Below are 57,671 nucleotides of genomic sequence, written 5' to 3'. Positions count from 1 at the left end.
GTTGATGAGAAAAGCGGAGTGTCGAGCGGGGCTAGTCCACGAGGTCCTTTCGACCCAGGCGGCATTGGGATCGGAGAGCTCGAGGGATATAAAGGAGTTTGTGGATCCTTGGTGGGTCCCATCGGTGGTGCCGCCTGCGACGTAGAGGGTGCCGCCTTTGACCGTGGCGGCTGGGTTTGTTAGGGCGGTGGGCAGGTCGGGAAGCCTTTTCGTTTTGATTCCGTCTTGGCCGGCCAGCGAGAGACTCATCGTTTTGGCAGTTGCCTTGCCGTTCGTTTCACCGCCGATGAGCAGAAGTTTATTCCCATCGACAACAGAGGCGCCGTTGTGCCAAGGGTGCTCGAGCGTACCGATTTCTCGCCATTCTTCGGCGTCTTTGAATAAAGCGAATACCTTTGTATTGGACGCTCCGTTTTTCGCAAGGCCGCCTGCGAGGATGACGGTGTCTCCGAGTCGTCCTTTGAAGCTTCCTTCGAGGGAAAGGGGCGCTTCGGGAAGGGACGAGAACGTGAGCCCCTGCGTTTGCTCTGCATAGGTGCTAGGTCCGAAGAAGGGCGTAGCCAATAAGGTGAGGAGGACTAGAAGTCGGAAAGGGAGCATCGGTTTCGTGAGAGAATAAGGGGATTGTTCTTCTTCCCTTTGCTGCAAGCAGCAAGGACGTTCGAGAGATGAAGAGAGTTCCGGTGAACTTGCGATGGAGGATCAATTTGACAGTCAGATTACGAAGAATTGGACAGGTCTAAGGGGCAAGAACAGAAGAGACGCTAGATAAATTGTATGAAAGTCCTCGAATCTAGAATAGTCGCTTTAATGGGCGTTTTGGCGCTGCTGTTCTCGGAAGGGTTCGCACAGCGCCCCAATGTCGTACTGGTTATAACGGATGATCAAGGTTACAGCGATGTGGGCTTTAATGGGAATCCGCATTTGAAGACGCCGGTGCTGGATCGTTTCGCATCCGAGGCGACGGTTTTCGAACAGTTCTATGCCTGTCCGGTGTGTTCGCCGACTCGGGCGAGCTTGATGACCGGCCGCAGCGCTTTGAAGACGGGCGTGATCGATACTCAAGAGGCGCGGTCGATTTTGAAGCCGAGTGAAGTGACGATTGCCGAAGCGCTTAAAGGGGCAGGATATCGGACGGGAATGTTCGGCAAGTGGCACCTTGGCGACAATGCTCCAGCGCGCCCGATCGATCAGGGATTCGATTATTCCCTTACTCACGTTGGCGGCATGATTGGGGCTCCGTATAGTCCGCTGGGGCGTGATAATTATTTCAATGCGCCGCTTCTTGAAAACGGCATCGAAAGGGAGTTTGAGGGCTACTGCGTGGATGCCTTTACGGATGCGGCAGTGGAGTTTATCGCGGAAGCGGGCGAGAAGCCGTTTTTCGTGTATTGGGCTCCCAATACGCCGCATCACCCTTTGACCGTGGCGGACTCGTACGCGGACCCGTATCGAGAAGCGGGTTTGAGTGAGGAGACGGCTCGTTACTACGGTATGATCACGAATATCGACGATAATTTCGGAAGAATCGTCGATGCGGTGGATCGTGCAGGGGCCTCGGAGAATACGCTTTTCGTTTTCGTAGGCGACAACGGTACCTCGAGTTTGCATAAGCAAGAAGATTTGTGGGAGAGCGGATTGCGTGGGAGAAAAACCTATGTATATGAAAATGGGATACGCGTTCCTGCGTTAATCAAATTGCCGGGAGGGAAAGGAAATGGAAAAAGGCTCAATGAGGTGGGATCGGTTGAGGATCTGATGCCGACAATCCTGGACGTTTGCAAAGTCCCTTATCCCGAAAAGGTCGCATTCGATGGAAGGAGTTTGCTTCCTCTGTTGGATGAAGGGGAGACGGATTGGCCGGAGCGAACGTTTTACTTTCAGTTCCACCGTGGACTGGAGCCTGAAAGGTATCGAAATATTGCGGTACGCAATGGTCATTTCAAATTGGTTCAAGCGGTAGGCAGAGGGATTGAACCGTATTCCCTCGAAACTGCGAAATTCGAGCTGTACGATTTAAGTGCGGACCCTCTGGAAACAAAGGATCTGGCAGGGGATCGTCCGGAAATTGTCGAACGCTTGAAAGAACGTTATGATTCGTGGTTCGACGGTGTGATGGAGTCGGACTTTACGTCCGTACGAACTTGGGTCGGGAGCGAGCGAGAGAATCCTGTGGTCTTGTCGCGCCAGGATTGGAAAGGCGGAGGACTCTTTGATGGCGATAATGGAGTCTTCAGTCTGGATGTGAAGACTGCAGGCTATTATCGCATCACCTGCCAATGGAGCGAGTTGTTGAAGAAAACGCATCCGGTCACACTAAAGGTTGGTGAAAGCGTCATTGAAAACTCGATACTCTATGCGGAGTCTCAGTGCCGCTTCGAAAAGGTGTATCTTGAGAAAGGACCTGTCAGCTTTGAGGCTTGGGTTGAGATCGAAGATGAGAAGAACGGATTTCGATTTATTGAGATCGAGAAGCTATGAATTTGGAAACGCGACTCATTGTGAACCGCTGCCGTATTTCGATCGTTTCCTTGCTGATGCTCTGCTTTGGAGCCTACGCGGCAGAGCGGCCTAACGTGGTGTTGATTATCGGAGATGATGTATCTCCTGATTTTAGTTGTTATGGGGGACAGGTTGAGACGCCGCATATCGATCAATTGGCTAAGGGCGGCCTGCTTTTTGAAAATGCGTACGTGACGGCGAGTTCCTGCAGTCCAAGTCGTTGCAGTATCATTACGGGTCGTTATCCGCATAATACAGGCGCTCCGGAGTTGCATATGCCTTTGCCGGAAGGGCAGTTCATGTTTCCTCAAGCTCTGAAGAATGCAGGCTACTACAGCGTGCTCTCCGGAAAGTGGCATATGGGAGAGGCGACCCGTCCCGCGTTCGACGTGGTAGACGATATTCACTATCCGGATGAACCGACAGGGGCAGCGAACTGGGTGCGTCATCTTCAGGAGAGGCCCATGGACAATCCGTTTTTCATGTGGTTTGCCGCCTTAGATGCTCACCGTCCTTGGGAAGCGGATACGGAAGAACGGCCGCATGATCCCTCTAGGGTTATGGTACCTGCTGGGGTGCCGGATACGCCGATTGCCCGTACGGACATGGCGAGCTATTACGACGAGGTGCGGCGTTTCGATCGTTTCGTGGGCGATGTCGTGGAGGAACTTAAAACTCAGGAGGTCTACGAAAATACCTTGATTATCGTGTTGGCCGATAATGGTCGGCCCTTCCCGCGGAGTAAGACTTCCTTGTATGATGGCGGTATGAAGACGCCTTTAGTCGTCCACTGGCCGGAGGGACAGTTTGAAGAGGGTGCACGGAGCGGTTCTCTTGTGAGTGCGATCGATATCGCTCCCGCAATTTTGGAGGTTGCGGGATTGCCTACGCCCTCGCGGGTTCAAGGTGTTAGTTTTCTTCCTATTTGCCGCGATTCGAAGACGCAGACGCGGGACCTCTTGTTCGGTGAGCGCAATTGGCATACTCAGATTGGTTGCGGGCGAATGGTTCGTTGGGGAGATTTCGTTTACATGCGGGATTTTACGCCTGAAAGCTACAGCTTCCTGATGGTGAACGCGGCGAAGGCGAGTTACGCGGATCTGCTACGCTTGAAACCGTCAGGGAAACTGCGGCCCGAAGAAGATGAAATATTCTCAGTCAACCGGGCGGAGGAACTGCTTTTCGATGTATCCAAGGATCCGAAGCAAGTCCGCAATTTAGTCGGGAACCCGGAAATGAACGCAACGCTGGAGAACATGCGGGCGATGATGGATGAATGGCAAGAGCGGACAGGCGATTCTATTCCGGAGTTAGAAAACATGACGCCGGATCGCCACGATAGAGTCAGTTATGAAAGGTTGTATCCAGGGCCGCGGCCGTCTGAAGGAATCGTTGCTGGACAGGACGCAGGGGCTACTGAGATAAATGATGCCGGACCTATTTGGAAATGACTGATTATGGGTGTTGTTTTAACCACAGATTACACAGATATTCACAGATGAAGTTGTTGTTTTCGGAATGATCAACTCCAATATCGCATTATCTGTGTCCTCTGTGGTTTATAAAATACGCTAGATAGACTTTATGAAAAGAAACGCATTTAAGATGAAGCTCAAGCCGGGCTTCGAGGACGAGTATAAGAAGCGTCATGATGAGATTTGGCCAGAATTGTCGGCGGAGCTGTCGGCGGCGGGCGTATCCGATTATTCGATATTTTTGGATGAAGAGACGCTCACGCTCTTTGCGGTGCAAAAGCTAGCAGACAATCACACTGCCGATCAGTTGCCGGAGACGGAAATCGTCAAGAAGTGGTGGGCTTATATGGCCGATATCATGGATACCAATCCTGACAATTCTCCCGTGTGCGTGTCACTAAAGGAAGTTTTTCATGCGGATTGAAGAGTGGACCTTTGATGAATTTTGCAGAACGTAATAGCGATGAAAGAAATAGAGACGCTTTTAACTCTCATGGTGGCTGGCCTTTCTTTGTGTGGCTGTGGGAAACAAATAGATTCGATGGCGACCGCTGAACGTACCGCATTTGAAGATGCGTCCGCAGAGGCGTGGAAAGAGGTCTTTTCCGATTCTTGTACGGGAGATTGGACGCAGCAGTGGTTTCTTGATGGCGAGGTTGGAAAAGTGACCACGAGCTTGGATGGCATGACGCTGACGGCGGGGCCGGAGTTTAAGAATGATGCTCACCACATGGTTCTGTGGACAAAGGAGTCTTTCGAAGGCGATGTGAAAATCGAATACGACTACACGCGTCTCGATTCGGAAACGAATTGCGTGAACATTCTTTATATTCAGGCGACAGGGAGCGGTGAGGCTCCATTTGTCGAAGACATTACAGGGTGGAGCGAGCTACGGCGCGTTCCGGCGATGCGGATGTATTTCGATCACATGAATACCTATCACATCAGCTACGCGGCGTTTCCGAATGATGAAGATACGACGCAGTACATTCGGGCTCGTCGGTACATGCCGAACGCGACCGGTTTGAAGGGCTCGGATCTAGAGCCGGACTATTTTCCAGAGGGACTGTTCGAGACGGGCGTGCCGCATAAAATAACCGTGATCAAAAAGGATCGAGAGATCCTGATGCGTATCCAAAATGCGGATCAGGACTATTACTGCCACATGACGAATCCGAATCTGCCGACGGTGACGGAAGGGCGGATTGGTCTGCGTCACATGTTTACCCGCTCGGCGCGTTATCAGAATTTCAAGATTAGCGCGGCGGCTGATTGATCGGAGTATGTGGGGGCGACTTTGAGGAATCGGACTAAGCAAAGGTTTTGTTGGCGGTCTCGATCTTGCAGAGAGTGTCGACGAGCTTTTGATCTGTGTCGCCTTCGAGGCACGTTTGAGAGGGGACTTCGAGGCTTGGGCTGGGCTGGATTTCCCAGGTGCCGTTTTTCCTGTTTATGAGTAGGCTGTCGTTGGTTTGATGGGCGCTCGCTTCGGAGAGCGTTTTTTTGCTCAGGGCCTGGACCCCAGGGAAATTGAGGCTCAGGGTGCGGCGCAGTTCGAGACGCATTTCTTTGGTCGCTCCAGTGCTGACTAGGCGCGAAAATGGGGAGTTGGCTTTTTGGCCTAGAACGAAGCGGGTCTCTTTGATTTCTGGACTCAGAAGTTCGAGGGGATCGAAATAGGTGAGTTGACCCAATTGTTCCCATTCTAGCCAGTTGTTAAAATCTACTTCGTGATTGGGTCGTTCAAGTAGGTTTTGCTCGATGAGGGCGACCGATAGGTGAAGGTGTGAGGCTGTGATTGATTTGGGATTTTGCGATTGAGCAATTTTGCCGATGGCATCCCCTTGGCTGAGGCGGTCGCCGATTTGCGGGGCATCGAGTTCGATATGTGAGTATTGGAAAACAATCGCCTGTCCATTGATGGCCTTGTCGCTGACTACGATTGCGGTGTCGCCAACGAGATCAGGAAAGGTCCAGTGAAGGGTTCCTTCGGTGAAGGCGGGGATCTGAAGTCCCGCCATGCCGGCTTGGATACGCTTGGAGTCTTTCATCTCTCCTAGCGCGAAATCAATCCCCTCGTGGGGGCCGCCGCCGTAGGATTCTTGACGTGTTTTATTCGGGTCGCCCCACCAAATCCAGGGACTTTGGAATTCCATGCCGCGACGGATCACCCATTTTTGGATACGGTCTTGTCCAAAGGCTTGGATACCTCGGCTTAAGCTTTCGCTTATGAGCCCGTGGAGTGTGGCTTCGATGCACTTTGATTGATGGGACATTCGGGCTTAGCGGGTTTCGATTTCCGAGGTACGGAGGCTGGCGAAGCTAAGTTTTGACTTTGGAAATTCGAGCGTGAGATGGGGGATGAAGAGCGCGTTGATGAAATCGTCTTGGAAGGAGTCTTGGGCGTTGAGCTCGATCCACTCGAGTTTGTCGATGAGGGAGTCGATACGGACTTTGGCTTTTCGATCGACCGCGTAACGAACGGCGCCTTTGAGGGAGGTGTTGCCGCATGAGTGGACCTTTTCGGAGTCGAGAGGTGGGATGAGTCCGATGTCGATGATGTCCTGTATGTGGATGCGAGCGCCAAAGTTTCCTGCGAGGTGCAGCTGCTCGATGTCGAATACATCGAGCCCCGCGAATTTGGCGAGGGTGATGATTCCGGAGAATACGGCGGCTTTGGCCTGAAGGAAATTGCTGATATCGTCCTCGCTGATGTAGATGTCATCGCTGAACGGATACACGCGATGAGTCTCGCCGAGCAATTCGCGTTCTTCAATCTTTTCGTGGCGGCGGGCGAAGCGCCCTTTCTTTTTGAGGATGCGTGCTCGGAAGGCGGCGGCTACGAAGGAGATGATGCCGGATCCGCATATCCCGATGGCGTCTTGGTCGCCGATGGTGCTGTATCTGAGTTCGCTGCCTTCATTCCATACGTGATCGATCGCTCCGGGAATTGCGCTGATGCCGCAGGGAAAGCCGCCGCCTTCAAAGGAGGGGCCGGCGGGGACGGCAGTGCAAAGCAGCTGGCCTCCGCTCTTGAGGGCCATTTCCGCATTGGTGCCGAGATCGACGAAGAGAGTGTTGTCCGCTTGGTTTTCGAAATCGATAAGAGTGAGTCCGCTGATAATATCTCCACCGAGATAAGCGCTTTGCGAGGGGATGAATTCGAGCCGTTTCCCTGGAAGTCGATAGTCAGTGGCGGTGCGTGGCGCGGGAGCGTAGTCGACTCCGTTGAAAGGCCAGCCGCCCATGCCTGTGGGGTCGAGTCCAAGGAGAATATGAACCATGGGGGCATTGCCTGAGATGACGGTTGTGAGTAGTTGATCCTTGGCTACGCCGTTTCGTTTCAGGAGAGAATTCAGAAGAGGAATGAGTGAGCGCTTGAGTACAAGATCCTGCATTTCGGCGAGGAGCTCAGATGTATGGCAAAATGCGATACGGGCGACAAGGTCTTCCGAGTAGGCGTATTGTCCATTGAGACGGCCTTGGCAATCGATCAACGACCGGTCTTCGAGGTCGATCAATGCGGCGGCGAGAGTGGTGGTGCCGATGTCGACAGCGATGGCGTAGGCTTTTTTTCCGTCACTGGACAAGAGAGGCCATTGGGCTTCATCATCGAAACAGGCGAGTGCGATGGGACCTTCGAACGCATCGCTGGAAACGTGGTTGAAGAAATGAGGAGAGAGGGGCAGGGAGGCATCGAGGGCTTTTTCGATGCGTTGGCGATTGGAGAGGTTTGGGTGTTCTCCCGCATTGGCGACGGTGATCGTTTTTCGTTCCCAGCGCGGTTGTTCGCAATGGAGCCCATCTTCGATGGCGCTCAAGTCTATCTTTATGTCGGCGCTGGAGGCGGCTGAATCCGGTACGGTGATATCGTAGGTTCCGCTTTCGACTTCGGTTTGGCAGGCGAGTACGGGGTCTCCGTCGAGCATGACGCGGCAGGTCTTGCAGGAACCGTGTCCTCCGCAGGACATCTTGAGGGGGATGCGTTGCTCTCTTAGATGAGAGGAGAGCGTGCAGGGTTCTGTGATATCAATCTGGTGCATTCAGGGTTGGGAAATTGAAGATTGGAGATCGGGACTACACCTGGATTCTCGGAGGCAATACTATATCGAAAAGTGAAACTAGAAGATTTCTAAACCGCAGAGAACGCTGAGTACGCAGAGGGTTTTTAGGATCGATTTTTCTCGGCGATCTCCGCGTCCTCTGCGGTTACGAATTGATGCCGTTCATCTATTATTATGCGTTCGTTTGCGTGTTTCCCAAGTGAGGATTAGACGGTAGTGGCGACTTGCTTCGCCTCCTCTTGGGCGGCGAGGCGGGCGGCTTTTTCTTGGCGGGAAGCTTTGATATACTTCATGCCGAGCTTGTCGGTACCGTTGACGGTGTCGGCGACGAGCATGGCCCATTTAAGTCCGTCGTGGGTGATGTCGGTGAGGGGCGCGTTCATGCCGTTGTAGATGGCGATGGCGAGATAGTAGGCGTCGAGGGTTTTGCGTTTGGGCATACCGAAGCTGACGTTGGAAGCCCCGAGGGTGATGTTGGCGCCGAGCTCTTTGCGGATGAGCTTCATCGTTTCCATGGTACAGGTGCCGGCTCCCACATCAGTGGCGACGCCTATTGCGATGCAATCGAATATGAAATCATCGACGGTGAAACCGTATTTCTCGCCTTCTTTGAGAATGGCTTCGGCGCACTTGAGGCGACCTTCCGGCGTGTAGGGGATGCCGTCGTCATCCGCGGTCATGGCGATCATGGCGGCACCGTGTTTTTGGGCGATGGGGAAAATCTCATCCATCTTTTCGCGTTCGCCGGAAACGGAATTGATGAGGCTGCGGCCTTCGATCTTTCCGAGGGCGATATCCAGGGCTTCGGGGTCGCCGAAGTCGAGGGAGAGGGGGCAATCTACTTTGGCCCGGATGGCGGCGACAGCGATGGGAAGCAGCACTTTTTCGGGAATATCGAGACCAACCATATTCACATTTATGATACCCGCTCCGGCCTCGTATTGATCGACGGCTCGTTGGACGAGCTCGTTCCAATCTCCGTTGGCGACGCTCTCACGTACTTTGCGGTAGCCGAGGGCATTGCAACGTTCGCCGATGACGACCGTTCTGCGATTGGGCGCGATGCGCACGCGGTGCGACTTAGATGAGATGATGGTGGTCGATGCTTTGTTTTCGGGCATAACGAATTTCGTTTAAAGGTTCATGAGTGTTTCCGACGCACGTTGGCGAGCGGCGCTGGCGCGTTCCCGTATCTGTACGAGGAATTCATCGATCAGTTCGGGCGGCATGCCGAAGTTCATGGCGTGCACGCCGGCGGCTCCTCCTTCGGTGACGCCTTCGGCGATTTCGAAAGCCCATTCGAGGGCTTTGCGTTGAAAGTTGGGTTGTTCCATTATCGCGTGGAGCGATGGGTCGACATAGACGCCGGGGAGACGGCAAAGGACTTCGAAGGCGCGTTGGCTGCCGACGAGAGGAATCGACGGGATGGTGAGCTTGGGTTCGCTTGATCGTCCGGCGCGGACTTGTTTGTACCATTCCACGTAGGTGGGGACGTGAGTGATGGCCTGCGTTTGGCTGAAGCGTGCTCCGGCGTTTCGTTTGAAGTGGAGACGGTTCACGCTGATGTCCATCGGTGTGGAGAAGGGATTCGAGGCACAGCCGAGGAAAGGGGTTGTGTCGTGAGATTGCTGATACGAGTCGAGGCGTTCGTTGACGAAGTGAATCATCTGCGAGCTATCCATAGGAAACCATGTGCGTTGATTGACTTCGCGTTTTTCGTTGGGAAGCCAGTCGCCGGTCAGCAGGAGGAAGTTGGCGTAGCCCATTTCGAGGGCTCGGTCGAACTCAGCGAGAAAGTCCTCTTTGCGATGGTCGCGACCGCAGAACTGGATGATCGCCTCGACGCCGTGGGCTTTGACGACTTCGGCGGTGCGTGTCGAGTGAAGCGAGGGGATGCCGCCTGCATTGGTAGTGGTGTTGACGGCATCCACGTGAGCGGCGACGCGCTGCATGATTTTTTCGACGCGACTCAGGCCCTTCTCCTTCAAGGGGGAGGCGATTTCTAAGGTGACGACGAATTCGCCTCGCATCATTTTTTGGGAGAGCGTGGAGTTGGCTTCAATATGGCCTGTATCCAAGAACTCATGCGGGAGACGCGTCTTTTTGTCCTTGCCGTTGAGGTAGTTTACGTAGCTGGCTGTATTGAGAAGTTGGGGATCGGGGGGGAGGTGTAGCTTGAAGACCTTGTTGCCGGCTTTCTTCTTTTCGATGTTGGTCCAGACGCAGTCGAGTTCGGGAATGACTTCGCATTTGCCTTCGAGGGTTCCGCCGCAGGGCCCATTGCGCAGACCCTTGGGGCAGTTCATGGGACAAGTGAGCTTGGTATGGCTCAGAATGCATTGGCCGCACATGTTGCAGCCAAAGGCAGTCTCCTTGATCCATTTCTCGACCGTGTAGATCATTTTTATCTAGGCAGGGATGCGTGCTTCGGTGAGAGCGGCGAGGGCGGCTTTGGCAGCGATGACGCCATCGGCTGCCGAGTCCGCGTAGAAGTCCGCTTCGATTTTGTCGCAGAACTTTTCGTTGATGGGAGCACCGCCGATGAGAACTTGCGTGGTATCGCGGATACCGGCTTCCTTCAGCGCTTCGACCACGCGGCCCATGTAGTTCATGGTAGTGGTGAGGAGGGCGGACATTCCGAGTATATGGATGTCTTGTTCTTTTAGGGTTTCTACAAACTTCTCAACGGGCACGTTCACGCCGAGGTCCACGATTTCAAAGCCGGCGCCTTCCATCATCATGCCGACGAGGTTTTTGCCGATGTCGTGAATATCGCCTTTGACGGTGCCGAGAAGGACGCGACCGATGGGCTTGGCCCCTGTTTGGGCGATGAGCGGACGGAGGATCTTGAGCCCACCACTCATGGCTCGGGCGGCGATGAGCATTTCCGGGACAAAGAGTTGTTTTTGGGCGAAACGGTAACCGATTACGTCCATGGCCGGGATCATGGCCCGATTAACGATGTCGCCAGGGGCAATATCATCACCGAGAGCCTCTTCGACCAATTCTAGGACGTCTTCTTCTTCGCCTTCTTCGATGGCTTCGGCGAGTTCGCGCATGACGGGTTCGAGGTCGTCTGGGTAGGTTGGTGCGACATCGGCGACGATGGCTTCGGTGGCCTCCTTCTTCTGCTTGAAGAGGGGACGCTTGGGGACCCAGTTTTTGTAGTCCATATCCAAGCACGCGCTTACGGCGTCGATGTGTTCTGGCGGGCAATCGTAGGCTGCGACGCCGGTGCCGAGTATGAAGCCCGGGTGGTCCCAGCACTTGTTGAGGATGTTCATGGTGAAGTCCTGGATCTTTTCGACCGGACCGAGGTGGAGCAGGCGGGGATCGACGTTGACGCGCATGGGGATGTTGGCCTCGAGCGTCTTGCGTTTGAAGAGTTCGATGTCGCCTTCGAAATCGCAGAGAATTTGGGTGACGCCAGTATCGATGATGGCGTCGAGGATGGGGGTTGTGTCGCCTCCGATGATGAGTGGGATCTGGGTCGCTCCGGCCTTCTTCAATTCCGGGACGAGCGTTCGTTTGTAGACGCCTGCCACCACTTCTTGGAAAATCTGAGGGGAGCAGAGGGGAGGCATTGCTCGGGAGTCGAAGATGATGGGCTCGATGCCCAATTCCAGGAAGGCTTTGCCGAAGGCCGCCGCGACCTTCGCGGTGAAGTTCATGAGCTTCACGGTGAAGCGTGGATCCTGCATCGTCATCACGATGAAGTTTTCCGCGCCGATAAGTTCGGAAGCGAGGGAGAAGGGGCCAGTGATGGCACCGCGCACGATCACTTCATGGCCGACCTTTTCTTTTAGTTTTTTGGCGGCTTCGAGGTAGAGCGGCATGCGGCCGTCCGTCTTGGGATTCGGTATCGTGAGTTTGTCGAAATCCTCGGGCGTCTTGACCGGGTATTCTTCGACGCCTGGCACGTCGGGAGTGTCATCGAAATAGACGATTTTGCATCCGAGGGCTTCTGCTTCTACATTGTAGACGTCGATGCCGACGGTGAGAAAGTCCGGCTTGTAGCGTTCGTATTCGGCGAGAAGTCCTTCGACCAAAAGGTCGGCATCGCGGCAGATTTGGGAAGGCGTTTTGTCGATTAGGAAGCCCTTGTGCTCGTAGATGGCTGGGCAGAAGGGGATGCGGTCCCCTTTTTCCATTTTGAGGACGGCGGTCATTAATTCTTTGGAATTCATAAGAAAGTAAGCGGGTTGAATAGGGCGGTTCTAAGCGTTTTGAAGGGCGGGAGATTTCTGTCGTTGAAAAGGCAATACTCGAAGGGTGCAGTTGGGGTCGGGGCAATGCGGGCAATGAGGCTCTGCCGCTGTGCAGTCATCGATGTTCTCCGCCTTTTCGACCTTGTTTCCGAAACCGATGATGCTGGTGACGCTTGCCATCGGTTGCATGAATTGACTTTCCGTGTTGAAGCGGACGCCGATCTTTTCGATAGGGAGTTGCTGAATGAGCTCGGCTTGCAGTCTGAACGGCAGGCCGCCTATTCCAGGGGACACTGATTCGGAGATGAGGAACTGGGGGTAGCGTTGGGCGAGAGCCCGGCTGACTTGCTGATGGGTGTCGCGGGCGAGCGCGGTGGCGGCGGTATTCAGAATATAGGCACGCATGGGGTCCTCGGTCGAATGGATGCGCTCTTCCCATTCCGCGCCAGCCGTACCGACCACGAGCGCTGCGTATTCGGGTGCTTGAAGATAGCGAGTGAGGCGTCTGGAAGGCGTGAAGGAACGAAGGACGGATTCGGTGGAGGCAATCTTCCAGAGGGCCTTGGGCTTAGCTAAAGAGGATACGATGTCCAAGGCTTCGACCACATGGCGTTGCAGCCGTTTTTTAACCGGAGCGCCTTTGGGAATGCCCATGCTGAGAAGAAGCGCTTCTTCCTCGAGAAGAGGCGAGAGCTCAAGGATCTCGATCTGGGTTTCCATGGTAGCTGGGTTCATGATGGGGGACTTGGGGCTGGATAGGGATTATAGGGAATCCCTGGTTTGGCGTCTTCGTTGATATGGCGATAAGCGGTTGGACAATATGGCGATTAGGGTAAATGGTGTGTGAGAGAAGAGTGCTAATTGATGGATAGAAAGGGAAAGGTGCCCTGTTTTAGCAGAGTGCCTTGACTTGGACTTTCTAGTGAGAAAGGCGAATGAAGACGATGAATGAGATAGGAGCAAAGCGACGTGTGGTTCCGGTTGAAGTGCCGATGCCAGAGAGTGGAATTTATATTCTGGAGAGTCATCATGATGCATCGTTTCACATGCCGATGGGGGTATGGCCTTTCCACAAACTGTGCTGGGTTGGCATCGGTCGTGGCTTGTTGGTATTGGAAGCGGGAAGCGTTCCCTTAAAGCGGAATGATTTCGTTTTAGTTCCAGCGAATCTGCCGCATCGATTTGCAGACGATCCCTCTGAACCGATGGCTTTGGTGATAGCCTGCGTTGCCAACGAGCTTGTCGAAGGAAGGGGAACGCTCGCTCAGCTGTATTCGAAATTGAGGGACGCGTTTCCGGTTAATTTTCCCATTCGAGCGCGTAGCTCCTTTCACTTGAATGGGTTTCGTGATGCCTTCCATTCGATGTTGCGTGAACAGTCGCGAGCCGCTTTGGGTTTCGAAGCGTTGATCCAGGGCACTCTTATTCAATTGATGGTTGGACTATTGCGCGGAGCGGAAAGCGGAGGGCTGGGGGCGAGCGGAGCGCAGGGGGCGATTAACGGCTTGATCGATTACTTGGAGACTGGCTTCGACAAGGCGATCGTATTGGACGAATTGGCGACCCAGTGCGGTTTGTCCAAACGACACTTTACTCAATTGTTCAAGGAGGCAACTGGATGCTCCTTGGTCGATTATGTGAATCGAAAGCGAATTGAGTATGCGAAGGAGCGTTTACGTGGGACAGGGCATATTGCATATGCCTGCTATGAATCGGGCTTTTCGGATATTTCCTATTTCTATCGCATCTTTAAGCGCTATGTCGGCTGCACTCCAAAAGCGTATTTGGAAAATGAATAAATCCAAAGGGCGGAATGTTATCTAAGGCAAACTGACGTCCCAGACTTTGGACCAGCGGGATTCGCCTTCTGGGCCTATGACGGTTAGGACGACGACGTATTTGTCGCCTTTGTCGTAGGTGTGGGTCGGATGCTGTTCGTTTGAGGTGTTTCCGTCGCCGAAATCCCAATACCAGCTTGTGATATCGCCATCAGACTCGTCGTGAAAGGCGACCAAACGACGGGCTTGGTCGACCACGGTGAAATCCCAGTCGGCTTGGATTGTCGGTTTCTGCTCTGGGGGCATGAGACGGAAGGCGACGAGTTCATCGGCTTTGCCATACATGGTATGAACGCGGGATAGGTTCCAGAATCCGCTGTTACGTTTGCTGTTTTCATCGTAATCGATGATCGCCCATGAAAGGCCGATGATTTTGTTTTCTTCGAATTGACTTTCCGTCGAGCAACTGGGGCCTAGGGGCGAGGCGTGGTCGAAGGCGGTGATGTAGAATTCGAGGGTGTAGCGTCCGCTCTCACCTGGGGAGAAATCGTAATGGCTGGCGGCGTTGGCGTAGGGTAGTTCCTTGAGCCATTGCTGAGTGCCCCAAAGCATGGTCCAGGATTTGTCGCGAGCGGGGGTGAAAATGTGGTAGTTTTGGGCATGAGCGCCGTGGAGCGTGAAGAAGGCGTCTGCTTCGCTTAATACATCGTTGTTGATGCGGAATCTTTCGATGAGGGGGCCGCCGGAGAGGTCTCCGTCGACGACCACTTCGAAGGTGTCGTTTCTGAGACCGGGCAGGGCGAAGTCCCAATAGTCATCGTAAGCTTCGTAGAGAAAGTAGAGGCGGTTCAGGCCTTCTACCCAGGCGACTCGGACCTTTATGTCGAGGGTCTCGGGCTGGATGCCTTCGTTTTGTCCCGAGTCGTCCCAGAGCTCATTGGTGCCGATGATGTAGCTTTCCGGCACTTGGTCCCAATCTGAAACATCGCCGTCGATGCGTGGGATGGCGTCTTTGGGAAACTGATATACTTTGAATTCCACACCCTCCCGATCGAGAGCTTGCATGGAGTGAGTTGAGAGAAAGGTCGCGGCGAGAGTTAGAAGGCGAGAACGAACCATTGCTGCTTGCTGTATTGAAGTCGCTGACGCTTGAGCTAATCAAGGCGCACATTCCGAATGTGCCGCAATTATGTTTTGGATACGATCTCTTCGAATTTGAGACTGCCCAGTTTCTCGAAGGCATCCAAGAGCCGGTTTTTGAGTCCAATCACGTCGGGGACGGTCGAGTCAGTACCTTCGAATGGGATTTCCTTTATTTGCTTCGGTTCGAAATCGAGGATCTTTCCGAATCGATGGATAGATTCGATGAGACGAGTATGGCAGAGAGCGATTTCCGGTCCGCAGATGCGTGTGTCTGGATCGCTCAATCGGCTCAGTACGGATTCGAACATTTGGGTTCGAGCCGCGAAGCTGTCGTCCAGGGGAATCACTTCATCTTTCCCTCCACTGCAGGAGAGGGTGCACTGTTTGTCCTGTTCCCATTCTATACGTCCCTTGGATCCTGTGATTCGTATGACCGGCTCAAGCGTGTGGGTAGAGGCATGGCTGGCGCCGAACCAAAATTGAGTGCCGAATTCGGAGGTCGCTTGTATGATGGCTGTATCGAAACTTTCGATATCGTGGGCTCGGTAGAGTTGGGCCTCGTTTAGAAAGGCGTCACAGGATTTGTCGAAACTCTCTCCTGCAAAATAGAGCGAGAGACTGATAAAATGGGAGAGGGCGTTATTCAGGGGCGAGTCGAGCACGAAGGCATCATCCGCTCTGATTCGGCCTGCCCAATGGTTGCGTTGGAAGTAGCTGCGCGGTCTTGGCCAGATGCCGAGCATGGAAATTGTCTTTAACTTGCCAATACGTCCGTCGGTGATCTGTCGTTTGATTCGGGCGGCTGCATCAGTGTATAAGTCTTGGAAACCGACTGCGACCCAGCGCCCCGTTTTCTCCATTGCTTCAATGATCGCTTTGCCGTCGGAAGCGGAGCCGGCGAGCGGTTTTTCGACGAGCACGTTGCAGCCTGCGTTGAGGGCGTCGATGCTCATTCGGGCATGCCATTGGATGCCCGTGGGGATGAAGCAGAGGTCGAGTTGACCGTCCTGCGCTTCGAGCATTTCCTGGTAGGAGTCGAATTGTTGGGCTCCGGTTTCTCGCAGTTGTTGGGCTCCTTCGGAGTCTTTTTCTGCTTCCAAGGATACGAAGGCGGCGATCGCGATTCGCTTGTCTCTGTAGGCCTGGAGAAGCCATTCGATGTGAATGCGGGCATAGCCAGAGACGCCGATGAGGGCGATTCGAGGCAAGCTGCTTTTGGTTGCGATCATAGGGTGAGGAAAGTGAAGTATCGGGAAAGTGGATGAGGTCCTGCCCTGCGGACTGAGCACCTTTGTGTTAAAGGGGGAACATAGATGCGGCTTGCCTGAACAAGCGAAGGCTCAAAAATTTGACAGTCGGAAATTTGTTGCCTTGCCCGTCGGCTGGACTGCAGTTTCTTAAACAATCAGCTCTGCTCCCATTTTGTTCGCTGAGTGGAAAGGATTACCGAACGCCCCAATATGAAATCCGTTAGAGAACTTGCACGCGCTTTGGGACTGTCGCATTCGACGGTTTATGATGCGCTCAGAAACAGTCCGAAGGTTAAGAAGGCGACCCGAGAGCGTGTGTTGGAGGCTGCTGAGAAGGAAGGGCTTAGGCACAATCCTTTGGCGGGCGCTCTGATGTCCGAAATTCGGAGGTCGAGCACTGCTAGCTTTCAGGGAGTGGTTGCTGTGGTGGATCTAGAGTGCGCTGAAAAGCGGATCACGCAGGCGGCTGCCTTTATTAATGAAATGTACGAAGGCGCCAAGGAGATGGCCGCGGAGCTAGGCTTTAGGACGGAACCATTCGTGTTAGGGGATGAGGAAATATCGGTGGAGCGATTGGGCTCGATTCTGAGTTCGAGAGGAATCAATGGTTTGCTGATTTTGCCCGCCCGGGAATCTCCAGATATTTCAGCACTCGATTGGGACCGCTATGCAGGCGTTTATTGCGATAGTGTTATTGAAAAACCTGCTTTGGATTCGGTAAGCGTAGACCATTATCGGTCCATGTTGTTCGCCATGTCGAAGATTCGTGAATACGGATACAAACGGCCTGGATTCGTGATGGAGGGGGATCAGGATCAACGATTATTATATCGCTATGAAGCGGGGTATCGGATGGCTCAACGCGAGGTTGAAGGATTCGAAATCATTGAGCCCTACATCTCTCAAGAGTTGAGTGAACGCGGGTTTCAAGAATGGTTTGAAAGGAACCAACCCGATATCGTGATTTGTCATCGGATGATCACGAAACAGTGGATGGAGTCGATGGGACTAAAGGTTCCGGAAACACATGGGTTCTGCAAAATCAATGTTTCGACGACTCAAGAATCAGTGAGCGGTTTGGATTTGTGTCCACGGGCTCTCGGAAAGCGAGGCATGGGTTTGCTAGTGGGTAAACTGCACCGCAACGCTTATGGGATTCCAGCGAAGCAGATGACTTCGACGATCGCCGTTGAGTGGGTCGATGGGGCGACGATGCGGCAGATGTAGGTGTGATATGGTTGTGCGGGCAAAGGAGGGTGGGCTTTAGCCCGTCCATTCTTGGTTGTGTTTTTAAACCGCAGAGTTCGCGGAGGACGCGGAGGTATTTTAGAGATGAGGGGACGATTCTCCGCGTACTCTGCGTCCTCGAACACGTCCTAACGGGTGGACGGTTGACATTTTCTAGAGGAGTTGGCTCGGACTATGCGCTGCGTAGAAATTTCGGGAATCGGGCATGGGGTTGGCAATTGTCTTGTGTGGGACAATTGGCGGCTATGGTCCTAGGTACCCTGATAAAGTGGATACATTTGATTTTGTACCCAGTCCTACGGAAAGCGATGTGCGCAGTTTGGGGATTAGGGCTTGTCGTGTTAGCGTTCTAGCTCGTTCCTGATTCTCTCAAGATTGCTTTGGGCAATTTCCCGGAATTCGGAAGAGATGGGAACGTCCTTGCTAAGGCGATTCCAGAAGCGTTTGGCGGCTTGGGCGGCGGGATGCCAGTGAGGGCGCTCTTCGGGGCGAGGAGGCCGGATCTCAAGGGGGGTTGTAGGAAGATCTCCACTACGTTGCGGCGCGTAGCGCATGGGAAGCATATCGTAGATAGGGCAAAGCCTAAGGGGAAGCTCAGGAGTGAGGAAGAGACTGAGATTGCCGAGGTGCATGTCGGAGTTTCCGATCAGCTGGCCGAAGTGCTGGTAGATGGCGGCCTTATCCGCGTCGGCTTGTTTGAGCCATTTTTGGCGGACGAGTGATTGGCAGGAGTGGCTCCAGTTTTGCTCGAGTTCACCGCTGAGGCCGGCGATGAGCGAACGCAGGGAGAGAGTGCCGATGCGTCCGATGCGCCCAGAACGGTCGAAGCGGTCGACTTCAAGATAGGCGCGCTGCTCGGTTTTTATGAGTCGGGAGGGGGCGGCGTTGAGGCCGATACGGGTGAGCTCTTCAGATGCGATTGCCTCTGCGGAAAGGAGGTCGGCCCAGCGTCGTCCAGCGTCGGTCTTGAGAGAGCCGGAGAACTTGACGATGACGTGTTGGAAGGCGCCATCTGCTTGGCTAATGCATGTGGTGAACTTCGGCTGTTCGCCGCCAGCGGATGAATTGGGAAGTTCGCCGTCTTCGGTGACGTGATGGGCGATGCGATTGTATTGCCCGCTTCGGTCTAGTGCTTCGATGACGGGGGACTGTTCTTGAGAGGCGAGGAAGGTGTCGATGGCCTGGCCTCCAAGAATGAAATTTCCGGGCGTATCGTCGCCATAGCTTAGGATCGCTTTAATGGCTTCTTCGATTGTCCAATTCTCAGGATTGGTTCCGATACCCAGGGATGGACCGTGCGTACGGGCGAGCAGGCGACTGAGGTAGCCTTGGGGGCGCATGTCTTCTAAGAACCATGGCAGATCTGGGAAGAGCTGTGGGTGGTCCTCTCCATTGAGGAGATAGCCGTATTTGTCGTTTTCCCAGTTTGGCTCGAGAAAGAACTCGCCTTGATGTAGGGCGTGTAGGGTGCCTGCGATGTCGGCTTGGCCGTCAGAAGCTATTTGGTAGAGCTTCCAATTGGAATCACCGGCTTGGATGGGACGCGGCAGGGCGTAACGAGCTCGTCGGGTTTGACCGATGCGAAGGATCTTGGGGGAGGCGTTGAGGGCTCGGGATATTGTGGGTTGGCTCAGGCCGAGCTGAAGAGCGATATCTGCTGCAGGCATAGAGCCTCGGGTGGCGAGCAGTCGTTCGATAGAATCTGTGTGTTTAGAACTCAAATGAATAGAAATATGAATAGTATAAATAACGTATAGTAAAGGATAAATGGTAAATATGATGTGCCCTGTGAATAAAAAGAAGAATGGGACGACGGGTAGCCTTATACTGCTTCGGTTCTAAAGTCCAAGCTCCTTCCTTACCGACCTCTGCCTCCTGAATCTTGGGCTCAACAAACGCCCAAAAGCCGCCGTTTTGTTGCCTTTTTCAAGGTTATCACGCCAGAAATCCGACTGTCAGATTTGTTTTGCGCCAGAAATCCGACTGTCAAAAATTGGATATGTCGACTGGGGGTGGACCCCGGCATTGTGTGGATCAATCAAACAAGGGGTCACTGCGATCCTTTGAAGTTTACCCACACATACTCCACGTTTTTCAAAGTAAATCACGGGAAGAGCTGGAGTTAACCTACAAGCCAAACTTGCCTATTATGAAAGTACCCCCACCACCCCAAAAAATATCACAACGTTCTAGGATGCTTGCGTCCTTGCTCGTTCTGACCGCTCCTGCGTGGGCGCAGGATGATAAAGAAGAAGAGGTCTTCGAGCTTTCGCCGTTCAGCGTTTCTGCGGACGAGAATAGTGGATACCGAGCGAACAATACACTGGCTGGGACACGTTTGAATTCTCAACTTAAGGATATCGCTAGCGCAGTGCAGGTGGTGACTGAGGAATTCATTGACGATGTAGGCGCCTCGTCTCTGGACGAATTGCTCACCTACACGACCGGTACGGAAGCGGCAGGACCTTCGGGTAATGCGAGTTTCGCAGAGGTCAATAGCGGTACTGCTCGAATGGAGCGTTCTCGTCGCGAGCCTCAGCTGAATACACGGGTTCGTGGACTCGCAAGAGCGGACTTGACGAGAGACTACTTCCAAAGCGACCTAGCCTTTCATGGATACAATACGTCCACGGTAACGATTAACCGTGGACCGAACGCGTCGCTCTTTGGCCTCGGAAGTCCAGGTGGAATCGTCAATGCTACTGTAGATCAGGCTCTGACCAACCGGGACATGGGCGAGTTGAACCTGAAGTGGACCGAGTTCGGAACGAAGGAGGTTTCGCTCAATTACAACAAGGTGCTCATCGAAGATAAGTTGGCGGTTCGCGTGGCTGCATTGAATCAGGAGCTTGGATACGAACAGAAAAATTCGTTCTACAACGATGATCGTTACTTTGTGGCTGCGACTTGGCGTCCCTTCGAAAATACGATCATACGAGCGAACTACGAAGAGGGAGACGCTTCTGGAAGCAGAGCGAAACTACGTCCCCCGACGGATCGTATCTCGGGTTGGTTTGCGAACGGAAGCCCGGGTTACGACGCAACAACCAACAAATGGTATTCACAAGCGAGTGGCTATACCGAAGAAATCACGGGTACGCTTGCTTCGGAACTCACAAAATCGAGCACGCAGTTCGGTTCTCAAGCGATTAACGGCAATCCGATGGTCGTTTTCGATGACCCGCACGGTACAGGTTTTAGCGTGATGCAAGGAGGGTTTCGTAGCGACGCAGCCGGTCGGGTTAGAGGGGCTGAACCGACTCCATCGCATATCACTGCAGGATCTCATGCCTATTTGAGACAGTGGCATTCCGCTAAATCTCTCCTTCTACGCAATCCTGACTATATAGTAGGCGCGAATCCGAATATTCCAGCGGGGCATTTGAGCTTTTACTACGATCCGCAATTGTCCGATCGAGGCCTCTTCGATTTCGTAGAAAACAGTTTGACTGGCGCATCTTCGCTTCACGAGCAAAATTTCAATGTGAAGAATCTCCGTCTGGAGCAGACTTGGTTGGATAATCAGGTCGGGATAGAGCTCGCATACAATGAACAATATTGGCGAGCCAGCCTCTCCGAGGCTCACACAGCTTCGAGCGCGAACACTTTGAATGTCGATATCAATTTGAAATTGATGGATGGGTCCGATAATCCGAACTTCGGGCGTCCCTTTATCGGTGGTCGCGGATATACCCAAGGTAGAATTCGCGAGCGGGAAGCGTACCAAGCGACAGGATTCGCCAAATACAATTTCGCTGATAAAATGGGCGACGGATTCTTCAAGCACTTTGGTGATCATAGTTTGACCGCAGTGTATCAAGATCAGACCTTCGACGAAGCCCAACCCAACCGTCAGTTTAGCAAGGCGAGCAATGACTGGAACCCAAGTGTCGCGAGAGGGGGGCCAGGTCTTGATCAGGCTCATGACTTCGCCACCAATGGTAGATCCGACAATAGGACTCGTATCACTATGATTCAGTATGTGGGCGATGCAAATCCGAGCGCGAATAGCATTTATGATCTCACGATTGATCCCGTTTCCGTTATTCATATTCCTGATACATCCTTGGTCGGTGACGATGGTACTCCAATGGCTTCTCGTTGGAACCCATTTACAGGTGCTTTCGAGCAAAAGGCTATCGATATATATACCTATCGCAACGACCCGGAAGATGTTTGGACCTGGGGAAATCCGGTGAGCCAAGAATCGATCGAGTCCTACTCAAGCATTCTACAAAGCAAGTTTCTTGATGGCCATCTCGTGACTACCGCTTCTTGGAGAAAAGACACAGTTAATCAAGCATCGGGAGATGCTCCGACGCTTTCAACTGGACTTACATCTCCAGACCCGGTGCCTCTCACTCAATTTTTGGATGAGGTTTCTCAGAGCACGACCAGTTACGGAGCGGTTGTGCATGCGCCCGATCGATGGATGCCGGAAGGAGTGGGCTTGAGCTTGCACTACGTCGATTCTTCGAATTTTGCTGCGGGAGCTCCCAGCACGACTGTCTTCAATGACCTGGCCGAGTTTCAGTCGGGGCAAACCGAAGAGTACGGTTTCGCATTCTCTGCTTTGAACGATAAGTTGTACCTGCGTTACAATAAGTTCGAAACGGTTCAGGCGAACGATAAGCTTGTGGGCAAAATGCCAGCGGTCGGAAATGATTTGAAAAATGTCATGGAAAATAATACGCCTGAGGCCTTGGCGGCTGCGGGTTGGGATCTCAATGATCCGAATCTCTTTCATCCCGGTTTTCTAGAGACCTATCGTTTAAGACCAGCGGATCCTGGCGTGCCTAACGATCAAACGACATGGCTGGTGGACAATATATCTGGCACCAATACTAACTATTTCCAAGACACCCAGTCTACTGGTTCCGAAATAGAAGTGAGTTACACGCCTACAGAGAACTGGCGATTCGCTTTCAATGCGTCGAGTTCAGAGGTCGCTGTAAGTAATGTCATGCCACTTGCAGCGCCCGAGTTAACAAGAATAGCGAACGACATATTCTTGGACCCGAAAATGGGTGATCTGTTTATTACTCCGGATCCGGAAATGAATGATGATGGGACTTATAATAATCAGAGTCTGCTTCGCAGTCGTGCTGATAATGTACTGAATGATATAGCCTTGTCTAAGTCGAATGAGGGAGGGACGCTTCAAGAGATTAGAAAGTGGCGTTGGAACCTGGTCACGAACTATTCGTTTAGCGATGAATCTCCGCTTTCCGGATTTGGAGTAGGTGCGGGCGTTCGTTGGCAAGACGATGTCGTTTTAGGTACTCCTCTTAAGGAGGAGCTCGGTGAGACTGTTCCCGATCATGACAATGCGTTCTACGGTCCAACCGAAACCGATATAGATCTTTGGTTGAGCTATAGTACGAAAATATTCGGCGATCAGGATTTGCGTCTTCAGGCTCGTGTTCGCAATATCACTTCGGATGGCGATTTGATTCCTCTGAAGATCAATCCCGATGGGCAAGTCGCCCTGTGGAGATTTGCGCCGCCAAAGGTGTTCGAACTCTCTGCTCGTTTAAGGTTCTAGTCATTGATCGCGGACTTGTATGGGGAATCGACGATTCCCCTGTCTTTCAGAAAACAGTTTAAGTAGTAGTTTATACGGGCGCCCAGTTTTTGGCTGGGCGTCTTTTTATGTGTTCCGACAGAGAATCTGGAATCAATAGGTGCTGTCAGCTCGACGTGGCGGCCTACTGTTTTTTGTGTGGGACGGGTCGTTGCCTCGTCAGCGCTGATGCGTGTGAACTGGATTTCCTTGCTGCTTCAGCTTTGGGTATTGGATATGTTCAGGCGATGTCGCATATTCGTGGATACGGAAGGATTTGTTTAGCTCCACACTTTTGAATACCTGTGTTGTTTTTGAGGTAGGCCAAATGATAGTGGCCGACTCGATGGATTCCGCGTTGCCCAATCCAATCTCTTGTCGGGTCGGGTTTCCACCGAAACTGCTTCCGGTGCCTACTGTTTTATATATCGAGCGAGGGCGCTCTGGCGTACTTCCTACGTCTTTTAGTGACTACGAGCGTCCACAAACGCCCTGAACGCTTGCAGCGTGTTCAGTTCTGCTTCCTTTGAATTCGCCGAAGTGATCCAATGCTCCAGATGCTTGCGAGGCTTTGAAATCAGTAAGGCCTGTTTTCCGTCATCGATACGTTTAATGAAGTCGTCTGGATTGAACATCACCGCGGCGCCGATCTCGATTCGTCCAGCGGCGACGCCTCCTGAAGACGTTCCCCAGCTCAGGTAGTGGTCCTTCTCCAACACAAGCTGCTACCCTTCGCGATAGTTGAGTCCTGTCGCGAACTGAACCTCTTGATCGGAGAGAGCGAAGGCTTCTACCTTCGCGTTCCGAACGCTCGAGAAAACCGTTACTCTCACTAAAATATCGATTTCGGATCCTTTGTAGGGAACGCACTCCGAGCGGATTTCGAAGAAGGAAACGGAGCCTTCTTTCACCACTCGTCCGTAACGTCTGGATACAGGGTTCAAGGGAATCGCCTTTTCTCCGTCCCATAAGCGGATCCCGCCTAAGCCCACGGTGTCGCCGACATGATAGTGGTCACCGCCCCAACCGTTCGCCTGCTGCTCAGGAGTGGGATACCAACCTGTCGCTTTCAACTCAAGGCCGGGCCGGGATTTTGAGTAGACATCGATGGCCGCTTTCTTGTCGAAAAACATTCGTAGGGCAAAGTACTCGTTTTCGATAGCTGGCCCGTGGTGTCCAAGAGTTAGATACATGTCGCCCGACTCGGAAAAGACCTCGGTCAATTGGGTGCTCGGTTCCTTCTTTTCGAATAGGCTGACATCCGTATTGTTTTGCGAAAAAGAGAGGCAAGGGATCGTTAAAAACATCCAAAGAATAGTATAACCAAATTTCATGTTTATTCGTATCCTGCCCCCGATTTATAGGGGATCATGCCCACGCTCAGCGTGGATCAAGCGAGGCACGAGCGTTGCTAATAAAATTCGTTTAACAACGTTCAGCCGCGCTGTGGGGTCACTTGGTCCCTCGTCGAGACTCGAGGCGGGAATCTCGCTGTAGGAGGGCAGTTTATTTCTTCTTTAACAGAATGGGTATCGGTCCGAGTGGCATGTCACCTCTATGGTTCAATGATCCTACTCGGAGAACTAAAGCTCAATTAAGTGGTATTGATTCACGGTGGGGTTCTCGATGCGGCGTTTTGAGCCGTCCATCCAGGTGACTTCAATATAGTCGACCGTATCGTTTTCTCCGATGCCGAAGTGTTTGGTGGCCGCGTGTTGAGATTCGTAGGAATCGCCGTTGACGTTGGCGGCGGCTTGAATCTGACCGCCTGTGGAGATCACGATCTTGGCGGCGGTGGATGAGGGAGCTCCGGCTTTGTCCTGGAGGCGAACGCCGATGAAATTACCGGTCGAAGGCATTTGGTTCAAATACACTTCAACGATGTTTCCTTGGGTTTGCGGATTCCAGTTGGGGGGATTGGAGTCGATGATCAGGTCCAGTTTGCCATCTAGGTTGACGTCGTCTGCGATCACCATGCGGCTGTCGTTTTCTAATGCGACGCCAGCGAGGAAGGAGAGGTTGCGCGTCGAGCCATCCGACATCGGCATGAAGAGAAAGTTGTGCTCGAAGCCGTTCCAGGATATTCCACCGTCCTCTTTGATGCCTAGTTTTTCGGAAAAATAGTCGTCGAATAGGGGGCTCTCCGAGGATGACCCGCGGTAGATATCGTCGGTCCAGTAGCTGGAGCAGTAGTCTCTGGAGGTGGTGTTGCTGTCATGGCCGTTCGCCACGTAGAAGTCCAAATTTCCGTCGTTGTCGAAGTCGACAGTGACGACGCCCCAGGACCAACCGGTACGAGCGACTTGGTCGTTTACTTCGGGTTGCTTGAAGGTGCCATCGCCCTGGGAATAGTAGAGGCGATTTCCGTAGGTCATCGGTATCCGCATATTGGTGAGATCGTCGAATTTCTCGGGACCGAGGCCCATTTGGTGGAGGCGCCCCGCAGTGGTCGATGACATGCCGATGACGTACATATCCAAAAATCCATCGTGATTGAAATCGCCAAAAGAGTGTCCCATTCCAAATGAAGCACGCTCTTCGATCGCTTCAGCGGTAACGTCTTCGAAATATCCGTTCCCTTTGTTTCGAAACAAATCCACCCCTGAAAAGTCGCTCACTACCAGGAGATCCAAGTCCGAGTCGTTGTCGTAGTCGACGAAGGAACCGGAATATACGCGACGGTGCAGTTTTTCTTTGAGGCCGCGGGTGGCCGCGCATTCGGTGAAGCGTAGACCGTCGCCTTCATTAATCAGCAGAAATGAGGGATAGCCGTCATTGGCGTCGTAGTACGGAGTCGGCATTGCTCCTCCGGCATAAGGGGCTTTGTATTGGCCGATCCATAGGTCGAGATCGCCATCTCCATCGATGTCGCCGCAGGACATCGTGGTGTCGCCCTGGATGACGGCCTTGGAACCGACGTCGATGGGCTTGGGCATTTTCAAAAAACCACCTTTTGCGGTTCCCTGGAAGAGGAGTAACCCAATTGCTAGGGGACTGTTCTTATTGGGGTAGATCGATCCTTCGATGATCATGTCCATATTTCCGTCGGCATTGAAATCGCCCAAGAGGGCTGAGCGTACTGTTTTGACTTCTGCAGAAGTGAATGGATTCAGGATGTATTCGTTTTCTGGATTATTCCACGCGACTTGATTGGCGGCTGGTAGAATGATCTCCGAACGTCCGTCGCCATTGAGGTCGTGCACGAGGATGGGACCGCGCTTTTGGGGCGCGATATCGAAAGCCCCTAAACGTTTAAAGAGGGGCAGCCCTTGTCGTTGCAGAATTTCCAGTTCCGTTACTTCGATCGTATCTGGAACGTAAATACCATCCTTGTTTTTTTCTTTTAACCAAACGACCTTGATCCGTCCATCGGCGATGAGCCGTAGCTGAGAGGCCTGGTGCTCGACGTGCAGGGAAAAGGAAAAGATCGATTCATTTTGCCCAGATGGTTTTTCGTCGAACTTTTTATGGTGCCACTCACTTTGGTAAAGGGAGTAGCCGAGCTCTTGCAGCTGCCCAAGCCAGCCGCTCCAATGCTTCTGAGGGAGACTGCGTTCGGCCTGACCTATTGTTTGGGAGGTGATGCCATGGTTTAGGGGGGCAGGGGTGGAGAGCTCGCCAAGTTTCAGAGTATTGAAAGGGAATGTCTGGAGAACGGAGATTGGCTCGCTGGAATTGCGTAGATCGTCCCATAATCGAATGAAGACTTCCTCGTGTTCCTGGGCCAGAGACTCCTGTCGCCAGGTGGACATTTCCTTTTCCTTGCGGTCATTGATGAGGGAGAGTAGGTCAGAACCGGATACGCTCGAGAGCAAGCTCAAGCATGCCAGTGTGCAGGCCGTGAAAAGGGGGAGGTTTGTCATTGGGTGATTTTCTTTTTGATACTGAGCGAGTGACAGGCTTACTTTGAGCTATTTGCTAAACGCTTTCTGTAGTGCCCAACCATAGCGTCTGAGCTCGTTCTTTCGTCCAGAATCCGTTGGCGATGCCGAGGCTGTGCTTCATGCGGAAAGTTTCGCCTACGTCTATTGTATGGGTATCGTGATAGGCTGTGGACCACGCAAGACAGGGAAACTGCGGGCGACAAAACCAATGGTTCGTGTAGGGCGGATTTTCGGTGAGGTCTTCGCAGAGGATGAGGCATCCATTGAGGGAGGTATCGAAGATGCCTTGGTAGGCGAGACGCGAACTTTTCCAGCCGTTGAGTTGGTCGGGAGAGTCGAGTATGGTCTCGCTATCATGGTAGTCGTCCCACTCGGGTATTTCTTTATTGTCGAATATATGTACACCGGTTCGGTCGAAGCCTCGGCTCATGCGAAGGAATAGTCCGGTGTATCCAGATCCTTGTAAGCCTTCGCCGGAACTGTAGGAATTATGACGAATCGTTTCGCCCAGAGTATTGGTGAGATCGCTTTCCCAGACCAATCGCCAGAATCCGACTTCTGGGTCGATGTCGCGGATGGTGAGGGTACGGGTTTCGGTGAACACCGTTTGGCCTTGCGGTCCGATCCAGTCGAGGGTCTCGGTCCAGGCGTATCCGTTTTCGATTGGTTTCTCATCGATCCATTCGCAGTGAAGCTGCGTACCGACGTTATCGATGTTGGCGTATTTGCCGGTTTCTCTGCTATAGGTATGGCCGCCCCAGAAATTCATTCCATTGACCGAGCTCATGGTCAGGCTGAGGCCTTGATGCCAAGGGTGATCAGTGGGGCGATCATTGGTGAGGATATCGCCAGCGAGAGTGCGGATAGGATGGAAGTAGGGACGGGGGCAGTACTGCGCGTGGGTGTCCGGTCGGTAAATGTAGTCGAAGAGGACTTGGTCTCCGTAGCGAACGCGTAAGGTTTTGTCCTCTATGTATTCAGATTTTAAACTCATGTGTTTTTTTGCCTTCTACCGAGCGAAGCGACACAGGAACGAAGTGACCAAACAAGGACACCAAGGTCACTAAGAGCTCTCAGGTGAGGATTTCAGTTTCTTCGTGGTCTTCGTGTCCTTCGTGGGCGATTATATTGTTGAGAGGTTTTGGGCAAAGGTGCCGCCCACATGCTCGTAGAAGGGGTCGCCTTCGACGATAGTGCCGGGTTTGACGGGACGACCCGTGGCGGCGGATTTGTAGAGGGCGGTAATGAACTCGATGGTACGCCGGGTTTCGGGGCCGCTTACCAGCGGAGGGCGACCCGCTTTGTAATCAGCGACCATGGCCTTGAGCTGCGAGGGTTGTTTGGTGACGGTATCGTCTGTGATGGTTTTGAAGGTTTGGACTTTCTCAGGATCCATGGTGTCGAGTGTCTTAAATCGCCACTTGTCTTTGTTCAGGTCGTAGACGGCGTCTTCTGTCCAAGCGGTTCCCTGTTGGAAGTCATAGCGTAGGAAGGTGCGCTCGTGCGGGCACAATATGGAGTTTAGGATACTGCCGATGGCTCCGTTGCTGAAAAGCACGCTCGCTGAGGAAATGTCCTCGACTTCAATGTCGCGGTCTAAGGTGGAGCAGAGGGCTCGCACTTCCGTCCAATCACCCATTGTCCAAAGGAAGGCATCCATGGCGTGGATACCATGGATCATGGTCGGTCCACCGAGTTCGCTGGCCCAGGTGCCGCGCCAATCGACCTCATAGTAAGCGGGATCCCGGTACCAGGTGGTGTGGCAGGTACCGACGAGAGGTTTCCCGGCGATTTCTTCATCGACTATATGCTTGATGTGTCGCGAAGCACCCCCGAAGCGGAACTGGTAGACGGAGGAGCAGTGCATGCCCGTGCGGACTTCGGCGTCGCGGATCGCATCGAGCTCACGCAGGGAGCCGCAGAGCGGTTTCTCGCACAGGACCCAGGCCCCTGCTTCCATGGCTTTGATAGACAGCTCAGCATGACTTTGAGGAGGGGTGGTGACGCATACGATGTGCGGCTTCTCCTTTGCTAGTAGCTCGTCTACGTCCGTGTAGACTCTCGGGATCTCGAACTTCTCCGCGAAGGCGCGAGCCCGCTCTTCGTTCACGTCCAACACGGCGACGAATTCCGCTTCGTCGTTGGGAAAGATGATGGCGTCCGGTTCAGCGTTCAGGCGAACGTGGTGGCCTGCGATGACGCCGGTGCCTATGAGGGCTATTCTCAGTTTCATAATTGCTAGGATGAAGATGAATCGAGGTCTCAGTCATGTAACTCCATGAAAAATCCGACAGTCGGATTTTTGAGAGTTAGGTTCGCAAAGCGTGTCTGGGAATAAGGGGAGCGAATATTGGTATCCTTCACTTATTGCCTTTGTCTATCAAGGAACTCGTTGATGCGGGTAATGCGTTGGACACTGATAAAGACTATCAAACGATGGCTTTGAAGCGGTCCCTTTCGCTCGGACAAGTGAATTGCTTTAGGAGAAGTAGGCCTGCTTCTCTTCGCTATCGCCTATGGTTTGGTACTGCCTGCTATAATCTGCGAATTCACTATTCTAATGCTCACTTACCGCTTGGGGGATCAGGGCGGAGGCTTGGATGGCGGCGAGACCCCATTGGGCGGCTCCGTTGGTGCTTACCCAGGTCGCTTCGTCGATAGGATTGAGGACATCTGGACCGTTGACGTGCTCGGTTTCGAGCTTCGGCTGCCAGCCCTTCCATTGATTGTCGAGAAAGTCTGCGGCTGCCCGGGCCGCAAGGGCACTGTCCTTTTTCCTGTCGGCGGCGTAGGCGATGATACGGGAGTGCGCGTTTGGGAAACTGGGGATCTTGTAATGCTTGCCTAGCGCCTTTTGGGATACGTCTTTGGGTGCGTTGCAGAGTTCGCAGTATTGCAGCCAGGCGTTTTCGAACTCCGGTACGTCGATGAGATGTATCAATTCTGCAACTACCTCTGGCAAGCCGAACATGATGCTGAGGTGGGAGGCCATGGGCGGTTCACCTTCTGGGGGCGTCATTTCTTTGGTTTCCGGATCGATTTCGTAGCGATTGCTGAAGAATCCCCACTTGGCCTTACCGATGGCGCGCATGCTGTTTTCGATCCACTCGCGGTATTTGGGGTTGCCGGTACGCTCCCAGGCAGTCAGCCAGTTCGATACGGTCGCGCCGTAGTCGGTCCCGATCGAGATGCGCGTTTTGTCTGAGTTCGTGGGTTCGAAGAAATGCGTCTTTGTTGAGTCGTAGGAAACTTTGCGGCGGGCGTTGAGCTGGGCTAGTTGTTTGTCCGCTTCGACGACTTCTTGCAGGACGTCGCCGGTGCGTTCGTCGGTGGTGAGGAAATAGTGGAAGCGGCGGTTCATGCAGGTGCTGATGCGTAACTGCTTGGCGCTGCAGCCCCAGTGCTGGACGTTGTGACGGGTGCCGAAACCTGCGAAGCGACCGAGGTGGTAGATATCGACATCGCGGTTGTGTCGGTTCATCGCTTCGGCCAAGCGGTATGCGGTGGGATCGCCGGAGCGGAGAAAAGTGTACCAAAGCCACATGTCCGTGGAGAGCTCCGAATTGTCCCAGGCGAAGCCGCCGATGTCGTAGCGCCAGACATGGCGATCGGCGTCGTAAGTGTGCATCACGTCGCCGTAGTCCCAGAACCCATACCAATGGCGCTGCTCGACTTGTTCGTGGTAGAACTGAATGGACCAGTCGAGGCGGTCCTCGATTTTGGCAAGAGTGGGAGAGGAGCGATCGGGGAGTGCCCACATGTTGCTGAATACCTGCGCTCGGTGGAGGTCGCCGGGGCGAGGGACGAGCTGCGGGGGATGGGATACGGCTTCTGCAAGCTCGGCCAGAGTTTCCCGGGAGGGAGTGGAGGCTTTGGCCCAAAGGTAGATATCCGAGGATCGGGCGACGCCATGCGGGCTGCCGAAGCCGGGCTCGTAATCCTCGTATGTGATCTTTAGGGCGTCGACTTGCTTTTGGTAAGGGAGATGAGGGACGCTCGACTCGATGCCCTCAATGTTTACGTCGGTCAAAGGGCCTTCGAGATCCTGTCCCATGCCATCATGGTAGAAGCGGATGTCCATGGGCGGGGCTTCGGGCGAGTAGATCCAAACGGTGACTTGGGCTTCGTCGGTTGCGGCGTCGCGAATGTCGAGTTGGGTCGGGTGGAGCTTCCAAAAGTCGCGCATGCCAAAGGCCACACCCCCGCTCGCTCCGCCGACGTAGCCGAGACCGTCAGCCCTGTGGCCTTGATCGGCGTTGATCCAGCCATGGCCGGGCTTCGTGCGTTTTTTGAGGGAAAAGCCGTTGGCGTTGAGTTGGGACAGGCTGAAGTCACCCCAGGTGGGAACCCAATGAATACGTGTGCTGACATTGTCAGGCCATGTTCTGATATCGGGAACCTTTTCCCCTGACAGTTGTGCGGTTCGAACCGCCTCGCCGGGATCGCGGCTCAAGCCCGTTAAGCCTTGGACAGATTCGGCCCACAGACCTCTATCCTGACCTGCGAAACGAACGTGTCGATTGTAAGGCTCATCGCGCATGGGAACGCTGAAGCGTACTCCGAGGCTGCTGATGAAGTCCTTGTTTTCATCGCCGTCGAAGACAAAGGTATGCGTCATGCGGATACAGTCGCTGCCGGCGTGGAAGTACAAACGAACGGAGAAGGGTAGCCAGTCGCGGCTGCTTTCAGTCCGGTGTTTTCCATCGATTTTAATGACGGCTCGAATGGGACCGGACTGCTCGACTGCGACCGTCTCGATTTGACTGGTGAATGCCTCAACCGGCGTTCCCTGGTCCGGACTGTCCTGGCGTGTGCCGCATAGGTGGCCCTTGCTTAGGATAGTGGCGTCGCCACGTTTGACGGATTTTATGAGGGTATCGCCTTTTCGTGGGAGCTCGCATCGAATGACTCCGGTGTCGACGAGAATCGCTTCCGCCGTTTCTTCAACGCTGACCGGATTGCGGGGCAGATTGGGCTTGCCGGGTGCGATCGTGAAGTGTTCCGAGGCTGGGGCGTCAGGGGCGATGGCGTGCCCGGTCCACTTCAGGCTGCCGTCGGGCCAGGTGGCGGTGGTCCAAGTTTGCATGGGCACCTTTTCGCCTTGGGCGGTGCGAAGGGTGAAAGTCGTATCCGCGGCTTGTTGACCCATGGGCCAAGGAACGCCAAAGGCTGATCCTGCGTGTGGTTGGATGCGGCCTCCTTCGAGCCAACGCACTTGAGTCGGTCCTTTGTTCGGCATGGGGCTGGGGACAGGTTTAGCGTCTTTCGTGTCGCTCGCAGCGTAGAGCGAAGGCGTTGCGGTGGCGGCGAGCAGGGAGGTGGCACGAATGAAATTGCGACGACTTAGGTCTTTCATGGGAATACGAATATTGCGTTCTTAGAGAGGTGCGCAGGCTTCGGGCTTGTTTCTCCGCAGGCAAGACGCCTGCCTTGCAATTGATTTCGAGAAGATTGCTTTGTTCGCTCCTCCATGTAACTTCAGGAAAAATCCGACAGTCAGAATTTTGGGAATTAGACTGAAGAGAGAGGTTGGTTCAGGAATGGAAGGTCGTCGCCCAACACCGGGTCGGCCGGTCGTTTACGAGAGCCCTGATTTGATGAAGAAAATTGTATCCACCTTATGTGCCGTTTTGGCATTGTCCACATTCGCTATAGCGGGAGAAGTCTTTGAGAATCCGCTTGAGGACCAAGCTTTCGATTATTCCGAGAAGAGCGTCCAGAAGTACATCCGAAAGGCGGCGTCGACCAAAGCGGCTCGCGTCGAATATGCTTTTGAAAATGCGACGGGGGAGGGGTTGAGAGAGGCCTGGTGCCCGTATTTCGCGAATCTTTACTTGGGTAGGGATCTCGACGAGACGAACGCTCGGCTTCTGGAGCTCTTGACGACGGAGGATCCTGTTGTGCAGCAGAAGTACAGAATGAACGATCACTGGTGTTTGGCGATCAATCAGCAGTTTTATCATATGTACTATGCCTTTGGGTCAAAGGGGGCCGTTTCGCCGGGACGCTTGTATCCGGAAACCGAGCGTGCGTTGCTAGAGCTTCTGTGGAATCGCATGAAATATAAGGATGACATCCATCTGGCAGGCAAAAGCACTTGGTGGATGGTCGGGAGCGAAAATCACGATCTGGTAGCCAAAGTAAGCAGCCTGATCTCCTCTCAGATTTTCATGAATGAGCCTGATTTTAAGGATCGCTTGTATCCAGATTTAGGTACAGGAGGCGGAAATAAGTACTGGTTTCATCGCATGTATGCCAAGGATGCAGTCGACGGGCCTCAAGGCCGGGCCGATTGGGGCGACGGGAAAGACTACACTGCGCGTGACCACTACCGGGCATGGTGTGCTTACTTCGACGAGTACTTCACGGAGCGAGCAAAGAAAGGCTTTTTTCTCGAGAGGGCTTCCTCTAACTACATGGCGGTCACGGTCTCCTATTTGACCGATATTTTCGACTTGTGCGATGACCCGTCATTGGTCCGCGAAGCGGAATCGTTCATAGACCTCGTTTGGGCGGAGTGGGCTCAAGACCAGCTCAACGGTGTGAGAGGCGGCGCTAAAACGCGTAACAACGGACTGCAGTTGGAGGACGCCATGTATGAGTTTGCCCGCTTTTACATGGGGGGGAAGGGAAGTTCCGAAACTCATTTTTTCGCCCAGCTGCTCAGCGATTACGAACTCAAGCCGATCCATTGGGAAATGGCTTTGGACCGGGAAGGTTTAGGGGAGTTTGAATACATTTCGCGTACTCCGGGGGAAGAGGAAAACGTCTGGCCCCGCCCTTTGGGAACGGAACGCACTCTAGTGTGCGATACGGACTCGCGCTTAAAGCGCTATAGCTGGGTGACTCCGGATTACATCCTTGGATGTCAAATGGACCACCCGGGGGCGATCCATAGCCACTTGAGCAATCAGGCGAGGTGGCAGGGGATTACCTTCAAGGGGCCTGAGGGGCCGAGGGTTTTTCCGACTGATTTCAAGGAGGACGACGAGGGCAATTTCAGCGGTAAGAAGACGTCCGGATTCTGTCGAGCAGTCCAGGACCGGAAAGTGATGATTGTTCAACAGGCCCGCCGTTGGAGTCAGATGAATCCAGATTGGTTTCCAGCCAAGAGCACGATGGACTTGGACTATGCGATCCATTTCGGGGCGAACCACGACCGACTCTTGGAGCGAGATGGGTGGATTTTCGTGGAGAATGGGGACGCTTTCCTCGCGGTGAGGCCGGTTATGGGGGAGTATGCCGATGGGTGGACGATCTTGGTGGATGATGCTTCTCCGGGTCTGGAAAGCGAGATTATCGAGGACAGCTACGAGTGGACACCCGATCGGGAAACGGTTCTATTGAAGGACAAGCACGCGGGTATGATCTTTGAAGCCTCACGAAGGATCTATCACGCCACCTTGGAGGATTTCATGGAAGATGTATTGGATAACCTTTTGGTCCTGGACAAGACGGTCGTCCCCGGCTTCCACGTTCTGCGCTATCGCGGTTGCGGGGAGGAGGCTCAGGAGATCGTCTTCAACTTGGCGAACAATGAAATTCCTATGATAGGAGGCCAACGGGTCGACTTTGCTCCTGATATGGTTTTTGATAGTCCGTATTTAAAGTCAGAATACGAAAGCGGAATCGTGAAAATCAGCAAAGGCGACCGCGAGCTGATACTGGACTTCAACTAGTGATAACCACAAAGGTGATGAGCAAACTGTTGAAGCGTGGAGTTACTCTTGTTCTAACACCACTTCCGTCTTCGTAGGGCTACGACGAGACAAGGAGTACACTGATGACTATGGGCCGCGATCTGGTCAAATCTATGAAAATTCTATTTGCCGCAATGGGCATCTCCGCTGCGAGCCTAAGCTTCGCTGAGGACAAACCGCTCGATTTCTGGGACGAGGAAGTCCGGCTGTTTGGCGTAGTCTCGAAGGGTGAGTCAATTGATTCCTCTCTCTCGAAACGACGCGATTATGCTTACAAGTCCGAGGCGTTTGCCTTGGACCATGCCGATCACGTTGAAGGTGATCTGAGTGTCGTCTATACGCCGGCGAAGCTGGGCATGCCTGAGCGATTCGGCTTTGTGGCGGGTCTTTGGGGGGAGCGTTGGGATCTCTCTAAGAAGATGAGCCTCCGGCTTTGGGTGAAAGCGAAGGGGGGCAATGCTTTGGGGACTTGGAAGGTACGGTTGGTCGATACCGCTGGTAAGGAAGCGAACGGCGAGCTCGCTGGCATTGGCGCTGAATGGAAGGAGCTGAAACTCCCGCTCTCCAAGCTGAAGGCAGCCGCGGGTTTCGACTGGGGGAATGTTAAGCTGTGTTCGTTCGAGGCGGCGTTTAGCGAAGAGGCGCGAATCCATTTTGATGGGGTTCGTTTTGAGCACGGGAAAAAGCATATTGGCGTGACGGACAAGACGCTTGACCAACGCATGGCCGAAGCGGAGGCCAGCCGCGCGATGCGTGTGGAGGTGGGGATGAAAGCGGCGGCGGATAACAACAAAGAAGGTCTCTACGCTCCGGTGAGCGCCTTCGCTAAAATGTTGCTGAACGAGGATCTGGAAACTGCTAATCGACTCCTAGTCGAGGAACTGAAGAAGAGCTCGGATGCCAATGCTTGGGGCTTGTTGCAAACTCCACTGTATTGCCGATTCTACTACATGTTTTCCAGTCGCTACGGAAAGTTTCCCGGTCGCATGACGCCCGAAACCGAGAAACTACTGCTGGAGACGCTGTGGGACCGCACCTCGGCTAAGAACGACATTCACTGGGCACGTCAGAGTACTTGGTATCTCGATGGCAGCGAGAATCATGACCTCAATGCCAAGGCTTGCAATCTGGTGACCTCTCGCATTTTCATGAACGAGCCGGACTACAAAGACCGTATTTATCCAGATTACGGTTTCGGCGGTAGTTACCACTATGGGCATGCCGGCTACTATGGCCCAGATATCGATCCCGATACCCGTCATGGCGGGGGACGGGCGAACTTGTCGGATGGCAAGGAATACAACGCGGCAGACCACTACGAGGCGTGGTTGACCTTCCTGAAAACCTACTTCCGCGAGCGTGCCGAGCGTGGCTTCTTCCTTGAGTATGCTTCCTATGGCTACACGAAGCACTCCCTAAATATGGTGGATCTAGCGTATCAGTATAGTGGCGACGAGGAGCTGCATGCGTTGATCGATGATTTCCTCACTCTCTTCTGGGCTGAATGGGCGCAGGTTTCTATCTCAGGCGTGCGCGGAGGACCGAAAACCCGCCATCACAAGACGGTTGGTGGTCCGGACGATAAAGCAACAGCTGATTTGATCGGCTTTCACTTGGGTGGTCCGGCTAACGCTGGCGTGTGGTGGTATTGGAATCTGATAAACGATTTTAAGCTACATCCTGTAGTCTGGAAGATGGCGCTCGACCGCGAAGGCATGGGCTCCTTCACCTACAAGGCGCGCGGCATTGGAGAGGAGGAAAATGTATTGCCCCGTCCCTTGGGCACTGAACGCTCGCTAGTGGTCGATACCGACGCGCGTTTCCTCAAAAGCACTTACGTCACGCCGAATTATACCCTCGGCACTCAAATGGATCACCCGTCGGCTGTCCACTCGCACCTGAGTATTGTAGGCCGCTGGCATGGCATGACCTTTTCCCAATCTCCAGAGTCCCGAATCGTTCCGGTTAACCTAACGGATGGTTTCAATGTGTATAAGAAAAAGAGCCCTTACGATATGGAGGCGATGTATCAGACTGTTCATCACGAGCGAACCTTGATCTTACAGCAGTCGCGTCGCTGGTATGCCGTGCATCCAGAGTGGTATCCAGTTAATGCGGACTACAATCAACCCGTCGGTATTTGGATAGGCAATCAATGGGATCGTCGCCTGGAGCGGGATGGCTGGATTTTCGTGCAGAGCGGCAATGCCTATGCCGCCGTGCGCCCAGTGCTCTGGGACGAGGCTTACGAGAAAGAACACAAAAAGAAAACCTCAGGTAATCAAGTCTACTTCAATGCTCCTGACGATGCGCCGACCGTCAAACTTCGCACCGACTGCTATCGCTGGAGCGAAGATAAATCGCTCCTATTGCTGGAAGACAAATTTACCGCGACCATCATAGAAGCAGGTAGCAAGGCGGATTACCCGACGCTGGAGGCGTTTATGGCTGATGTGCTGGATAACCCGATCGCTCTCTACAAGACTGTGGTGCCGGGCGACAATGTTCTCGTATACACCGGCTGCGGCGACGATGCCCAAGAGATTGTCTTCAATTGCGGCGCTCGGCAGATTCCAATGGTGGGAGGGGAGTCGATCGATTACAGTTATCCGATGACCTTTGATAGTCCGTATATGAAATCAGAATACAAGAGCGGAAAGATTCGCATCGAATACGACGGCGAAACGCTCGATCTAGACTTTTCGAATTAGCCGTGACGTATTCTCAATTCTAAACGTTTCATTAACCGCAGAGTACGCAGAGAATTTTAGGGCGCTGTCTCAGCGACCTCTGCGGAAAAATAATATCCTAGCTTGAATCACTCTCTTATCATAAGTCGTCCTAGGCTCCATCGTCCATTCGCATCGTTCGTGGCATGTCTTCTCTTTTTCGTCGTGCATCTGGGCGCTGAGAGCGAAGGGGTTACGAGAGTCTTTCTCTTGGGAGGGCAGTCGAATATGGTTGGCCAGGGATTAAGCAGCGATTTACCGTCGCCCTATGACGCTGCGCAGGACGATGTGATGTTCTGGAATAGTGGCTGGGTCCCTTTGTCCTATGGTTTTGGTAACAAAAACGATCACTTTGGTCCGGAAGTGTCGTTTGGTCGGGCGATCAAGGATGCCTTGCCGGGGGATTCCATTTACCTAGTCAAATACGGTTCAAATGGTAAAGCTCTATATAATGATTTCAAGCCAGGCACCGGCGGAAATTATATTGAGATGATGGATACCTTCAAGGCGGCCCTGACCGATCTGGATGAGGCCGGCGTTGAATACGAAATTTCCGGCATGCTCTGGATGCAGGGCGAGAGCGATGCTTATGAATCACAAGCGTCCGCCTATGAAGCCAACTTAGTCAACTTCATCGAGGTGGTACGCGAGGAGCTCAATACGCCCGATATGCCGTTTATCATTGCCCGTGTGCTCGATTACTTTGGAGGGATCGTACCTCCTGAGATTGGAGAGCAAACCGATCCGACCCAGGCGACCATCGTACGCGCTGCTCAAGTTCGGGTCGCTGAAAATACGCCCTTTGTATCCTGGTTCGATACCGACGACTATGAAGTGGCGGATCCAGAAAGTAATCCCGGCCACTACGGTGCGCAGGGCTTGCTCGACATGGGTAAGGACTTTGCCTCGGCGCTCCTTGAATTCAGCCAGACGGAGGAAAGGGCGGAGAATCACTGGAACCAGCTATTCGCCTTTGGGGATAGTTTCAGTGACAGCGGCGCCGGCTATGTGGATGGCAATGGCCCGACGGCGATCGTCTACGCAGCTCGGGAACTCGGGATTCCTTTTACCTTCGCTACTGATCCTGACGCTGGTAACAAGGGCCTGAATTATGCGGTGAGCGGAGCTCGTACCGGTGAAGGCGAGCGAAGGCAGGTCAAGGATGTGATTCTGGAATACGGGATGCAAAATCAGGTGAGTGACTTCGCTGTAGGCGTCCAATCCGGAGCGATTTCCTTCGACCCGGAGCGCACTCTGTTTTTCTTAGCCGGAGGATTAAATGATCGTCGTCTGGAAACGGTGGATACGGTCAATAACGTGACCCTGCTGGTCCGTCGGTTGCATGCCGTTGGGGCTCGGCGCTTTTTTATTGCGGTGCTGCCCACCGAAATCGCTTCGTTCAACGAGGTTGCCACGCGATTGAATCCCGAGCTGAGCGCCCTCCCGGCAGTGCTAGAGGAGGAGTTTCCCGACGCCACCATTCAAAGTAGCCGTTGGGGGGAGTTCTTCGATAAGGTTAAGCTCAAGGCAGCCAGCTACGGCATAATGAATACCGCCGATGCGTGCGCGGGCCGCGCAATCTTTGATCAGGACACCACGCCGCGTGGAGATGCGGAAAGCTATTACTTCTACCACAGTAATCATCCTTCGACGGCCGTTCATCGACATGTCGGTCGGATGCTCGCACGTGAGTTTCGCGCGGCCGTTGATTCTGTTGAATTTATTGGGCAGTGAAACTCAGTTATGAAGACGCAGAAAACAATCATGTGTTTTGGAGATTCGAATACGTGGGGGTTCCCGCCTGACTGCGGGGCACGCTATGATCGGCAGACGCGCTGGCCGGGAGTGCTTCAGCGGGAGCTCGGCGATGAATATTACGTGATCGAGGAAGGTTTGCCGGGACGGAATACCGTTTGGGATGATCCGGTGGAGGGCGGCAAAAACGGATTGAAGCAAATCGTCCCGCTCATTCATTCGCACATGCCGCTTGATCTTCTCATTATCATGCTCGGCACCAATGATTTTAAGAACCGATTCTCCGTTTCACCTACCGACGTTGCATGGAGCATCGGTCGTCTTGTTAAAGAAGCCCGCGATAGCAGTAGCCGGTTTTTGGGCGACGCTCCCGAAGTGCTCGTGATCTGCCCGCCGCCCTTGGCGGACACAAGCCAGAGCCCGTTTAAAGACATCCTGAACGGAGCGGAGGAGAAATCGTACCAGTTGGCATCCACGCTGGGTGTGTTTTGCGAAGAGAATGAAATCCGCATGTTCGATGCGGGGGAGATTGTGCAAAGCAGTCCTGTCGATGGGGTTCACTGGGAACCTGAAGAACATGCTAAGTTGGGGGCGGCAGTTTCTGAAGTCGTTCGGGCAATACTATGAATGTATCCAGATATCCCTGGCTTATTTGAATGGGAATGAATGTGTCTTTTCAGTCGAGTATCGGAAAAACTGATTCAGTGAGCGTTTACCGATGGGCCTTGCGGTAGTTCAGTGGCGAGAGTCCCATACGTTGCTTGAAGAAGCGGGAGAAGTAGAAGCTGGATTCGAAGCCCGTCTCTTCTGAGATGCGTTGTACGCTGAGTGTCGTATTTGTCAAAAGGCTTTGGGCTTTGCGGATGCGCAGCTCGAGCAGGTATTGATTGGGCGACAGACCGGTGTGCTGCTTGAAGAGTCGTCGGAAGGAAGTGTAGCTCATTCCGTTTTCTGTGGCATGCGCGTTGAAGTCGAATTTCTGCCGGAGTGCATCGTTTAGCAGACAGCAAGTTTGGCGTATCATTTTTTCGTTGTGGGGCGAACGGAGCGATTCGCCTTGAGAGAGGGTTTGGACGCGGGCGAGGATTTCAATGGCTTTGGCGGCGATAATGCGGCGGAAGCCGAAGCCTTCGTGTTCGGTCAAGTCGCAGATGGTGGCGAATAAGGCTCTCAGGTCGGAATTCATGCCGACTTGAATGACGGGTTCTTGGGGGTTGAAGAACTCGTTCATCAAGCGCTCGGCGTGGTCGCCGATGAATCCGATCCAGTGTTCGTCCCAACCCGTTTGCGGATTGGGTTGGTAGCGGTGGCGCACGCCAGGAAAAAGGAGGAAGAGGGATCCGGCTTTAATTGCTTGTTCCCCGCTGACTTGGGACCAGAAGCTTCCTTCGCCGCGGGTGATGTAGATGACTTGGTACTCGGTAAGGACGCGTCCCGTGCTCACGTTGAAAGCGTAGCTGTCGGGATGTTCGCCGGGAGGGTAGGCGCTGCCTGCGGGGATCTGAGTATAGCCGAGGTCCGTGAGGGTGAGTCCCCAACGCTTCGCTTCGTCGCTGGCGGGAATGTAGCGGTTGAAGGCCTCGTTCATGGCTAATTTTTCTGGAGACAATGAAGGTTTTAGGCAAGTAGAGCTTGGACAAAAAGTGCAGAAATTAGGTCAGAGCCTCTATTCCAAATTTCGAGTCGGGAGGGTATTCTCTTTTTGAAATGAAAAGGAGAACAAGGATTTGGTAATTTTCGGAGTCATCTTGCACGCCTTAGGCGGTTTTGCGGCTGGCAGCTTTTATCTTCCGCTCAAAAAGGTTAAAAGCTGGTCTTGGGAAAGTGCTTGGCTGGTGAACGGCCTGTTCTCTTGGATCTTGGCTCCGATCGCGGTGGCTTGGCTGACGGTTCCGACCTTGGTGGGAGTGATTGGAGGTGTGGGGGCGTCGACGTTGTTTTGGACTTTTTTGTTTGGGGTGCTTTGGGGCATTGGCGGTCTGACCTTTGGCTTGTCGGTGCGCTACCTTGGGATGTCGCTTGGCTATGCGGTGGTGTTGGGGTTTTGCGCTGCCTTTGGAACTTTGATTCCGGCGGTCTACGATGGGAGCTTTATGCGTTTGCTGACGACCGTGTCGGGCGGGGTGGTCATGGCGGGGATTCTCGTTTGCTTGATCGGTATTGGGATTTGTGGATACGCGGGGCGTTTGAAGGAGAAGCAGCTGAGTCCGGAGGAGGACGAGAAGCAGGAGTTTCATGTGGGGCGCGGTTTGCTGCTGGCGACCTTCTCGGGATTGATGAGCGCTTGTATGGCCTTTGGCTTTGCGGCGGGAAAGCCGATTGGAGATGAAGCGGCCCAGGCGGGAGCAGATCCGCTTTGGGTGAACAATGCCCCGCTGGTCGTGATTTTGTTGGGCGGCTTTCTTACCAATGCGCTGTGGTGTTTGGTTTTGAATATCCGTCAAGGGAGCTGGAGGGATTATCGCAAGTCGGAATCGCCTTTGTTGAAGAACTATGGCTTCGCGGTGCTCGCGGGAGTGACTTGGTACCTCCAGTTTATGTTTTACGGGATGGGCTCCACTAAGATGGGGGAATACGATTTCACCAGTTGGACCTTGCACATGTCCTTCATCATTATCGCGAGCAATCTCTGGAGTCTCTATTTGAAGGAATGGAAGGGGAGCGGGCGGAAGGCGATCGGCGTCTTGGTGGCTGGGATTTTGGTGATCACGCTTTCAACGGTGCTGATCGGCTTGGGAAACTATCTATAGGGGAGTGAGATGTCACACTAATTTGAATACAGGAAACTAGGATTGGTCGAACTATGAAAGCAGGAATATTTTCTATCGGATTGGATACTTATTGGCCTCAGTTTGAGGGGCTTCTGAATAACTTGAATAGTTATCATAATGAGATTCACGATCGCATCGTGGGCATGGGCATCGAAATGGTGGATGCGGGGATGGTTGATAGCGTGGAAAAGGCGGGCGACGCGGCATCGTTGTTTCGGAAGGAAGAGGTGGAGGTGATTTTTCTTTTCATTTCGACCTACGCCTTGTCGTCGACGGTTTTGCCGGTGGTGCAGAAGGCGAACGTGCCTGTAGTGATGTTGAACCTACAGCCGGTGGCGCAGCTTGATTACGAGAAGTTTAACGCATTGGGCGACCGCGGTAAGATGACGGGCGTTTGGCTGGAACATTGCCAGTCCTGTAGCGTGCCGGAATTGGCCTGCGTCTTTAATCGAGCTGGGATCGATTATCATGTCGTGTCGGGTTACCTACAGGAAGAGGCCGCTTGGACGGAAATCGAGGACTGGGTGGATGCGTCGAAGGTGATGACGAGGATGCGTGAAAACCGGGTGGGCGTCTTGGGGCATTACTATTGCGGCATGCTTGATGTATACAGCGATATGACGCAGCAGTCGGCGGTATTCGGAAATCACTTCGAATTGTTGGAGATGTGCGAACTCTATGATTTACGTCAGGCGGTGACGGATACGGAGATCGTGGCGAAGATCGAGGAGTTTCGGGAGAAGTACAATGTGTCCGAAGAGTGTGAACAGACTGAACTGGAACGGGCGGCCAAGACTTCGGTGGCTTTGGACAAGTTGGTGGCGAAGCATCGCTTGGGCTCTATGGCGTATTACTATGAAGGCTCGGGCGAGTATGAGAACATCGTGACCTCGGTGATCGCGGGAAACACTTTGCTGACGGGCAGGAACGTCCCGATTGCAGGCGAGTGCGAGATCAAGAACGTGCAGGCGATGAAAATTATGGATCTGTTTGGAGTGGGGGGCTCGTTCTCTGAATTTTATCTTTCGGACTTCGTGGATGATGTGCTTTACCTCGGGCACGATGGTCCGGCCCATTTCGCGATCGCCGAAGGCCGTGTAAGTCTGGTGCCACTACCGGTCTACCATGGTAAGCCAGGCAAGGGGCTTTCGATACAGATGACGGTGCAGCATGGGCCGGTGACCTTGCTCTCTGTTGTGCAGAGGGGGGATGGTTCTGTCTTGTTGCAGGTGGCGGAAGGGGAGTCGGTGGAAGGGCCGATTTTGCAGATTGGGAATACGAACAGCCGCTATCGTTTCAGCATCGGAGCAAAAGGCTTTATGAACGATTGGTCGAAGGGCGGCCCCGCGCATCACTGCGCGATCGGGGTGGGGCATATAGCTTCGAAAGTAGAAAAGCTGGGGAGCTTGCTGGGGATTGAAGTGAACCGGGTTTGCTAGTTGGTCTACTTTGGTAATTCTGGCTCTAAGCAGACGTTCGATAACTCAGAGGGGGCGAGTTTGGATCAAAAAGATCCCGCCATTGGTGTTAACTGATGTCGAATGGTGTAAATACGACCAATTGGAGATCTTTTGAAATTGATTTTTTTCACATTCTAAGTTATTCTTTTAAAGTAACTTAGGTGGTGGGAGATCCGAGACTCGAACTCGGGACCTCTACCATGTCAAGGTAGCGCTCTAACCAACTGAGCTAATCCCCCATTTCGATTGGCGTGGGTCACGCCGAAATTTGAAGGTCCGGAACATGCGATTGTTCGAATTCTTGGGCAAGAACAAATTTCGCTAAATTTCAGGCGTGATTTTCGGGGGTAGGACAGCCAATTTCCTAGGTGTCCCTTTAGTCTGTCGCCATGTTGCAATATCTGAAAATCGCCAATCTTGCCCTTCTTGAATCCGCTTCCATCGAATTTGATTCGGGATTTACCGTCGTAACGGGTGAGACTGGCGCCGGGAAAAGCGTGCTCCTGGGGGCCTTGAGTCTGCTCTCTGGGGCTCGCACGGACAAGTCAGTCATTCGCTCTGGAACGGAGCAATGCGAGGTAGAAGCGGCTCTCTGGTTTGAGGATTCGACGGAGGTCGACGTGATGTTGGCGGAAATGGACCTGCCTCTATGTGAGGAGGGAATGCTGGTGCTGAAGCGGTCATTGCATGTCTCAAAGGCTTCGCGGATTTCTATCAACGGGAGCTTCGCGACCTTGTCGAATTTACAGGCGCTTGGGGAAACGTGGATCGACTTCCATGGACCGGGCGAACCGCAGCGGCTTTTGAAGAGCGAGTGCCAGCTGGAGCTGATCGACCTATATGGTGGATTGGAAAAAGAGGCAGGTGCCTACAAAAGCCGATACGCCGCTTGGAGAGACGTGCTGAACGAGATTGAGGAGCTGCAAGGAGCCTCTCAGCTGGAGCCAGATCAGATCGATTTCATTCAGACGCAGCTGCGGATGATCGACTCGCTGGAGCTTTCTGAGGAGACGATCGAGCAACTGGAGCAGGATTTTAATCGAGTCTCCGGTGCTCAGGAGCTTCTCGAGCTGACAGGCGAACTTGGGCAGGGGCTCAGTGGTGATGAAGGAGCTTTGAATGTGCTGTCGGCTTTGTCTCGAGCGGCTGAGCAGGCGGCAGAGTTGGATCCGAGTCTTTCGAGTTTGGCGGAGCGCCTGAATGGTTTAATTATCGAGACTCAGGAGCTTGGTTCGGAATACGAACAGTTGGGATCGTCGCTGGAGTTTGAGCCTGAGTATGCCCAGGAGGTGACGCAGAAAATGAATGATTGGCAGGATCTACGGCGGAAGTATGGCCGCGAGGTTTCTGCGGTTTTAGCTGCTCGTGACGAGATGGCGAATCGCTTGGATTCGCAGGGGGATATTCAGGGGAGTTTGGAGCGGTTGAATGCTGAGGCTGACAAGATAGAAGCTGAACTCAAAGGTCTTGCAGCTCGACTGACCCAGAAACGATTGAAAGCAGGCCAAGGACTGGCGAAAAAGGCGGAGAAGATGCTGCTCGAGCTTGGTTTTAAGAAAGGGCGTTTCGGTATCCAAATGCTGGAGCAAAGCGGGCTTCGCGGGCATGGCGACAGTTTGCCGGATCTACAATTTTCGCCGAACGTGGGAGAGCCGATGAAGGCTCTTACGGAGGTGGCTTCGAGCGGGGAGCTTGCTCGTGTGATGTTGGCCTTGAAGACGATTTTGGCAGATGTGGATAGCGTGCCAGTTTTGGTGTTCGATGAAGTCGATGCGAATGTAGGCGGAGAAATCGGCCGTATCGTGGGGCAGAAGCTGAAAGGCATCGGCGACAATCATCAGGTCATCTGTATCACGCACTTGCCTCAAGTCGCCGCTCTTGGAAAGCAGCATTTCCTCGTCGAGAAAGATCAAAGCGGGGATCGTGCTGCGGTGAAGATTCGGAGAATGGATACGGAGTCAGAGCAGCGTGTTGAGGAACTGGCTCGTATGTTAGGAGATCGGCAGGCCAAATCGGCTTTGTCGCATGCTCGCGAATTGCTCGCTCTTTAGCGGATGGAGCTGAAGGGAAAAACAGCCTTGGTGACGGGCGCGAGTCGTGGGATCGGTCGTGCTATGGCGGAGGCACTCGTCGCGAATGGAGCAAGTGTGCTCGGAACCTCTCGTGATGCGGGGCAGGTGAATTGGCCGAATGGAGTTGAGGGAGTCAGTCTCGATGTTTCTTCAGCTACGGCTGTGGAAGAGAGTTGGCGAGCGGCGGGTCTGGACAATCGCGGGATCGATATCGTGATAAACAACGCTGGGGAGGGTGTGTTCGGAGCATTTGCTGAGATCGATTTCGAAGAGTGGGAACAGCAGGTTGGATTGATGTTGCTAGGGGCGATGAAGATTTCGCAGTTGGCGTTGAAACTCTGGTCCCGCGAGCGACCGGGGACGCTGGTTAACGTAGGTTCGCTTGCGAGTGAGTTCCCAATCCCGTTCATGAGCGGTTACAATGCCGCTAAGGCCGGCTTGGCGGCATTTACGGAGTCGTTGCAGATGGAGACCTCGCCAGAGGTGGTCACCGTCCTGGAACTGCGACTCGGTGACATCTCCACTGGATTCAACGAGAGCATACGTGGGAATCCTCAGGATGAGAGGCAGGGACGCGTATGGGAGCTGATGTGCAAGCATGTGGAGGAGGGGCCTGTCCCCGCTTATGTCGCTGCTAAATTGTTGGGCTGTCTCTTACAAAAGCGGGAAGGAGTGGTGAGAGTCGGTGGATTGTTTCAATCTCGTATCGCACCATTATTCAAAAGATTGGTCTCGCATTCTGTAAAATTAATCGTAAATCGATCGTACTATAACTTAGGTAGAGACTGAGAGTGGAGGGTTTACGCATACTCGTTTTAACATCCAGCACCGGCGGCGGTCACGACGCTCGGGCAACGGCATTCCGACGCTGGGTACGAGAACTCTACGGATGGCAGGTGGATGTTCGGGTTGAGAGCATGCTCGAAGACAGTTCTCGGGTAGCCCGTTTCGGCGTCAATTTCTACAACTTCATCCAGCGGCACGCTCCGTGGTTTCATCACCCGTACTACTTGTTGATCGAAGGGCTTAGCTTCTTGAACAAGAAGAGTGTGACCTTGGGGAACAAGTACTACAGCAGCGTGCTTAAGAGCTATCGTCCTCATCTGGTTTTCAGCGTTCACGACTGTCTGAATCGAGGTTACTTTCAAGAGGCTCGCAAGGTACTGGGCGGGAAGGTCCGTTGCGCGACTTATTGTTCTGAGTTTTCCGGCGGCTATGGGTACAGCCGTAATTGGGTGGAGCCTACCGTGGATTTGTACGTCTCGCGGACGGAGACAGCCAAGGACTATGCGGTCAAGAAACTCGGCTTGGATGCGGAGAAGATTGCGGTACGCGGCCAGTTTTTGATGCCGCGCATTTATCGCGAAGTGCTTACTCCCATCGAGCGGCATCGGTTTATCACGGAACGATTGGGTCTGCGTTCGGATCGGCGAATCGTCTTTTTGACTACGGGTGGAGCAGGAGCGAATAATCACATCGCTCTTCTCGACGTGCTCAAGCATCACAAGGAGAAGTACCAGGCGGTGGTGGTCTGTGGACGAAACCAGAAGGCGTTTTTGGAAGCGACTCGCTGGAAGGAGAAAAATCCGGATTTCAGCTGTAATATCACTGGCTACACGAACGAGATCCACCTGTATATGCAGGCTGCGGACTTTGTGGTGACTCGAGGCGGGACGACGACTTGCGCTGAGGCTTTGCACTTCGAGTGTCCGATCGTGTTCAACGGATTTGGTGGAGTCATGCCTCAGGAGAAGCTGACCGTGAAGTATTTCATGCAGGACGATGCTGCGGTGAAAATCAGCAAGCCTGAGGACTTCGAAGCGCTTTTGGCGGACTGGTTTCGTTCATCAGGGAAGTTCTGCGAGTTGAAGCGTCGTTTCTCGAAGATGCGGTTTTCGGATGATCCGCGCGATACGATCCGTTTGCTTGTCGATTTGGCTCGTGAAACGGCGACTGAAAAGGAACGTCCGGTTTTAAAGGTTGTAGGAGAGTAGGGAGCGCGTAGTTTGCCTGCTTTTCCGGCATGCGTATCCTCTATGTAACGACAAGCTTTCCCGTCTATTCGGAGACCTTCCTCCAGAGGGAAGCCCGTGCGATGATAAAAGCGGGTGTGGAGCTTGAGATCGTTTCGTTGCATGGCGGAAAGGACGATTTCGAGGGGCACCCTGTCCGGATGTTTAGCAAGCTTGAGCTCTTCAGGCTGTTCTATCTTTTGCCGTGGGCTGCTTGGCGAAAGGGGGCGAAGCTGTTGGAGATCGTCCAGGAGTTTAATGTTCGGAAGCCGGCTTCGTTTTTGAATATGGCAGAGAACCTTCTCGGGTTTGGGGCTGCGATTGTCATGGAGAAGAGAATACGGCGACTCTCGCCTGATTTGGTTCATTGCGTTTGGGCGAGCGCACCTGCGGCCTTTGGAATGATGGCGGAAGCGTTGACTGGGTGTCGCTTCTCAACCGGGGCTCATGCTTACGACATTTTCGAGTACGGAGGCGATTGGTTGCTGCGAATGAAACTCCGTCGAGCGGCTTTGGTTCATGTTTCGACGGATGTCGCGAGGAATCGGATACGCTCTCTGTGCGAGGAAGAAAAGGTGAAGCTGATCCGCAGAGGGTTGAGTGCATTGCCGAAGCTTCGAACACCTCGGGAGGTGTGCGAATGTTTGCAGATCGTTTGCGTGGCTCGTCTGGTGGAGAAAAAGGGTTTTCCGTATCAGTTGGAAATCTACCGGCAGCTTAAGGCAGCAGGAATCGCCTTTGAAGCGAGAATCATCGGCGATGGACCGATGGAGGAGGAGATTCGCGGGTGGGTCGGCGAGCTGGGATTGGCGGACTGTGTAAGCTTGATGGGGCGTTTGAGCGAGCGGGAGGTTTTGGATGAGTTGCAAAAGACGGACCTGCTCTTTCACACCGGAGTTGTGGCTGCGAGCGGGGATCGGGATGGCTTGCCGAATGTCGTTCCAGAAGCGATGGCGAGTGGTGCTGTGGTAATGGGGTCGCCTGTTTCTGGTGTCGTCGAAGCGATCGAAGATGGGGTGACTGGTTTTTTGTGTCCGCCATGGGAGCCTGAGCGGTGGGTCGAACGTTGCGAGGCTTTGCAACGCGATTTTCAGCTGAGGCTTCGTCTTTCGCTTGCGGCTCGTGAGTGGGTCGAACGGGAATTCGTGGCTGATAAGAATACCGGGTACCTTCTTGAGTGTTTGGAAAGGGCCCGTGGAGGATGACGCGGAGCGATTCTCTTCGATTTTGCAGGAGTAGCTCAATTTCGTCTGGTTCGCTCAACTGAACGTGGAGTAGACGAAGTAGGTGCTTGTCGTGAACAAGTATCTTTTTCCAAGCCTTTTGTGTCTGTTCGGTTTTGTCTCGCAGGTGGCAGGTGACGACCTGACTCCATTGAGCGACGAATTTGAAGACGCTGCCAGTTTGAGCGAGTGGTCTCGGATCTACCAGACGGAGGGCTGGGGAGCGGATCAGATGGAATCGGTGGATATCGGACAAAGCCGAGAAGGTCACCTGACGGTGGTGCCGCGGACGAGCTCCTGGTATCGGGATTTTCGGGGGATTCTAATGTATAAGTTGGTCGAAGGGGATTTTGTGGTGACGATGAGTGTGGAGCCACGAAACAGGGCTGGAGATGCTGCTCCGGCTGCCTCTTATTCGCTCGCTGGCATCATGGCCCGAGCTCCGCGAGAGAGCGTTACAGAACCAGCGGAGTGGACGAGAGGCGGTGAGAACTACGTCTTTCTTTCATTGGGTACGGCCAACGATCCGGGGAGTTATCAGTTCGAAGTGAAGACGACGCGTCAAAGCGTATCCAGTTTGGGGATCGACGAAGGAGCGGCGAGCGCGCTTATCCAAGTCGCTCGCGTAGGGGATGTCTTTTTGGTTTTGAGACAATTGGAAGGCGGCGAATGGGAGGTCCATAGGCGCTATGAGCGTCCTGACATGCCGGATACGTTGCAGGTTGGGATCACAGCCTATACCGATTGGGAGTCCATTTCCAATATGGATGCGTTCGATCACAACCGGACGGTGGTTGAGGGGGGCTCACCTGACTTGAGCGCGGCGGTGGATTACTTTCGTTTTCGACGTCCTCGTATTCCTTCGTGGCTGGAAGGGGCGGACTTTATGGATTCGACGGAGGTTAGCGATGAGCGAGTGGTGGAGCTATTTGCAAATCGCTCGAATAGAGATCCCTCGGCTCCGCCGGAGTTTGACTTGGAGATCTTGAGCCGCCGCCACTTGCCAGGCGAAGGGATCCAGCTAGAGGTGGCGTCGGTACCGGGCTATTTCTACCGGGTCGAGAGTAGCGGCAATCTGGAGAATTGGGTTACGGTCGACGAACGGGAAGCAGTTTCTGACTCGGTCTTGTTTACGGTGCCAGAGAGGTCGGCAGCAGCGATGTATTTGCGGGTCGTTGAGGAATAGCTGCTTGATCGCCGGGAAAGTAATTAAGGTAGAAGCTTGAGAGAATTTGTGTCTGACTCATTATTAAAGGTCAGAATCTTTCTCTTGCTCATACATTTATGTCCGGCCGCCTCTTATTCGATATCACCAAAGCCAGCAAGCAGTCCCATTATTCGGGAGTGCTGCGCGTTTCTAAGTGCTTGAAGGAGCGTCTGCAGCAAGTGCTTGGAGATGAGCTGATTGAGGTTGTTTGGAGCGATCGGAAACAGACCTTTAGAGCTCCATCAATCGGCAAAAGTTTCGTTTTGGAGCCGGAGGATGTGCTCTTGACGGCAGAGCTTTTCAACGAGTACGAGCGACCAGGGATCGAGGCCTTTCTCAGCTCTTCTGCGTGCCGAGCGTTTGCGATTTTTCACGACGCGATTCCGCTGCGTTTCCCGGAATTCACTTGGCCGCACAGCGTGCAGCGTCATCCGAGCTACATGAAGATGCTGAGTCTTTTCGATGGGGTTTTTGGGGTGTCGCAGCACAGCTCGATCGTTTTGGAGGAGTATTGGGAGTGGCTTGGCTACGAATACTCACCTTCTGTGAAGTCGATTCAGTTAGGCGCGGACGGGTTGTTTGCTGATCCGATGATTCCCGAAAGCCACGAAAGCGAAGGTTTCGATGTGTTGATGCTAGGAATTGTCGAGAAACGTAAAGGGCAGGATTTGGCTCTCGATGCGTGCAGTCGACTTTGGGATGACGGGCTGGAGTTCAATCTACATGTGGTTGGGCGAGCTAATCCGTATTTTGGCAAAGACATTGAAAAGCGGATGAAGCGGATGGCTAAGGCGGGCCGAAGCATCAAGTTGCACGGACATGTCGAGGATTACGAATTGAAGCGATTGATCCCTCAGATGGATTTGCTTCTGTTCGCGTCGCGTGCGGAGGGCTGTGGTCTGCCGGTTTTGGAGTCGCTCTGGAGTGGGTTGCCTGTATTGAGTAGCAAACTACAACCAGTTCGGGAAAACTCACGGTTTGGAGGTTGTACCTTTTTTGAATCGGAAGACGTAGAGGATCTCGCTTTGAAGTTGCGGCGATTGATTGATAATCGAAATTTGGTGAGCGACCTTAGGTGCGGTATCCATACGAAAATGTTGCCGACTTGGAGCGACACGGCTCGGGAGATTCTGGATACGATAGGAGTTGAGCGAACAGAGTTTGCTAAGGGCTCCTAGAAAATTGAATACAAAAAAGCCGGTTCGCTTCAGTGAAGGGAACCGGCTTTGAAATTATTGATTCGTTAGCCCTCGGCCTGCAGGCGGGCGTATTCGGCGTAGCGTTGTTTTTCCTCGATGATGAACACGCGCCACTGTTTGCTTTGCTCAGCGATCTTGGGGTGGTCTTTCGCTTTTTCGAGAGCGGTGAGGGCGTCGTCGAAGCGTTTGATTTGGAAGTTTGCCATGGCCAGCATCATGATAGCGTTTTCCTGCTGTTTAACGCCTCTTTTGATGGCCGCTTCCAAGGCTTCGATTGCTTGCTCGTATTCCTCGCTATCGAGATGCATCTGAGCTCGATAGAGATCGTGTTCACCGGTTTCGGATTTCTCGCCGGCGCTCTTAAAGGCCCCCTTGGCTTCGTCGATTTCTTGAGATTTGTACCATGCTTCGGCGAGTAGGCGGTAGTTCTTCTCGGTTGGCTCGATTTGCTTTTTTTCCAATGCACGAGCGAGCAGGTCGGCGGCTTTGACGGGGATGCCTTCGTAGAGATAAAGCTTGGCTAAGCGAAGGATGTCTCGTGATTCGGATACGTAGCCTTGCTCGTAAGCGAGACGTAGAACCGCGAGGGACTTGCCCTGCTGCTCCTTGCTCAGGTACATGTTGGCCAGGTAGTTCCAGTACTTCTTTTCGCTTGGAAACAGGCTGATGACCTCCTCGAGGATCGGTATGCAGGCATCGATGCGTCCGCTATTGAAGTTGAGCGCGATCCAGAGGTCGTACCAAGCTAAGCGAGGCTCCTCAGTTGAGCGGATTGCTCGTTCAACGTAGTGGAGGGCGGAGGGGTAATCCTGCAGGCGCGAGTAAGCGGTGGCCATTGTGATGAGTACCTCGGCTCGCGGTTCGTCCTCGTTTTCGATCCATTGCTCCAGGTAGCCGATGCCTTTTTCGTCGTGTTCCTCGCTGATGTAGAGCTGGCCTGTGGAGAGGCGGAGTTGCTGGTTGCTACGCTCGCCGAGGATTTCAAGCAAAAGGGCTTGCTCGAAGGACTGAGCGGCTTCCAGGTACATCTCGACGGTCGCTAGGACCTCGCCTTTCGCCTGAGCGATGACTGCGGTGTCGTAGTCGGTCATTTTGAACTCCTGGACACGGTTGAGGTAGGTGAGGGCTTCGTCGTGTTGCTCCGCCTCCATCATCTTCTGTACGCGTTCGATGTACTTGTAGGTGCGTTCTGAGATGGCTTGAGCGTTGAGAATGGCAGGGAGCAGGGTGCTCGCGAGCCCGAGTAGTAAAGTGAATTTTGATAACGTTCGCATGGTCTCAAAATGGGCGAGTTATTCGTCGCCGAATGTGAAGTCTAGCCGGACGGAGATATCGTAATCCGCAGTGGGTACGCCGTCTACGACCAGAGGATCGTATTTCCAGCGGAGCACGGCTCTTTTAGCGGCTGTTTCGAAGTAGCGGCGTGGTTCGGCCTCGACGATTCTGACATTGGTTACCGTTCCTTTGTCGGTGATATCGATCATCAGCTTCACGTAGCCTTCGATGCCTTCTTGACGAGCTTTCATCGGGTACTCCGGTTCGATGCGGAATTTGGGCAGGCGTTCGCGGTCACCTTGAGCGACGGTGCCTTGGAAGTTTGAAATGAAGGCTCCGCCTCCTACGCCAGCAGCTGGAAGATCAATATTCGGCATATCGATGTCCATTGGCTCGTTGGTCGGTTTCTCCATATCGGAAACGGTCATGGAGGGAGGTGGGGGCGGTTTCTTGGGTGGGGGCGGTTTTTGCGGAATCTCGCGTTCCTTGAACTTGGGTGGTTCGGCGCGTTTTAGGCGTACGAACTCGATGGAACCGGGGTCTTCGAAATCCTTTTTGCTAAAGCCGGAGGACTCGATGAGGTTCAGCATGAGTATCCAGAGGCCGACGGAAATTCCGCCGCCGATGGTACCGAAAACCAAGAATTTGATGAAAGGTTTGATGCTTCCCATTGAGCTACTGCTGTTCGGCGGCGACAGAGACGACCGCGCCGGCGAGGCGGGCCTGGTCCATCACCTCGATGAACACGCCGGTTTTTGAACCCTTGTCGGCCACGATGACGACTTGGCCTTCCGGGTTTTCGGCGAGCGAGCGTTCGACGTTGGCCCGCACGGCGCGGATGTCGATTTGCTGCTTGTTCATGTAGATTTCACCGGTTTCGCGGATACCGATCAGGATATTTCCGCGTTCCTTCTTTTCTGCGGTGGCGGCAGACGGGCGGTTTACTTCGATGCCGGTCTCTTTGACGAAGGAGGTGGTGACGATGAAAAAGATGAGCATGATGAAAACGACATCGAGCATCGGGGTGATGTTGATATCGGTTTCCTCACGTGAGCGACGGTGTCTTCTTGCCATTTTTTGAAATTAAACTTCGTGGCTTAAATTGTCTTCGAGGTATTCGATCGCTTTCTTGGATCGCTCCTCGAGTCGGGAGATAAAAAAGAGTCCTGAAATGGCGACGACAAGGCCGGCCATGGTTGGGATGGTGGCCATCGATATGCCGCCAGCCATTTCGCGAGCGCTGCCTGTGCCGATGATAGCCATGACTTCGAATACCTTGATCATGCCGATGACGGTTCCCAGGATTCCCATGAGAGGGCAGAGGGCCACCAGACTTTTGATGATGTTAAGGTATTTCGTCTGGGCGATCGATACTTCGGCAAGTCGTGCGAGGCGGATCTTGCCAGCTTTCCAGGAGCGTTTGTCGTTCCGCTGATTCCAGGCTTCGATGGTCTGCTTCATCAGCTTCGGGTTTACGAAGAGGAAGAAGTACCATCGCTCCGCAAGCAGGCTCCACTGCAGGATGCTAACGAATAGCAGCGCCCGCAGGACGGGACCTCCTCGATCGAGGAAGGAGAAGAAGGAATCTGTAAGATCGTAGAGCATGGAATGTATCCAGATCTTGGATTTTACTTGCGGTGCTTTTCGGATTGTTCCGCCATCAGACCTGCGGAGCGTTCGTCGAGAAGCTGAACGATTTGGTCGCTCTTGCCTGATAGCACGCTGTGTAGGAGCACCAATGGGATCGCCACGACCAGACCTAGTACGGTGGTCATGAGGGCTTGGGAGATACCGCCAGCCATAATCTTGGGATCGCCGGTACCGAAGAGGGTGATGTCTTGGAAGGTCTGGATCATGCCGATAACCGTACCGAGAAGTCCCATGAGTGGGGCGATTGCGGCGAGAATCTTGATGGTTGGCAGACCGCGTTCGAAGTTTGGAGTCTCCTTGAGGATGGCTTCGTCGAGCTTCAGCTCGAGTGTCTCAATGTCCGACTCTTCGTAACGTTTGTAGACCGACATGACGCGGCCGAGAGCGTTGTTCTCGGATGGTGTCTCCGACTTGAGCTGGCTCTTGATCTTGAAATTGGAGAAGGTGAGCATGAAGAAGCGGATGATCGCTATGATCAGGCCAAATACGCCGATGCCGATGATGACGTAACCAACGAGCTTACCTTGTTGGATCTTTTCCTTGAGGTCTGGAGCTCGGGTGAGAGAGCTGAGGATGGTGCCGCCAGAGGGGTCTACGATCATGGGGGCGTAGTCCTTGTTGGTCGCGGAGAAGTTGTTCGCCATGTCGAGGTAGCGAGAGGGTGGTTGGCGGGCCATTTCGTAGAGGCTGTTTTCTCCTGAAAGAAACGAGAGGTATTTGCCTTCTGAAATCGCGTTGAAGGTACCGATTCGGATGACTTCTTGCGTTTGGTCTTCGCCATTAGGAGTGAGGACATTCGTTTCGTATTTGGCTACACGTCCGGACTCTACGACTTCTTGGAAGAGCTCGTACCAGAGGCGTTCGAGTTCTTCGATAGAAGGGAGTTCCTTGCGTTCGGCTAGGTTTGAAACGAACTCGGTCCGACCGGGGATTTGGCTGGAGACGAGGGAGTTTTGGAAAACGGCTCGCGCGTCGCCTGATACTTGGCGGACGGTACCAAATATTTCGCCAATGTTGCCCATCTCCATTTTGAGCTGGGTTTCCATGTTGGCGAGGGTCTTCTCGTTTTCATCGAACGCGGTACGGAGGTCGTTGCTGCGTTTTTCTTGGCGAGCGAGCTCGGCTTTTGCCTGAGCGAGCAACTCGGCTTGGCGATTCATATCGGCGAGGAACTCGGCCTCGCGTTCGGCGTTGGCCTTTTGCTCTTCAGCGCGTTGCGTGCGGATCTGTTCGAGCAGCTCGATGAGTGGAGCTGAGGGGGATCCGGCTTCGGCTGTGGAAGGCGTTTGGGCGATGGCTTGGCTCGCGAAGGCGAGCGATAGGATTGCGATGAAAGACTTCATTTTTAGAGTTCCTCAGCAGCGGAGATTGGAAGGCGGGTGAGGGCGGGCGCGGCTTGTTTTCGAGCGATGGCCATGGCCTTGTCGATGGAGCTATTGTAGCCGTTATCGAGGATTTCCCACTGGCGTGTAGCGGGGTTCCAGAGGCCGGTTTCCGCTTTGTCGAGGGTTTGGTAGTAGAGGCCTATGCGTCCGAATCGGAGGAAGTCCACAGTGCGTGAAGTACCGTTTAGAGCGAGCTCGCCTTGATAGACTTCGATGTTGCGGCCGTAGTCCATTTCAATTTGGTAGGCTTCGAGGATACGGCGGTATTTTTCGGAGTCTGTGAACTGGGAAGAGTCCATCATCGACGCGAGGTTGGCGATGCGGGCTGCTCTCTCTTCCGGAAGGAAGGGGGCGTCCGCTTTTACAAAGGCATCGAGCTTGGCGATCATCTTTTGCATGAGCGGGACGATGCCGCGCTTGGTGTCTTCGAGGTGATCGAGCTGAACTGTGAGGGAGTCCATTTCCTCTTGTTGGGAGTCGACGACTTTCTGCATCTGCGCGTTGTAGATCTCGAGGTTCTCGATCTCGCGTAGGGCGAGTCGATATTCGTCGAGGAGCGTGCGAGTCTTTTCCGAGTATTGGTCGACTACGGTTTGGGAGGCGTTGCTGGCTCGGTTGGTCGATTCCTGAAGGGAGACGGAGTCGCGGAGTGTCTTTGCGGTGTCGTCCGACTGGGAATATGCGGCGCTGGTGGCGCCTAGGAGCAACAGAGTAGCGGCGACTCTGAATCGGCGGCTAGTTGTCATCAGTTTCTTATAATACAACATTGTGCGTGCAGATGTGCGATTGTGGGGAGCAAGCTCGGCGCGTCTGGGCGTTTAGAGCTTGGTCCAAGGTTTTATGAATTTTTCTATTTTTTCGAATTCCTCGATGCGATTCTCTTCTTTTCTAAAGCCGTGCCCTTCGTCTGTTTTTACCAGCCATTCATGTTTTTTACCATGTTTCTTCATAGCGGCGCGTAGCATGCGGGCTTGAGCGATGGAGACGCGGGGGTCTCTTACGCCGTGAATGATAAAGATCGGGTCATCGATGTTCTCGATGTAATTGATAGGGGAGTGTTTTTCCAGCAGTTCACGGTCTTCTTTTGTGTGACCAATGGTGCGGTGGTAAAAGTCTACTGCTTCGTCGCGATCCCTCTCTTTGTAGAACTCGATTTGCTCGTAGAGATCTACAACTCCGACTACGTTGATACCGAAACTATACAGTTCGGGGAACTGAGTGACTTGAGACATGACGGTGTAACCGCCGTAGCTGCCTCCGTAGATCCCAACTCGCTTCTCGTCGATATTGGCGTTTTCGAGAGCCCATTTCAATCCGTCGACCACGTCGTACTGCATTTCCTCGCCCCATTTCTTGTTGCCGGCATTAAGGTGCTCTAATCCGTAGCCCTCTGAGCAGCGGAAGTTCATTTGCAGAACGGCAAAGCCTCGGCTAGCGAAGAATTGTATGGAGGGATCGAAACCCCAATTGTCGCGGGCCCAGGGACCTCCATGTGGGTAGACTATCAGGCCACACTTTTTCTTCGGATTGTAGTCTTTCGGAAGGGTGAAGTAGCCGTGGATGGTCAAGCCGTCACGCGCTTGGTAGGTGATCGGCTGAGTATTGGCCATTGTCTCAGGTTTCTGCCATTTACGGCTGAATCCGAGTGGGGTTCTTTGGAGGGAGCCGTTCTCTATTGAGAATAGAGTGTAGAAGACCGGTTGGACGTCAGAGAACGAGGCTACGACGAACTTACTTTCGTCGTCAGGCATGCTGTTGATCAAGTTGATCGTGTCGGGCAAGGTGTTGTCGATGATCTCCTGGATGACCTCCTTCTCTTCATCGAACCATTTGGTGGTGGCTTTCTCCTTTGAATAACGGACTCCGATCGGAGCTTTTCGGTAATCGGAGTAGATCAGGCCTGAGGAGTCATACTCGTCGTCTTCGAATATGAGGGAACCGATCTCACGTTTCTCGAGATCGTATTTGTAGATGCCTCGCTTGTCGGTGGTGAGATTTGAAGCGATGTAGAGCGTCTTGCCATCGTGATCGAATGCTGCTGGCAGCCAATTGGGGCTGTTTTTCGGAAAGGTGGCTAGTTTCTCCCAATCTGCCTTCTCGTTTTCTCTGTAAATGATG

44 protein-coding genes and 1 tRNA gene (2 of these 45 cut by a window edge) are annotated in these 57,671 nt (G+C 53.4%); 19 read left to right on the top strand and 26 right to left on the bottom strand.

The annotated features are described in order from the left end of the window. On the bottom strand, positions 1 to 600 hold the beginning of the coding sequence (locus JIN87_RS01255) for a sodium:solute symporter (protein ID WP_200353687.1). It extends 1,845 nt beyond the left edge of the window; only the first 600 of its 2,445 coding nucleotides appear in the window; it begins with the start codon at positions 598 to 600; its stop codon lies beyond the left edge, outside the window. 177 nt (positions 601 to 777) lie between these two features. On the opposite strand from JIN87_RS01255, the gene JIN87_RS01250 reads away from it, so the two are divergent. From JIN87_RS01250 to JIN87_RS01235, 4 genes are all read left to right on the top strand, one after another. After that, positions 778 to 2,481 (top strand): arylsulfatase, encoded by a 1,704-nt coding sequence (locus JIN87_RS01250; RefSeq protein ID WP_200353686.1) that lies wholly within the window; start codon positions 778 to 780, stop codon positions 2,479 to 2,481. After that, positions 2,478 to 3,953 carry a sulfatase family protein gene (locus JIN87_RS01245; RefSeq protein ID WP_200353685.1) on the top strand — a complete coding sequence of 492 codons (1,476 nt, stop codon included), beginning with the start codon at positions 2,478 to 2,480 and terminating at the stop codon, positions 3,951 to 3,953. Before JIN87_RS01250 ends, JIN87_RS01245 begins: the two co-directional genes overlap by 4 nt. Before the next feature lie 133 nt (positions 3,954 to 4,086). Continuing rightward, a complete protein-coding gene (gene rhaM / locus JIN87_RS01240) occupies positions 4,087 to 4,401 on the top strand; it encodes an L-rhamnose mutarotase (RefSeq protein ID WP_200353684.1) in 315 nt (104 codons plus the stop codon). A gap of 39 nt (positions 4,402 to 4,440) precedes the next feature. Next, positions 4,441 to 5,253 (top strand): DUF1961 family protein, encoded by an 813-nt coding sequence (locus JIN87_RS01235; protein ID WP_200353683.1) that lies wholly within the window; start codon positions 4,441 to 4,443, stop codon positions 5,251 to 5,253. A gap of 34 nt (positions 5,254 to 5,287) precedes the next feature. On the opposite strand, the gene JIN87_RS01230 is transcribed toward JIN87_RS01235, so the two are convergent. The 6 genes from JIN87_RS01230 to JIN87_RS01205 form a co-directional block, all read right to left on the bottom strand. Beyond that, complete coding sequence (locus JIN87_RS01230; protein WP_200353682.1) at positions 5,288 to 6,253, bottom strand: M23 family metallopeptidase; 966 nt, start codon at positions 6,251 to 6,253, stop codon at positions 5,288 to 5,290. Between the two features lie 6 nt (positions 6,254 to 6,259). Then, a complete protein-coding gene (locus tag JIN87_RS01225) occupies positions 6,260 to 8,020 on the bottom strand; it encodes an ASKHA domain-containing protein (protein WP_200353681.1) in 1,761 nt (586 codons plus the stop codon). Positions 8,021 to 8,247: 227 nt separating this feature from the next. Continuing rightward, on the bottom strand, positions 8,248 to 9,162 hold the full coding sequence (locus tag JIN87_RS01220; RefSeq protein WP_200353680.1) for a dihydropteroate synthase: 915 nt from the start codon (positions 9,160 to 9,162) through the stop codon (positions 8,248 to 8,250). A 12-nt stretch (positions 9,163 to 9,174) separates the two neighbouring features. Beyond that, positions 9,175 to 10,443, bottom strand: coding sequence for a methylenetetrahydrofolate reductase C-terminal domain-containing protein (locus JIN87_RS01215; protein ID WP_200353679.1), 1,269 nt, complete (start codon positions 10,441 to 10,443; stop codon positions 9,175 to 9,177). Between the two features lie 6 nt (positions 10,444 to 10,449). Then, positions 10,450 to 12,228 (bottom strand): uroporphyrinogen decarboxylase family protein, encoded by a 1,779-nt coding sequence (locus JIN87_RS01210; protein ID WP_200353678.1) that lies wholly within the window; start codon positions 12,226 to 12,228, stop codon positions 10,450 to 10,452. Positions 12,229 to 12,258: 30 nt separating this feature from the next. After that, positions 12,259 to 12,984 carry a hypothetical protein gene (locus JIN87_RS01205; RefSeq protein ID WP_200353677.1) on the bottom strand — a complete coding sequence of 242 codons (726 nt, stop codon included), beginning with the start codon at positions 12,982 to 12,984 and terminating at the stop codon, positions 12,259 to 12,261. 200 nt (positions 12,985 to 13,184) lie between these two features. Here JIN87_RS01205 and JIN87_RS01200 point away from each other — a divergent pair, with 200 nt between their 5' ends. Further along, a complete protein-coding gene (locus JIN87_RS01200; RefSeq protein ID WP_200353676.1) occupies positions 13,185 to 14,048 on the top strand; it encodes an AraC family transcriptional regulator in 864 nt (287 codons plus the stop codon). 21 nt (positions 14,049 to 14,069) lie between these two features. On the opposite strand, the gene JIN87_RS01195 is transcribed toward JIN87_RS01200, so the two are convergent. Together JIN87_RS01195 and JIN87_RS01190 are read right to left on the bottom strand one after the other, a co-directional pair. Further along, on the bottom strand, positions 14,070 to 15,146 hold the full coding sequence (locus JIN87_RS01195) for a PKD domain-containing protein (protein ID WP_200353675.1): 1,077 nt from the start codon (positions 15,144 to 15,146) through the stop codon (positions 14,070 to 14,072). Positions 15,147 to 15,214: 68 nt separating this feature from the next. After that, positions 15,215 to 16,399 carry a Gfo/Idh/MocA family protein gene (locus JIN87_RS01190; protein ID WP_200353674.1) on the bottom strand — a complete coding sequence of 395 codons (1,185 nt, stop codon included), beginning with the start codon at positions 16,397 to 16,399 and terminating at the stop codon, positions 15,215 to 15,217. A gap of 231 nt (positions 16,400 to 16,630) precedes the next feature. Here JIN87_RS01190 and JIN87_RS01185 point away from each other — a divergent pair, with 231 nt between their 5' ends. Continuing rightward, entirely contained in the window at positions 16,631 to 17,647 is a 1,017-nt protein-coding gene (locus tag JIN87_RS01185; protein WP_200353673.1) for a LacI family DNA-binding transcriptional regulator, read from the top strand. Positions 17,648 to 18,009: 362 nt separating this feature from the next. On the opposite strand, the gene yjjJ is transcribed toward JIN87_RS01185, so the two are convergent. Beyond that, positions 18,010 to 19,389: a type II toxin-antitoxin system HipA family toxin YjjJ gene (gene yjjJ / locus JIN87_RS01180; protein ID WP_200353672.1), complete on the bottom strand. Its 1,380-nt coding sequence runs from the start codon at positions 19,387 to 19,389 to the stop codon at positions 18,010 to 18,012. 473 nt (positions 19,390 to 19,862) lie between these two features. Here yjjJ and JIN87_RS01175 point away from each other — a divergent pair, with 473 nt between their 5' ends. Next, on the top strand, positions 19,863 to 23,213 hold the full coding sequence (locus JIN87_RS01175; RefSeq protein ID WP_200353671.1) for a TonB-dependent receptor plug domain-containing protein: 3,351 nt from the start codon (positions 19,863 to 19,865) through the stop codon (positions 23,211 to 23,213). A gap of 198 nt (positions 23,214 to 23,411) precedes the next feature. Here the strand turns inward: JIN87_RS01175 and JIN87_RS29010 are convergent, their stop codons facing one another. The 7 genes from JIN87_RS29010 to JIN87_RS01140 all read right to left on the bottom strand — a co-directional run bounded on the left by JIN87_RS29010 (position 23,412) and on the right by JIN87_RS01140 (position 32,471). Then, positions 23,412 to 23,660, bottom strand: a complete 249-nt coding sequence (locus JIN87_RS29010; protein ID WP_200353777.1) for an ASPIC/UnbV domain-containing protein — start codon at positions 23,658 to 23,660, stop codon at positions 23,412 to 23,414. A 35-nt stretch (positions 23,661 to 23,695) separates the two neighbouring features. Further along, positions 23,696 to 23,950 carry a hypothetical protein gene (locus JIN87_RS01165; RefSeq protein WP_200353670.1) on the bottom strand — a complete coding sequence of 85 codons (255 nt, stop codon included), beginning with the start codon at positions 23,948 to 23,950 and terminating at the stop codon, positions 23,696 to 23,698. Between the two features lie 6 nt (positions 23,951 to 23,956). Continuing rightward, positions 23,957 to 24,538, bottom strand: coding sequence for a DUF4861 family protein (locus tag JIN87_RS01160; protein WP_200353669.1), 582 nt, complete (start codon positions 24,536 to 24,538; stop codon positions 23,957 to 23,959). A 276-nt stretch (positions 24,539 to 24,814) separates the two neighbouring features. Then, complete coding sequence (locus JIN87_RS01155; RefSeq protein WP_200353668.1) at positions 24,815 to 27,094, bottom strand: CRTAC1 family protein; 2,280 nt, start codon at positions 27,092 to 27,094, stop codon at positions 24,815 to 24,817. 55 nt (positions 27,095 to 27,149) lie between these two features. Next, complete coding sequence (locus JIN87_RS01150; protein WP_200353667.1) at positions 27,150 to 28,109, bottom strand: DUF6807 domain-containing protein; 960 nt, start codon at positions 28,107 to 28,109, stop codon at positions 27,150 to 27,152. 129 nt (positions 28,110 to 28,238) lie between these two features. Then, positions 28,239 to 29,348 (bottom strand): Gfo/Idh/MocA family protein, encoded by a 1,110-nt coding sequence (locus tag JIN87_RS01145; protein ID WP_200353666.1) that lies wholly within the window; start codon positions 29,346 to 29,348, stop codon positions 28,239 to 28,241. Between the two features lie 324 nt (positions 29,349 to 29,672). Further along, on the bottom strand, positions 29,673 to 32,471 hold the full coding sequence (locus JIN87_RS01140; protein WP_200353665.1) for an exo-rhamnogalacturonan lyase family protein: 2,799 nt from the start codon (positions 32,469 to 32,471) through the stop codon (positions 29,673 to 29,675). A 241-nt stretch (positions 32,472 to 32,712) separates the two neighbouring features. Between JIN87_RS01140 and JIN87_RS01135 the strand changes: the two genes are divergently transcribed. The 4 genes from JIN87_RS01135 (at position 32,713) to JIN87_RS01120 (ending at position 39,926) form a co-directional block, all read left to right on the top strand. Further along, positions 32,713 to 34,794, top strand: a complete 2,082-nt coding sequence (locus JIN87_RS01135; protein ID WP_200353664.1) for a hypothetical protein — start codon at positions 32,713 to 32,715, stop codon at positions 34,792 to 34,794. Between the two features lie 134 nt (positions 34,795 to 34,928). Beyond that, positions 34,929 to 37,526: a hypothetical protein gene (locus JIN87_RS01130; protein ID WP_200353663.1), complete on the top strand. Its 2,598-nt coding sequence runs from the start codon at positions 34,929 to 34,931 to the stop codon at positions 37,524 to 37,526. Between the two features lie 159 nt (positions 37,527 to 37,685). Then, positions 37,686 to 39,278, top strand: a complete 1,593-nt coding sequence (locus JIN87_RS01125; RefSeq protein ID WP_200353662.1) for a sialate O-acetylesterase — start codon at positions 37,686 to 37,688, stop codon at positions 39,276 to 39,278. Between the two features lie 9 nt (positions 39,279 to 39,287). After that, complete coding sequence (locus JIN87_RS01120; RefSeq protein WP_200353661.1) at positions 39,288 to 39,926, top strand: SGNH/GDSL hydrolase family protein; 639 nt, start codon at positions 39,288 to 39,290, stop codon at positions 39,924 to 39,926. 85 nt (positions 39,927 to 40,011) lie between these two features. On the opposite strand, the gene JIN87_RS01115 is transcribed toward JIN87_RS01120, so the two are convergent. Then, positions 40,012 to 40,887: a helix-turn-helix domain-containing protein gene (locus tag JIN87_RS01115; RefSeq protein WP_200353660.1), complete on the bottom strand. Its 876-nt coding sequence runs from the start codon at positions 40,885 to 40,887 to the stop codon at positions 40,012 to 40,014. Positions 40,888 to 41,026: 139 nt separating this feature from the next. Here JIN87_RS01115 and JIN87_RS01110 point away from each other — a divergent pair, with 139 nt between their 5' ends. Together JIN87_RS01110 and JIN87_RS01105 are read left to right on the top strand one after the other, a co-directional pair. After that, complete coding sequence (locus tag JIN87_RS01110; RefSeq protein WP_200353659.1) at positions 41,027 to 42,049, top strand: L-rhamnose/proton symporter RhaT; 1,023 nt, start codon at positions 41,027 to 41,029, stop codon at positions 42,047 to 42,049. A 53-nt stretch (positions 42,050 to 42,102) separates the two neighbouring features. Beyond that, positions 42,103 to 43,509 (top strand): L-fucose/L-arabinose isomerase family protein, encoded by a 1,407-nt coding sequence (locus JIN87_RS01105; RefSeq protein WP_200353658.1) that lies wholly within the window; start codon positions 42,103 to 42,105, stop codon positions 43,507 to 43,509. 183 nt (positions 43,510 to 43,692) lie between these two features. Here JIN87_RS01105 and JIN87_RS01100 read toward each other — a convergent pair. Then, positions 43,693 to 43,769, bottom strand: a tRNA-Val gene (locus JIN87_RS01100). Between the two features lie 150 nt (positions 43,770 to 43,919). Between JIN87_RS01100 and recN the strand changes: the two genes are divergently transcribed. The 6 genes from recN to JIN87_RS01070 all read left to right on the top strand — a co-directional run bounded on the left by recN (position 43,920) and on the right by JIN87_RS01070 (position 51,222). Then, positions 43,920 to 45,581, top strand: coding sequence for a DNA repair protein RecN (gene recN / locus JIN87_RS01095; RefSeq protein WP_200353657.1), 1,662 nt, complete (start codon positions 43,920 to 43,922; stop codon positions 45,579 to 45,581). Positions 45,582 to 45,584: 3 nt separating this feature from the next. Continuing rightward, complete coding sequence (locus JIN87_RS01090) at positions 45,585 to 46,391, top strand: SDR family NAD(P)-dependent oxidoreductase (RefSeq protein WP_200353656.1); 807 nt, start codon at positions 45,585 to 45,587, stop codon at positions 46,389 to 46,391. Between the two features lie 2 nt (positions 46,392 to 46,393). Continuing rightward, positions 46,394 to 47,596: a glycosyltransferase gene (locus JIN87_RS01085; protein WP_200353655.1), complete on the top strand. Its 1,203-nt coding sequence runs from the start codon at positions 46,394 to 46,396 to the stop codon at positions 47,594 to 47,596. A gap of 29 nt (positions 47,597 to 47,625) precedes the next feature. Beyond that, a complete protein-coding gene (locus tag JIN87_RS01080) occupies positions 47,626 to 48,819 on the top strand; it encodes a glycosyltransferase (protein WP_200353654.1) in 1,194 nt (397 codons plus the stop codon). Between the two features lie 91 nt (positions 48,820 to 48,910). After that, the gene (locus tag JIN87_RS01075) at positions 48,911 to 50,023 is read left to right on the top strand and encodes a hypothetical protein (protein WP_200353653.1); all 1,113 of its coding nucleotides are present in this window, start codon (positions 48,911 to 48,913) and stop codon (positions 50,021 to 50,023) included. A 98-nt stretch (positions 50,024 to 50,121) separates the two neighbouring features. Further along, positions 50,122 to 51,222: a glycosyltransferase gene (locus JIN87_RS01070; protein ID WP_200353652.1), complete on the top strand. Its 1,101-nt coding sequence runs from the start codon at positions 50,122 to 50,124 to the stop codon at positions 51,220 to 51,222. 65 nt (positions 51,223 to 51,287) lie between these two features. On the opposite strand, the gene JIN87_RS01065 is transcribed toward JIN87_RS01070, so the two are convergent. The 7 genes from JIN87_RS01065 to JIN87_RS01035 all read right to left on the bottom strand — a co-directional run. Beyond that, positions 51,288 to 52,517 carry a tetratricopeptide repeat protein gene (locus JIN87_RS01065; protein ID WP_200353651.1) on the bottom strand — a complete coding sequence of 410 codons (1,230 nt, stop codon included), beginning with the start codon at positions 52,515 to 52,517 and terminating at the stop codon, positions 51,288 to 51,290. Between the two features lie 18 nt (positions 52,518 to 52,535). Beyond that, positions 52,536 to 53,189: an energy transducer TonB gene (locus JIN87_RS01060; protein ID WP_200353650.1), complete on the bottom strand. Its 654-nt coding sequence runs from the start codon at positions 53,187 to 53,189 to the stop codon at positions 52,536 to 52,538. A gap of 4 nt (positions 53,190 to 53,193) precedes the next feature. Further along, a complete protein-coding gene (locus JIN87_RS01055; RefSeq protein ID WP_200353649.1) occupies positions 53,194 to 53,592 on the bottom strand; it encodes an ExbD/TolR family protein in 399 nt (132 codons plus the stop codon). Between the two features lie 9 nt (positions 53,593 to 53,601). Continuing rightward, positions 53,602 to 54,123, bottom strand: coding sequence for a MotA/TolQ/ExbB proton channel family protein (locus JIN87_RS01050; RefSeq protein ID WP_200353648.1), 522 nt, complete (start codon positions 54,121 to 54,123; stop codon positions 53,602 to 53,604). A 23-nt stretch (positions 54,124 to 54,146) separates the two neighbouring features. Beyond that, positions 54,147 to 55,511 carry a MotA/TolQ/ExbB proton channel family protein gene (locus tag JIN87_RS01045; protein WP_200353647.1) on the bottom strand — a complete coding sequence of 455 codons (1,365 nt, stop codon included), beginning with the start codon at positions 55,509 to 55,511 and terminating at the stop codon, positions 54,147 to 54,149. Between the two features lie 2 nt (positions 55,512 to 55,513). Continuing rightward, a complete protein-coding gene (locus JIN87_RS01040) occupies positions 55,514 to 56,299 on the bottom strand; it encodes a DUF3450 domain-containing protein (protein WP_200353646.1) in 786 nt (261 codons plus the stop codon). A gap of 72 nt (positions 56,300 to 56,371) precedes the next feature. Then, on the bottom strand, positions 56,372 to 57,671 hold the 3' portion of the coding sequence (locus JIN87_RS01035) for a S9 family peptidase (protein ID WP_200353645.1). Its footprint extends 608 nt past the window's final position; only the last 1,300 of its 1,908 coding nucleotides appear in the window; its start codon lies beyond the right edge, outside the window; the stop codon is at positions 56,372 to 56,374.

Source organism: Pelagicoccus mobilis (assembly GCF_016595505.1).
GTDB classification, from domain to species: Bacteria; Verrucomicrobiota; Verrucomicrobiia; order Opitutales; family Opitutaceae; genus Pelagicoccus; species Pelagicoccus mobilis.
The sequence above is the reverse complement of the archived record's forward strand: the minus strand, read 5'-3'. Positions and strand labels throughout refer to the sequence as shown.

Bases quoted from the DNA above. Each gene is read 5' to 3' on its own strand.
- JIN87_RS01250 (WP_200353686.1), top strand. From the start codon at position 778: ATGAAAGTCCTCGAATCTAGAATAGTCGCTTTAATGGGCGTTTTGGCG.
- JIN87_RS01245 (WP_200353685.1), top strand. From the start codon at position 2,478: ATGAATTTGGAAACGCGACTCATTGTGAACCGCTGCCGTATTTCGATC.
- rhaM (WP_200353684.1), top strand. From the start codon at position 4,087: ATGAAAAGAAACGCATTTAAGATGAAGCTCAAGCCGGGCTTCGAGGAC.
- JIN87_RS01235 (WP_200353683.1), top strand. From the start codon at position 4,441: ATGAAAGAAATAGAGACGCTTTTAACTCTCATGGTGGCTGGCCTTTCT.
- JIN87_RS01230 (WP_200353682.1), bottom strand. From the start codon at position 6,253: ATGTCCCATCAATCAAAGTGCATCGAAGCCACACTCCACGGGCTCATA.
- JIN87_RS01225 (WP_200353681.1), bottom strand. From the start codon at position 8,020: ATGCACCAGATTGATATCACAGAACCCTGCACGCTCTCCTCTCATCTA.
- JIN87_RS01220 (WP_200353680.1), bottom strand. From the start codon at position 9,162: ATGCCCGAAAACAAAGCATCGACCACCATCATCTCATCTAAGTCGCAC.
- JIN87_RS01215 (WP_200353679.1), bottom strand. From the start codon at position 10,443: ATGATCTACACGGTCGAGAAATGGATCAAGGAGACTGCCTTTGGCTGC.
- JIN87_RS01210 (WP_200353678.1), bottom strand. From the start codon at position 12,228: ATGAATTCCAAAGAATTAATGACCGCCGTCCTCAAAATGGAAAAAGGG.
- JIN87_RS01205 (WP_200353677.1), bottom strand. From the start codon at position 12,984: ATGAACCCAGCTACCATGGAAACCCAGATCGAGATCCTTGAGCTCTCG.
- JIN87_RS01200 (WP_200353676.1), top strand. From the start codon at position 13,185: ATGAAGACGATGAATGAGATAGGAGCAAAGCGACGTGTGGTTCCGGTT.
- JIN87_RS01195 (WP_200353675.1), bottom strand. From the start codon at position 15,146: ATGGTTCGTTCTCGCCTTCTAACTCTCGCCGCGACCTTTCTCTCAACT.
- JIN87_RS01190 (WP_200353674.1), bottom strand. From the start codon at position 16,399: ATGATCGCAACCAAAAGCAGCTTGCCTCGAATCGCCCTCATCGGCGTC.
- JIN87_RS01185 (WP_200353673.1), top strand. From the start codon at position 16,631: ATGAAATCCGTTAGAGAACTTGCACGCGCTTTGGGACTGTCGCATTCG.
- JIN87_RS01175 (WP_200353671.1), top strand. From the start codon at position 19,863: ATGCTTGCGTCCTTGCTCGTTCTGACCGCTCCTGCGTGGGCGCAGGAT.
- JIN87_RS01160 (WP_200353669.1), bottom strand. From the start codon at position 24,538: ATGTTTTTAACGATCCCTTGCCTCTCTTTTTCGCAAAACAATACGGAT.
- JIN87_RS01155 (WP_200353668.1), bottom strand. From the start codon at position 27,094: ATGACAAACCTCCCCCTTTTCACGGCCTGCACACTGGCATGCTTGAGC.
- JIN87_RS01150 (WP_200353667.1), bottom strand. From the start codon at position 28,109: ATGAGTTTAAAATCTGAATACATAGAGGACAAAACCTTACGCGTTCGC.
- JIN87_RS01145 (WP_200353666.1), bottom strand. From the start codon at position 29,348: ATGAAACTGAGAATAGCCCTCATAGGCACCGGCGTCATCGCAGGCCAC.
- JIN87_RS01140 (WP_200353665.1), bottom strand. From the start codon at position 32,471: ATGAAAGACCTAAGTCGTCGCAATTTCATTCGTGCCACCTCCCTGCTC.
- JIN87_RS01135 (WP_200353664.1), top strand. From the start codon at position 32,713: ATGAAGAAAATTGTATCCACCTTATGTGCCGTTTTGGCATTGTCCACA.
- JIN87_RS01130 (WP_200353663.1), top strand. From the start codon at position 34,929: ATGAAAATTCTATTTGCCGCAATGGGCATCTCCGCTGCGAGCCTAAGC.
- JIN87_RS01120 (WP_200353661.1), top strand. From the start codon at position 39,288: ATGAAGACGCAGAAAACAATCATGTGTTTTGGAGATTCGAATACGTGG.
- JIN87_RS01115 (WP_200353660.1), bottom strand. From the start codon at position 40,887: ATGAACGAGGCCTTCAACCGCTACATTCCCGCCAGCGACGAAGCGAAG.
- JIN87_RS01105 (WP_200353658.1), top strand. From the start codon at position 42,103: ATGAAAGCAGGAATATTTTCTATCGGATTGGATACTTATTGGCCTCAG.
- recN (WP_200353657.1), top strand. From the start codon at position 43,920: ATGTTGCAATATCTGAAAATCGCCAATCTTGCCCTTCTTGAATCCGCT.
- JIN87_RS01090 (WP_200353656.1), top strand. From the start codon at position 45,585: ATGGAGCTGAAGGGAAAAACAGCCTTGGTGACGGGCGCGAGTCGTGGG.
- JIN87_RS01080 (WP_200353654.1), top strand. From the start codon at position 47,626: ATGCGTATCCTCTATGTAACGACAAGCTTTCCCGTCTATTCGGAGACC.
- JIN87_RS01070 (WP_200353652.1), top strand. From the start codon at position 50,122: ATGTCCGGCCGCCTCTTATTCGATATCACCAAAGCCAGCAAGCAGTCC.
- JIN87_RS01065 (WP_200353651.1), bottom strand. From the start codon at position 52,517: ATGCGAACGTTATCAAAATTCACTTTACTACTCGGGCTCGCGAGCACC.
- JIN87_RS01060 (WP_200353650.1), bottom strand. From the start codon at position 53,189: ATGGGAAGCATCAAACCTTTCATCAAATTCTTGGTTTTCGGTACCATC.
- JIN87_RS01055 (WP_200353649.1), bottom strand. From the start codon at position 53,592: ATGGCAAGAAGACACCGTCGCTCACGTGAGGAAACCGATATCAACATC.
- JIN87_RS01050 (WP_200353648.1), bottom strand. From the start codon at position 54,123: ATGCTCTACGATCTTACAGATTCCTTCTTCTCCTTCCTCGATCGAGGA.
- JIN87_RS01045 (WP_200353647.1), bottom strand. From the start codon at position 55,511: ATGAAGTCTTTCATCGCAATCCTATCGCTCGCCTTCGCGAGCCAAGCC.
- JIN87_RS01040 (WP_200353646.1), bottom strand. From the start codon at position 56,299: ATGACAACTAGCCGCCGATTCAGAGTCGCCGCTACTCTGTTGCTCCTA.